This is a genomic window from Mesonia ostreae (genome assembly GCF_031845265.1).
Lineage (GTDB): Bacteria > Bacteroidota > Bacteroidia > Flavobacteriales > Flavobacteriaceae > Mesonia > Mesonia ostreae.
Window position 1 is genome coordinate 1 of sequence record NZ_JAVRBG010000011.1, and the last position, 57671, is coordinate 57671.

At 35.2% G+C, this 57671-nt stretch carries 45 protein-coding genes and 1 pseudogene (1 of these 46 running past the window's edge); 13 read left to right on the forward strand and 33 right to left on the reverse strand.

Annotated features, from left to right (window positions below; all coding sequences use genetic code 11):
- Positions 1 to 18: 18 nt before the first annotated feature.
- Together RLT85_RS11270 and RLT85_RS11275 are read right to left on the reverse strand one after the other, a co-directional pair.
- Positions 19 to 1200: a BspA family leucine-rich repeat surface protein gene (locus tag RLT85_RS11270; RefSeq protein ID WP_311402151.1), complete on the reverse strand. Its 1182-nt coding sequence runs from the start codon at positions 1198 to 1200 to the stop codon at positions 19 to 21.
- Positions 1201 to 1282: 82 nt separating this feature from the next.
- A complete protein-coding gene (locus tag RLT85_RS11275; RefSeq protein ID WP_311402152.1) occupies positions 1283 to 1642 on the reverse strand; it encodes a YraN family protein in 360 nt (119 codons plus the stop codon).
- 122 nt (positions 1643 to 1764) lie between these two features.
- Here RLT85_RS11275 and RLT85_RS11280 point away from each other — a divergent pair.
- Positions 1765 to 3670 (forward strand): annotated as a pseudogene (locus RLT85_RS11280) (S9 family peptidase).
- Between the two features lie 134 nt (positions 3671 to 3804).
- Here RLT85_RS11280 and RLT85_RS11285 read toward each other — a convergent pair.
- From RLT85_RS11285 to RLT85_RS11325, 9 genes are all read right to left on the reverse strand, one after another.
- A complete protein-coding gene (locus RLT85_RS11285; RefSeq protein WP_311402153.1) occupies positions 3805 to 4785 on the reverse strand; it encodes a YfaP family protein in 981 nt (326 codons plus the stop codon).
- A gap of 117 nt (positions 4786 to 4902) precedes the next feature.
- Complete coding sequence (locus tag RLT85_RS11290; RefSeq protein ID WP_311402155.1) at positions 4903 to 5658, reverse strand: succinate dehydrogenase/fumarate reductase iron-sulfur subunit; 756 nt, start codon at positions 5656 to 5658, stop codon at positions 4903 to 4905.
- A gap of 7 nt (positions 5659 to 5665) precedes the next feature.
- The gene (locus RLT85_RS11295; protein ID WP_311402157.1) at positions 5666 to 7588 is read right to left on the reverse strand and encodes a fumarate reductase/succinate dehydrogenase flavoprotein subunit; all 1923 of its coding nucleotides are present in this window, start codon (positions 7586 to 7588) and stop codon (positions 5666 to 5668) included.
- A 3-nt stretch (positions 7589 to 7591) separates the two neighbouring features.
- Entirely contained in the window at positions 7592 to 8257 is a 666-nt protein-coding gene (locus tag RLT85_RS11300; protein WP_311402158.1) for a succinate dehydrogenase cytochrome b subunit, read from the reverse strand.
- Between the two features lie 141 nt (positions 8258 to 8398).
- The gene (locus RLT85_RS11305; RefSeq protein WP_311402159.1) at positions 8399 to 10480 is read right to left on the reverse strand and encodes a TonB-dependent receptor family protein; all 2082 of its coding nucleotides are present in this window, start codon (positions 10478 to 10480) and stop codon (positions 8399 to 8401) included.
- A gap of 52 nt (positions 10481 to 10532) precedes the next feature.
- Positions 10533 to 11825: a PQQ-dependent sugar dehydrogenase gene (locus tag RLT85_RS11310; protein ID WP_311402160.1), complete on the reverse strand. Its 1293-nt coding sequence runs from the start codon at positions 11823 to 11825 to the stop codon at positions 10533 to 10535.
- 77 nt (positions 11826 to 11902) lie between these two features.
- The gene (locus RLT85_RS11315) at positions 11903 to 12799 is read right to left on the reverse strand and encodes a S66 peptidase family protein (protein WP_311402161.1); all 897 of its coding nucleotides are present in this window, start codon (positions 12797 to 12799) and stop codon (positions 11903 to 11905) included.
- A gap of 83 nt (positions 12800 to 12882) precedes the next feature.
- Complete coding sequence (locus RLT85_RS11320) at positions 12883 to 13473, reverse strand: hypothetical protein (protein WP_311402162.1); 591 nt, start codon at positions 13471 to 13473, stop codon at positions 12883 to 12885.
- A gap of 165 nt (positions 13474 to 13638) precedes the next feature.
- Complete coding sequence (locus tag RLT85_RS11325; protein WP_311402163.1) at positions 13639 to 14193, reverse strand: hypothetical protein; 555 nt, start codon at positions 14191 to 14193, stop codon at positions 13639 to 13641.
- 132 nt (positions 14194 to 14325) lie between these two features.
- On the opposite strand from RLT85_RS11325, the gene metG reads away from it, so the two are divergent.
- A complete protein-coding gene (gene metG, locus RLT85_RS11330; protein ID WP_311402165.1) occupies positions 14326 to 16386 on the forward strand; it encodes a methionine--tRNA ligase in 2061 nt (686 codons plus the stop codon).
- Positions 16387 to 16940: 554 nt separating this feature from the next.
- Positions 16941 to 17843 (forward strand): histone deacetylase family protein, encoded by a 903-nt coding sequence (locus RLT85_RS11335; RefSeq protein ID WP_311402166.1) that lies wholly within the window; start codon positions 16941 to 16943, stop codon positions 17841 to 17843.
- Here the strand turns inward: RLT85_RS11335 and RLT85_RS11340 are convergent.
- The 4 genes from RLT85_RS11340 to RLT85_RS11355 form a co-directional block, all read right to left on the reverse strand.
- A complete protein-coding gene (locus RLT85_RS11340) occupies positions 17840 to 18304 on the reverse strand; it encodes a CBS domain-containing protein (RefSeq protein WP_311402168.1) in 465 nt (154 codons plus the stop codon). The two genes, RLT85_RS11335 and RLT85_RS11340, sit on opposite strands and share 4 nt — an antisense overlap.
- Before the next feature lie 130 nt (positions 18305 to 18434).
- Positions 18435 to 19253 (reverse strand): ferritin-like domain-containing protein, encoded by an 819-nt coding sequence (locus RLT85_RS11345; protein WP_311402169.1) that lies wholly within the window; start codon positions 19251 to 19253, stop codon positions 18435 to 18437.
- Between the two features lie 28 nt (positions 19254 to 19281).
- On the reverse strand, positions 19282 to 20049 hold the full coding sequence (locus RLT85_RS11350) for a ferritin-like domain-containing protein (RefSeq protein ID WP_311402170.1): 768 nt from the start codon (positions 20047 to 20049) through the stop codon (positions 19282 to 19284).
- Between the two features lie 408 nt (positions 20050 to 20457).
- Complete coding sequence (locus RLT85_RS11355; RefSeq protein ID WP_311402171.1) at positions 20458 to 20796, reverse strand: single-stranded DNA-binding protein; 339 nt, start codon at positions 20794 to 20796, stop codon at positions 20458 to 20460.
- A 175-nt stretch (positions 20797 to 20971) separates the two neighbouring features.
- Here RLT85_RS11355 and RLT85_RS11360 point away from each other — a divergent pair, with 175 nt between their 5' ends.
- Positions 20972 to 21745: a nitrilase family protein gene (locus RLT85_RS11360; protein ID WP_311402172.1), complete on the forward strand. Its 774-nt coding sequence runs from the start codon at positions 20972 to 20974 to the stop codon at positions 21743 to 21745.
- Here the strand turns inward: RLT85_RS11360 and RLT85_RS11365 are convergent.
- Both RLT85_RS11365 and RLT85_RS11370 read right to left on the reverse strand, forming a co-directional pair.
- Complete coding sequence (locus tag RLT85_RS11365; protein ID WP_311402173.1) at positions 21732 to 23351, reverse strand: Ig-like domain-containing domain; 1620 nt, start codon at positions 23349 to 23351, stop codon at positions 21732 to 21734. The genes RLT85_RS11360 and RLT85_RS11365 overlap by 14 nt on opposite strands.
- A gap of 285 nt (positions 23352 to 23636) precedes the next feature.
- Entirely contained in the window at positions 23637 to 24323 is a 687-nt protein-coding gene (locus RLT85_RS11370; RefSeq protein ID WP_311402174.1) for a ComF family protein, read from the reverse strand.
- Positions 24324 to 24378: 55 nt separating this feature from the next.
- Here RLT85_RS11370 and RLT85_RS11375 point away from each other — a divergent pair, with 55 nt between their 5' ends.
- Together RLT85_RS11375 and RLT85_RS11380 are read left to right on the forward strand one after the other, a co-directional pair.
- A complete protein-coding gene (locus RLT85_RS11375) occupies positions 24379 to 25260 on the forward strand; it encodes a DUF8428 domain-containing protein (protein WP_311402175.1) in 882 nt (293 codons plus the stop codon).
- A 54-nt stretch (positions 25261 to 25314) separates the two neighbouring features.
- A complete protein-coding gene (locus tag RLT85_RS11380) occupies positions 25315 to 26856 on the forward strand; it encodes a glycine--tRNA ligase (protein ID WP_311402176.1) in 1542 nt (513 codons plus the stop codon).
- 327 nt (positions 26857 to 27183) lie between these two features.
- Here the strand turns inward: RLT85_RS11380 and RLT85_RS11385 are convergent, their stop codons facing one another.
- Both RLT85_RS11385 and RLT85_RS11390 read right to left on the reverse strand, forming a co-directional pair.
- Positions 27184 to 30045 carry a BspA family leucine-rich repeat surface protein gene (locus RLT85_RS11385; RefSeq protein ID WP_311402177.1) on the reverse strand — a complete coding sequence of 954 codons (2862 nt, stop codon included), beginning with the start codon at positions 30043 to 30045 and terminating at the stop codon, positions 27184 to 27186.
- Positions 30046 to 30102: 57 nt separating this feature from the next.
- Positions 30103 to 33516 carry a DUF8818 domain-containing protein gene (locus RLT85_RS11390; RefSeq protein ID WP_311402178.1) on the reverse strand — a complete coding sequence of 1138 codons (3414 nt, stop codon included), beginning with the start codon at positions 33514 to 33516 and terminating at the stop codon, positions 30103 to 30105.
- A 111-nt stretch (positions 33517 to 33627) separates the two neighbouring features.
- Between RLT85_RS11390 and RLT85_RS11395 the strand changes: the two genes are divergently transcribed.
- Both RLT85_RS11395 and RLT85_RS11400 read left to right on the forward strand, forming a co-directional pair.
- Positions 33628 to 34389: an exodeoxyribonuclease III gene (locus tag RLT85_RS11395; protein ID WP_311402179.1), complete on the forward strand. Its 762-nt coding sequence runs from the start codon at positions 33628 to 33630 to the stop codon at positions 34387 to 34389.
- A gap of 11 nt (positions 34390 to 34400) precedes the next feature.
- Complete coding sequence (locus RLT85_RS11400; RefSeq protein WP_311402180.1) at positions 34401 to 35363, forward strand: OmpA/MotB family protein; 963 nt, start codon at positions 34401 to 34403, stop codon at positions 35361 to 35363.
- Between the two features lie 381 nt (positions 35364 to 35744).
- On the opposite strand, the gene RLT85_RS11405 is transcribed toward RLT85_RS11400, so the two are convergent.
- The 3 genes from RLT85_RS11405 to RLT85_RS11415 all read right to left on the reverse strand — a co-directional run bounded on the left by RLT85_RS11405 (position 35745) and on the right by RLT85_RS11415 (position 42728).
- Positions 35745 to 39806: a T9SS type B sorting domain-containing protein gene (locus RLT85_RS11405; protein WP_311402181.1), complete on the reverse strand. Its 4062-nt coding sequence runs from the start codon at positions 39804 to 39806 to the stop codon at positions 35745 to 35747.
- A 234-nt stretch (positions 39807 to 40040) separates the two neighbouring features.
- On the reverse strand, positions 40041 to 40409 hold the full coding sequence (locus tag RLT85_RS11410) for a response regulator (RefSeq protein ID WP_311402182.1): 369 nt from the start codon (positions 40407 to 40409) through the stop codon (positions 40041 to 40043).
- Positions 40410 to 40412: 3 nt separating this feature from the next.
- Positions 40413 to 42728, reverse strand: coding sequence for a sensor histidine kinase (locus RLT85_RS11415; RefSeq protein ID WP_311402183.1), 2316 nt, complete (start codon positions 42726 to 42728; stop codon positions 40413 to 40415).
- 234 nt (positions 42729 to 42962) lie between these two features.
- On the opposite strand from RLT85_RS11415, the gene RLT85_RS11420 reads away from it, so the two are divergent.
- From RLT85_RS11420 to RLT85_RS11430, 3 genes are read left to right on the forward strand one after another with little or no spacing between them, the layout of a single operon-like run.
- Positions 42963 to 43460 carry a rhodanese-like domain-containing protein gene (locus RLT85_RS11420; protein ID WP_311402184.1) on the forward strand — a complete coding sequence of 166 codons (498 nt, stop codon included), beginning with the start codon at positions 42963 to 42965 and terminating at the stop codon, positions 43458 to 43460.
- Positions 43461 to 44060: a TIGR04282 family arsenosugar biosynthesis glycosyltransferase gene (locus RLT85_RS11425; RefSeq protein WP_311402185.1), complete on the forward strand. Its 600-nt coding sequence runs from the start codon at positions 43461 to 43463 to the stop codon at positions 44058 to 44060. It abuts the gene before it with no gap.
- A gap of 1 nt (position 44061) precedes the next feature.
- Positions 44062 to 44871, forward strand: a complete 810-nt coding sequence (locus RLT85_RS11430) for a purine-nucleoside phosphorylase (protein ID WP_311402186.1) — start codon at positions 44062 to 44064, stop codon at positions 44869 to 44871.
- A 77-nt stretch (positions 44872 to 44948) separates the two neighbouring features.
- On the opposite strand, the gene RLT85_RS11435 is transcribed toward RLT85_RS11430, so the two are convergent.
- Positions 44949 to 45446: a hypothetical protein gene (locus RLT85_RS11435; protein ID WP_311402187.1), complete on the reverse strand. Its 498-nt coding sequence runs from the start codon at positions 45444 to 45446 to the stop codon at positions 44949 to 44951.
- Positions 45447 to 45459: 13 nt separating this feature from the next.
- A complete protein-coding gene (greA, locus tag RLT85_RS11440) occupies positions 45460 to 45936 on the reverse strand; it encodes a transcription elongation factor GreA (RefSeq protein WP_311402188.1) in 477 nt (158 codons plus the stop codon).
- A gap of 121 nt (positions 45937 to 46057) precedes the next feature.
- Here greA and RLT85_RS11445 point away from each other — a divergent pair, with 121 nt between their 5' ends.
- On the forward strand, positions 46058 to 46495 hold the full coding sequence (locus tag RLT85_RS11445) for a Rieske (2Fe-2S) protein (protein ID WP_311402189.1): 438 nt from the start codon (positions 46058 to 46060) through the stop codon (positions 46493 to 46495).
- A 72-nt stretch (positions 46496 to 46567) separates the two neighbouring features.
- Here RLT85_RS11445 and RLT85_RS11450 read toward each other — a convergent pair whose 3' ends face one another.
- On the reverse strand, positions 46568 to 47272 hold the full coding sequence (locus tag RLT85_RS11450) for a T9SS type A sorting domain-containing protein (RefSeq protein ID WP_311402190.1): 705 nt from the start codon (positions 47270 to 47272) through the stop codon (positions 46568 to 46570).
- Positions 47273 to 47363: 91 nt separating this feature from the next.
- A complete protein-coding gene (locus tag RLT85_RS11455; protein ID WP_311402191.1) occupies positions 47364 to 49760 on the reverse strand; it encodes a TonB-dependent receptor in 2397 nt (798 codons plus the stop codon).
- A 277-nt stretch (positions 49761 to 50037) separates the two neighbouring features.
- On the opposite strand from RLT85_RS11455, the gene RLT85_RS11460 reads away from it, so the two are divergent.
- Positions 50038 to 52458: a hybrid sensor histidine kinase/response regulator gene (locus RLT85_RS11460; protein WP_311402192.1), complete on the forward strand. Its 2421-nt coding sequence runs from the start codon at positions 50038 to 50040 to the stop codon at positions 52456 to 52458.
- Here the strand turns inward: RLT85_RS11460 and RLT85_RS11465 are convergent.
- The 7 genes from RLT85_RS11465 to RLT85_RS11495 form a co-directional block, all read right to left on the reverse strand.
- A complete protein-coding gene (locus RLT85_RS11465; protein WP_311402193.1) occupies positions 52455 to 53819 on the reverse strand; it encodes a sigma-54-dependent transcriptional regulator in 1365 nt (454 codons plus the stop codon). The two genes, RLT85_RS11460 and RLT85_RS11465, sit on opposite strands and share 4 nt — an antisense overlap.
- 194 nt (positions 53820 to 54013) lie before the next feature.
- Complete coding sequence (locus RLT85_RS11470; RefSeq protein WP_311402194.1) at positions 54014 to 54319, reverse strand: hypothetical protein; 306 nt, start codon at positions 54317 to 54319, stop codon at positions 54014 to 54016.
- Between the two features lie 233 nt (positions 54320 to 54552).
- Complete coding sequence (gene arfB, locus RLT85_RS11475; protein WP_311402195.1) at positions 54553 to 54957, reverse strand: alternative ribosome rescue aminoacyl-tRNA hydrolase ArfB; 405 nt, start codon at positions 54955 to 54957, stop codon at positions 54553 to 54555.
- Position 54958: 1 nt separating this feature from the next.
- Complete coding sequence (locus tag RLT85_RS11480) at positions 54959 to 56467, reverse strand: DUF4301 family protein (RefSeq protein ID WP_311402196.1); 1509 nt, start codon at positions 56465 to 56467, stop codon at positions 54959 to 54961.
- Positions 56457 to 57029, reverse strand: a complete 573-nt coding sequence (locus tag RLT85_RS11485; protein ID WP_311402197.1) for an AAA family ATPase — start codon at positions 57027 to 57029, stop codon at positions 56457 to 56459. The genes RLT85_RS11480 and RLT85_RS11485 overlap by 11 nt, the downstream gene beginning before the upstream one ends.
- A complete protein-coding gene (gene pnuC / locus RLT85_RS11490) occupies positions 56990 to 57622 on the reverse strand; it encodes a nicotinamide riboside transporter PnuC (RefSeq protein ID WP_311402198.1) in 633 nt (210 codons plus the stop codon). Before pnuC ends, RLT85_RS11485 begins: the two co-directional genes overlap by 40 nt.
- A protein-coding gene (locus RLT85_RS11495; protein WP_311402199.1) for a thiamine-binding protein crosses the window boundary here: on the reverse strand, positions 57606 to 57671 show its final stretch. Its footprint extends 195 nt past the window's final position; 66 of the gene's 261 nt are visible here — the last part of the coding sequence; its start codon lies off the right edge, out of view; its stop codon occupies positions 57606 to 57608. The genes pnuC and RLT85_RS11495 overlap by 17 nt, the downstream gene beginning before the upstream one ends.

Genomic DNA, 57671 nt, shown 5'->3' on the forward strand with positions numbered 1-57671 from the left:
TGAAAAACCATCCGTTTTTCAAACTTTTCCTGTACTACAACCCGAGGCAAGCCTCGGGGAATTCTTTAGATTAAATAAAGTTGCTTTATTAAACATATCACTCATATCAGTTACACCAGAAACATCCCAATCGTTCAAGGGTTGATTAAAAGATTTTGCCTCACTAAACATTTCTTTCATATTGAAAGTATTAGTAACATCCCAATTATTTAAAGGTTGATTGAATATATCTGCATTTTTAAAGATGGAGGTCATTCCACTCACACCCGAAACATCCCAATCATTAAGAGATTGATTAAAAGAATCTGCATTTTCAAACATCGAAGTCATATCGGTTACACCTGAAACATCCCAATTATCTAAAGGTTGATTGAAAAATTCTGCATACTTAAACATAGAACTCATGTTAGAAACGCTTGAAACATCCCAATTATTTAAAGGTTGATTAAACTTTTGGGTGGTAGCAAACATGCTATTCAAACTTGTAACATTAGAAACATCCCAATCATTTAAAGATTGATTGAAAGAATTTGTATGCTCAAACATGGAAGTCATATTACTTACACCCGAAACATCCCAATCACTCAGAGGTTGATTAAATGAATACAAATTTTTAAACATGGAAGACATGTTAGTTACATTGGAGACATTCCAATTATTTAAAGGTTGGTTAAAAGAATTTTGGGAATAGGCAAAATCAAAACTAAACATACCGGACATATCCGTAACATTTGAAACATCCCAGCTATTGATATCACTGTTGAAATAACGACAATTACTGAACATATAACTCAAATCAGTAACCTGACTTAAATCTGGAGTATCGTTGGTATTAACTTTTAAATAAATACAGCCATTAAATGCACTTTGCATACTTTGCCATTCAATACTGCCCCAATGCTCAACACTTAGGATTTTAATATCTCCATTACCATTAAAAAATATCCTTGGGAAATCCCCTGAAATGCTAACCGTATAAATTCCTTCTTCATTATAAGTATGGGAAATATCACCTGTTACGTTATTTTCAACAGTTCCATCGCCAAAGTCAATTGTATAATCATATCCATTTCCTTCAGTAGGAATTGTTATTTCTAAATCATCAGTTTCTACCTCCCATGTAGTAACAAAAGGCGCATCTTGTGCATAAGTAAAAGAAAAAAAGAAAGAGAAAATTAGAAAAAAGTAAATTTTTTGCATGTATATAAATGTTTAAACCGCAATATAAACACTTTCTCTAATAAAATTTTTAAAAATGTTAATTTTTTTAAGAATCAAAATCTTAAAAATGTAAAAAAGCATCTTCCAGATGTTCCAATCTGGTGCCGCTTTTATTTTTGATAATGGCTACAATATCAAAACGTACCTCTACGTCTAAATTATTTTCGGTGACATAATGGTCAATGGCTTTTACTAGCTGTTGGATTTGTTTAGGCTTCACAAAATCTTGAGGATTTCCAAAATCTGGTGTACTGCGGGTTTTCACCTCAACCGCACAAAGCGTATCTTTTAACTGGGCGATAATATCTACTTCCGCTTTTTGGAAGCGGTAGTTGCGCTCTAAAATTTTGTAGCCTTTTTTCAGTAAAAAATCTGCGGCAAGCTGCTCCCCTTTATTTCCTAAATCGTTATGCTCTGCCATCTTTTTCGTATTTCATTCTCTAAGATACTCAAATTAATTGAGTTGTATTTCCCTCCGAAAAATAGGTTTATTTGCTAACTTTGAAATTGCTTTTTTAAAAGCACTTCCCTAAATCTAATATGATGAGAACAAGTCTAGTTATTTTAAGTTTAATATTGAGTACCAACCTAGTTATGAGTCAGCAAAAAATGACCCCAGAATCCTTATGGAGCCTAAAGCGTTTAAGTGTGATGGGCGTAGATGAAGCCCAACAGAATATCTATTACAAATTAAAAATTCCTAATGTAGAAGAGAATAACTTCTACACCGAGTTTTATAAAATACCAATTAAGGGTGGTTCTGCTACCAAAATTAGCGAAGATGTTGTAGATGTGGTTTCCAACAATATTTCTCCCAATAAAAAGTATGAGCTTTTTAATAAAACAGTATCTATAGAAGAGGTAACGGGAAAAGACCGCTACAAAAATCTACCCAAATCTAATGCTTATGTATATACCGATTTGGACATTAGACACTGGGATACGTGGAATGACGGTACTTATAGCCATGTTTTCTACAAAGCAAAAGACGCCAAAGAGGAAGGTATCGATGTGATGCCAGAGGAGCCTTATTACAGTCCGCAGCGACCATTTGGTGGCGATGAAGATTACATTTGGGGTCCAAATAGCGAACACATTTATTACGTAAGCAAAAAAGTAAAAGGGAAGGCATACGCACAAAGTACCAATACCGATATTTACAAGTACAACCTTAAAACTAGAAAGACCGAAAACCTTACGGAAGAAAATAAAGGTTATGACATGCAACCTGCCTTTTCTAAAGACGGAGCGCTAGCCTATTTACAAATGAAAACTGAAGGCTATGAAGCCGATAAAAACGATATTATCATTTTAAAAGATGGCGTAAAGCAAAATTTAACAGCACAATGGGATGGTACGGTTGCTAGCTTTACTTGGAATAAGGATGGGAAAAGCCTTTATTTTAAAGCACCTGTAGACGGAACCATACAACTGTTTGAAGTTGATTATCCTGGAAGAAAACGAAAAATGCCTGAAGTAAAACAACTTTCTGAAGGTGAATTTGATGTAAAAAGTATCGTTTTGCAAAAAGACAATAAACTCTTCGTCACAAAAACCGATATGAACCACGCCGCAGAGCTATTCACATTCGACTTAAAAACGAAAAACTTTACGCAACTCACTCATATAAATGATGAAATTTATAACAACTTAGATTTACCCAACGTAGAAAAGCGTTATGTAACTACTACCGATGGAAAGAAAATGTTGGTTTGGCTGATATTACCACCAAATTTTGATACAAATAAGAAATATCCCACCTTGGTGTATGCGCAAGGCGGACCTCAATCACCGCTTTCTCAATTTTATTCTTTTAGGATGGAATTTTCAACTCATGGCTTCTCAAGGTTATGTCGTGATTGCACCAAATCGCAGAGGAATGCCAGGACACGGTGTAGAGTGGAACGAAGCGATTAGTAAAGATTGGGGCGGGCAAGTAATAGACGATTACCTCAGCGCTACAGATGAATTAGCCAAAGAATCTTTTATAGATGAAAACCGAATGGCAGCCGTAGGTGCAAGCTTTGGAGGCTATTCTGTATTTTACCTTGCCGGAATGCATAACAAACGCTTTAAAACGTTTATTGCTCATGACGGTGTTTTTGACACCCGAAGTATGTATGGTACCACCGAAGAGTTATTTTTCGTCAACCACGATTTTGGAGGTGCCTATTGGGAAAAGAACAATCCGGATGCCCAAAATACGTATGGAAAATTTAATCCTATCAATCATGTGGCCAAATGGGATACTCCTATTTATATCATCCAAGGAGGAAAAGATTATCGCGTGCCAATCGAACAAGGACTAGGTGCATATCAAGCGGCACAATTGCTTGGTTTAAAAAGTAAATTGCTATACCTGCCCGAAGCAAATCATTGGGTTTTAGAACCTCAAAATGCTTTGGTTTGGCAACACGAATTTTTTAACTGGTTAAAAGAGACTTTATAGGGAAGCAGTTTGAATTTTAAATAGTACTGCTACAAATTTAAGCTTCCCTTTCTAAATTTTGCATAAAAAAAGACAGACACCATTCAAATGAAGGATGTCTGCCTTAACAACTTAGCTTGACTAATTAGTTTAACTTATCTATTTTGAGAAATTTCAAGTTTATGCTTAGCTGATTTCGTTAATGGTTTTTGTTCGAAATTCATTTCTGCGTCTTCCAAAGAAGATTTAGAGGCACTTTCGGGTACTTCAAAAGAAAAAATAGGTTCTATATCATTCTCAATTCCCGAGCCTCCACTATTGCTAGGAAAGTCTACAGGGAAAGTTGCATTAAATGGATTTTGAGTTGATGTGGGTATCTCCATTCCGTTTAAATAAACAGATGCTACATAATTCGTCGCAACCGTTGGATCGCAATTAGAGAACATATCCACATATACATAATACGTTCCTGCATCTAGTTGCGCTTCTTCAGGATAGGTGATGTTTTCGTTATTAATACCATCAATATAACAAGCTGGATTAGAATCTAAATCTAATTCTCCACCATTGCTGCTGCCCATACTTCCGTAGTAAATGTGTTCGCCATCTGGCTCTATCAAGTGCAAATCTACATCCTTATCATTATCAAACGAAAGGCTTACTTGTAAAACACCCGTCCCAACACTAGTTACCATTAAGTTAGCAGTAACAGCTCGACTTACTTGATTGTTTTCATCCAAATAAGCCAATCTAACATCAAAACTTACCTCATCATTTAACTGATTGATTTTTAAAATAAAACTTTGGTTCAGACTAGAGCTACTTTCTGGAGTAAGTTCATAAAATCCTAATTCATCTACAGCTCCTATATAAATTCGCTCTGCAGGAGTAGTGGTTTGAATCGTCGCGTAAGAAGTTCCCCCAGGAATAACATTAGTATTCATGTTCATTATTTCTAAGCTAGCCTCTGAAGTAGCAGCAGGGAAATCTCTATTCTGCAAAATAGCATCTTGCACGTTAAACAAAGTGTCAACGGTAGCATCAACTTCACTTTTGGCGTCATCATCGTTGCTGCAAGCACTAAGCAAGCCTATAAATAAAAATAGAATTCCGAACTTTTGTAGTTTATGTGTCATAACTCAATAGATTATACTGTTAAATAATTACTAATTTATGAATTAAATTCTATTCTAAAAGATAAAATGTATAATGGGAGTATAAAATTGTATAACGAGTAATAAAATGTGTATAGTTTACAATTTATCTTTTTCGTTCACTTTGGCCTTATTGTATTCGTAATTCATCCTGCCAATATGCAGTACAGAAATATCTTGCGGACATTCAACTTGGCAAGCTTCGGTGTTAGTGCAATGACCAAAATCCAATTCTTCCATCTTATTAACCATTTTTAAAGTTCGAGAAGCACTTTCTTTTTTGCCTTGCGGAAGATTGGCAAAATGGGAAATTTTAGAAGCTGTAAAAAGTGCGGCGCTGGCATTTTTACAAGTGGCCACACAAGCGCCGCACCCAATACAAGCTGCAGCATCCATAGCATTTTCTGCTTCGTCATGAGTCACGAGAATACTATTTGCTTCTGGAGCTTGACCGGTATTGACCGAAATATATCCCCCAGCAGCGATAATCTCATCGAGTGCCGTTCGGTTTACTTTTAAATCGCGAATCACTGGAAAAGCTTTAGCCCTAAAGGGTTCTATATAAATCGTGTCGCCATCTTTAAAAGATCGCATATGCAACTGGCAAGTAGTCGTATTTTTTAAAGGACCGTGGGCAATCCCGTTTATCATCATTCCGCATTGTCCGCAAATTCCTTCCCTACAATCGTGGTCAAATTCTACCGGTAGTTCCCCGTTTTTTGCCAATTTCAAATTCAACATATCCAGCATTTCTAAAAAAGACATTTCGGGATTGACTTCCGTTAAGGTGTAATCTTCTAAACCGCCTTGGCTTGCTTGATTTTTCTGACGCCAAATTTTTAGGTGTATTTCCATCGCTAACTTATTTATAGTTTCTTTTGGTAGGAGTTACAAACTCAAACACCAGCGGTTCTTTATTTAAAATAGGCTGTGATGGAGTCTTGTTCCATTCCCAAGCAGCCGAATAACAGAAATCTTCATCATTTCGTTCGGCTTCCCCTTCTTGGGTTTGATACTCTTCTCTAAAATGCGCGCCGCAAGATTCTTCGCGGTGCAAGGCATCCAAACACATTAACTCGGCCAGTTCTAAATAATCTTTTACACGTCCCGCTTTTTCCAACTCGCTATTAATTTCATTTTCATTTCCAGGCACTAACAGATTATTCTTAAAATCTTCTCGTAAACGTTGAATACTATCAATGGCTTGCTCTAATCCGTTTTTAGATCGAGATAAGCCACAATAATCGTAAAGAATTTTTCCTAATTCACGGTGGTATTCTTCTGCCGTTTTATTTCCTTTCTTCTGAATAAAATCGTGTAGTTGCGCTTTTATTTCCTCTTCGGAAGTAATAAAGGCCGGATGATTCACATCGGTTTTTTCTACCTGAATTTCTTCGGATAAATAATTCTGCAACGTATAAGGCAGAATATAATAGCCGTCTACACAAGCTTGCAATAAAGAGTTTGCACCTAGCCGATTCGCACCATGATCAGAAAAATTTGCTTCGCCGATGGCAAATAAACCGGGAATGTTGGTTTGTAAATCATAATCTACCCAAAGTCCGCCCATCGAGAAATGAGCTGCAGGAGAGATTTTCATAGGTTCTTTATACGCATTCACGCCAGTAATTTTCTCATACATTTTAAAGAGATTTCCATAACGCTCGGCAATAATGGCTTTCCCGTGTTCTTTTAAGGCGTGTTTAAAATCTAAATACACTGCATTTTTTAAAGCCCCCACTCCCTTTCCTGCATCAATTTGTTCTTTGGCTGCTCGGGAAGCAATATCTCTAGGTGCAAGATTTCCGAAAGCAGGATATTTGCGCTCTAAGTAATAATCGCGTTCCTCTTCTGGAATTTCGTTAGGTTTTCTGATTTCGGCTTTATCTTTTGGCACCCAAATACGACCGTCATTCCGTAAAGATTCCGACATTAAGGTGAGTTTAGATTGACAAGTTCCGCTTTGCGGTAAACTGGTAGGATGAATTTGCGTCCAACTGGGATTGGCCATCCACGCTCCTTTTTTATGTGCTCTCCAAATGGCCGAAGCATTACAACCCATCGCCAGTGTAGAAAGATAATAGATTTTCCCAAATCCGCCGGTGGCTAAAACTACCGCATGCGCACCATGGCGTTCTAAAGTTCCTGTATCTAAATTTCTAGCAATAATTCCTTTGGCTTTTCCATCTATGGTAATTAATTCCAGCATTTCGTGTCTGGCAAATAATTTTACTTTACCGGTTTCTTTTTGACGCATAAGCGCCTGATAAGCTCCCAATAGCAATTGCTGACCCGTTTGTCCGCGTGAGTAAAATGTTCTAGAAACCTGTACGCCGCCAAAAGAACGATTTCGTAAGTAACCGCTGTATTCCCTACCAAAAGGGACGCCTTGCGCCACGGCTTGATCAATTAAATTCGCAGAACATTCTGCTAATCGATACGTATTTGCTTCCCGAGATCTAAAATCGCCTCCTTTTAAGGTGTCGTAAAACATGCGGTAGACGCTATCGCCATCATTTTTATAATTTTTCATGGCATTTACTCCGCCTTGAGCGGCAACAGAATGTGCACGTCGTGGAGAATCCTGAAAACAAAAGCTTTTTACGTTGTAGCCCATTTCGGCAAGGGATGATGCCGCCGAAGCTCCTGCCAACCCCGTTCCTACCACAATAATTTCTAATTTTTTGCGGTTGTTGGGGCTCACCAATTTGGCTTGGTTTTTATAATTACTCCATTTGTCTTTTAAATCGCCTTCGGGAATGTTGGCGTGTATTTCTCGAGCCATAATTTATGCGTTTAAATAAAGATAAAAAGGAATAATAAGGTAACCGAAAGTCATTGCTGCAGCGAAAAAAATTCCGAAGATTTTAATAATTTTACTGTAGTAAGGATGGTACAATCCTAAACTTCGATGCGCACTAAAAAAACCATGTAACAAGTGAAATCCTAAAGCCAAAATAGCGATGGCATAGATAATAACATACCATAATTCTTGAAAGGCACCCACAACCAAACTATATAAATCTCTATGACCGCTAGCATCAACTGGCATTTCGCCAAACTTATACGGAAACCAAAAGTCTTTAAAATGAATCACTAAAAAAGCGAAAACAATAGTTCCCAACAGCATCATTTGTCTAGAATACCAAGTACTGGCTCGGTTTCTTTTGTCTTTTGCATACGTTTTTCCCGCAACTTGCTTTGCTTTTATGCTAAGGTAAATTGCATCGAAGCTGTGTAAAATAATCGTGGCATACAAACCGTAAGAAATGATTTTCACCAATAGATTTCCCGATAAGAATGCACTGTAAGCATTGTACTGCAATTGCGCTTTTTCCTGCGGAAGCAATAATTGCAAATTTCCCAACAAATGAATGATTAGAAAAAAACACAAGAAAAGACCCGTGAGAGCCATTAGGTTTTTACGAGTAATCGCGTTTTTAACAAACCACACGTGCAGATATTTTTAAATTAACTTCTAAAATACACGTTTTATCAGGGTAAACCTAAGTGAGACGATATTTAGAATGGATTTAAAAATGGAATTTTATTTCTTAATGCTAAAAACGAAAACTTAACCTCAACTGAAAACTCACTATAAAGTATAATTTAGACTTAGTCCGCCATAAAAATTTCTGTCGTTTCCAGGATAGAAATAACGAGGTTCCTTCCCGCCAAAACCCACCGCATTGGGAAGAATACTAATAGCATAAGTTTCGTTGAGTAGATTATTAACGCCTAAGCTAAAATTCATTTCCATATTTGACAACAATTGCAGATTATAAGATGCTTTTAGGTTCAGCAATTGGTAGGAAGAACTATACAGCGAGTTTTCATCATTCAAAGGAATTTCAGAAATCCAAAGCATGTTGGTGTTTAATCCAAAATGCTTAAAAAGAACGGCATCTACTCCAAAATTAATTTTATGCTCTGGCACTCCAGTTAATTCATTACCGCTATAATCTTCTCCTTCATCCTTAAAATCATCAAAAGAATACGCATTTAATTCCGCGGAAGCGTAAGTTTGAAACTGGAGATTTTGATTGAAATTCCAGTTATATTTCAATAAAAATTCTAAGCCATTGTGATTGGTTTTACCTGCATTCTTCCCCACATATCGATCCTTTCCTACACGTTCGGCTACCAACAAATCCTTCACTTGAATGCTATACAAGGCAACTTCAGTATATACATTTTTTCCCCAAGAGCCCTTAAAACCGAGTTCGTAATTCCATCCTATTTCTGGTTTTAAGGTGTTGTTGATATTTCCTTGAGGCGTCAAAGTTTCATCAACCGTAGGAATGGAGAAGCCTTTGCTTATGTTTAGATAAAGATTCTTTTGCCTTGTGATTTCGTATAATGCAGCTATTCGGGGCGCCAAAATAGTTTTAAAATTTCCTTTACTCTTAGGAGTTGTTACTTCTTCCGTAAAGAGGTTGCTTAACGTATACTTAGTGGTATTGATATTGATTCCGCCCACAAACTTTAATTTTGATAAAGCTTGAATTTCAGCTTGTGCAAAAACATTGTAATAATTACGGTCTTGCTCTAAATTACTGATGATTTCTCCGCGCACACTTCCTTGATTAGGGAAATCTTCATATAAATTTTCAAAATTGCTACCCGTGTAGTTTTCTTGAAGCACTTCTGCTCCAATACTCGCTTTTATGGGAAGCTGAAACACCTGATTTTGATATGTAAACCGCGTTCTCGCTCCTAAATTATAGATTTTTTGCTTTAAAATATCAAAAGGTCTTGGTTCATAAGCATTTTTATAATTGGTAAAGAAACTGGTGGTTTGACCTAATTTTTCTGAAAATTGATACGCATAAGAAATCCCTAATAGTAAGCGGTCATAAGATTCATAACCCTTAGCAGATTTCCAAGTAAAAGCAGCTTGCCGCGGATTTTCCTTAAAAGCCGACAAACTAATAGAACTAGGAATATAAGCTTTTAAGCACGTAAAATTTCCCAAAATACTTAGTGTAGATTTTTCTGAAATTGAGATGCTGCTATTGAGATGAAACGACTGTCTATCATAATCTGAATTTTCCCGATACCCTTCTTGCTTTAAGTGATTGTAGCTCGCAAAAACCGAAGCATTTTTTTTGGAATATCCTAAGCTTGCCGTTTGCTTTTGCAATCCATAACTCCCAAAAACACTAGAAATTTTGGTAAAAGATTGCTCTTCTTCAGGCGCAAAAGGCATCACTTGAATCACTCCGCCCAAACCAGAACCATACAAACTGGAGTTGGGCCCTTTAATAATTTCTACACGGTCTACCACGTCCAAATCAATATCGTTGATTACCGTTTCTCCGTCACCTGTGCTCAAAGGAATTTCGTTAAAATATGCTTTTACACGATTGGTACCATATTGTGCTCGAGAACCAATACCTCTAATGCTAATTCTATTGGTATTTAAAGCGCCCGCTTGTGTATAAACACCAGGGATTCTATTAAAACTTTCGGTGAGGAGATTGGCGGTTCCTCGGTTGAGATCAGGTTGCTCCAAGAGGTTTACCGCAGCCGGGGTTTTGGTAAGTTCTCCTTGCCAACTAGGCGCTTTCAAAATAACCTGATCTAAGAGCGTACTGTCTTGCAGTTTTTGTGCTTGAATACTCCAGTTTGAACAAACAACGAAAACAAATCCGTAAAGGAAAAATGGTGCTTTCAAAAAATAGGGGTTTTTAGACGAGGGGGTGGAATAATAGTTTTGAAATCACAACCTATTTATCTGCTGAAACGCGCCAAATAATTCCCGAATCATCATCGGCTACCAATAAATCTCCTTGCGGAGTTTGAGTTACCCCAACAGGTCTTCCTTTTACTTCTGCAGCTTCTCTATCGGCAATAAAACCGGTAAGAAAATCTTGTGGCTTTTGTGGTTTTCCACTGGCATCAAATGGGATAAACACCACTTTATATCCACTCAATACCGAACGGTTCCAAGAACCATGCTGACCTACAAACGCGCCGTTTTTATATTTGGCAGGAAAACTTTCTCCTCTATAAAAGGTAAACCCAATAGAAGCCGTATGCGCGCCAAGTGGAACATCTGGAACTATTGTTTTTTCTACCATCTCTGGATGCGGATCTTCTGCCCAACGCGGATCCCTAATTTGTCCGTAATACGCATACGGCCATCCGTAAAAACCACCTTTTTTTACACTTGTCGCATAATCTGGCACTATATTATCGCCTAAGTTGTCACGTTCATTTACTGCTGCCCAAAGTTCTCCTGTCACAGGATTCCAATCGATACCAATAGGATTTCTAATTCCTGAAGCATAGACTTTCTCGCCAGAACCATCTGGATTAATTTCTAAAATTCTTGCTCGTCGTTCTTCCTTATCCATTCCGTATTCGCCCACATTACTTGCAGAACCCACAGTAATGTAAAACTTGTTTTTCTCTTTATTGGTAATAAGATTACGCGTCCAATGGTGATTGTAACCTCCCGCAGGAAGCTCCAGTATGGTTTCTCCTTCTCCTTTTAACTGATTTGCTCCTTCTTGATAAGGAAATTTTACCACGCCATCTACATTGGCCACATAAAAATGCCCTTCATGAATCAACATCCCAAATGGCTGATTAAGGTTTTCTTTAAAAATATGTTTTTCATCTTGAGAACCATCTTTATTGGTATCTCTAAACAAGAGAATCTTATTAGCACTGCTTTTAGCATCATCAGACTCTGCTACAAAAATATCTCCATTAGCTCCTATATAAATCCATCGCGGGTGTTCTAAATCTTCAGCAAATCGTGTTACGATAAAACCTTGGGGAGCGGTAGGTATTTCTCCTTCTTGCCAGCCTACATTTTTAGAAACTTTAGCTACTGCTTCAGTTGCAAAAGGAGGTTCTAGAGTGAGTTCGCCAATAGCAGTTTGCACGGTAGTCGCAGTACTGTCTTGAGCGATTTCTTCTTTTTTGTCTTCAGAAATTTTGGTTTTGTTTTTACAACTATACGTAAAAATAGCAGCTATAATTAAGCTACTAAAAAAGATTTTTGCTTTCATGTGATGGATTTTGTTACTAAAATAACGGAAAAATGATGATTTATAGCTATTTATATGAAGAATCTAATGCTAAATAGCTAAAAGTAGCTCACGTGACTCTCCTTAGCCTCCACTTGTAATCTTACTTTTCTTCCCAAAATTAAAGCTTGATTGTCTTCTATATGCCCCGCAGGAAAATTAAAAGCTACCGGAAAGTCATATTCGCCTGCCGTTTCGGCAATAATCTCCTTTGCGGTTTTCCCGAAAGGAATGGCGTTATCATTCATGTCATTCAATCCGCCAATAATCAATCCACTGATTTGATCAAACCAGCCGTTACGTTTCAGGTTTTGCATCATTCGGTCGATATGATAAAGGTATTCATCTAAATCTTCTAGAAACAAAATTTTTCCTTTCAGATCTAAATCTGATTCACTTCCGATAAGGGAAAATAAAACCGACAAATTTCCGCCTACGAGTTCTCCCTCGGCCTCGCCCTTTTGATTAAGTACGTGAGCATTCATCTTATAAGCTATATCTTCACCAAAAAGCGTTTTTTTAAGAAAATTTCTTACTTCTTGCGATTTTTGGTCAATACCTAAAGCAATTGGACCGTGAATAGACGCCACGCCTTTTTTATGCACTTGGCTATGTAACGCAGTAACGTCACTATAACCAATAATCCACTTTGGATTCTTCTTAAAAGCTGTAAAATCTAATGTATCTAAAATACGCACCGTCCCATAACCACCTTTGGCACACCAAATCGCTTTGATATTGGGATTGTCCAGTTGTTGTTGCAAATCCTCCGCTCGCTCTTCATCGTTCCCCGCAAATTGATTTTCTTGCAACCCAATACTTGAGCCAATTACAGGAGTTAAACCCCAAGATTTTAGAAGAGAAATTGCGGGTTGCAATTCTTCTAGAGTTACTTTTCTTGCTGTGGCGACGATGGCAATTTGGTCGTGTTTGGTGAGTTTTGCTGGTATTTTCATAAACATAGATTTCAGAAAGTGAAAGATAAAAAAATCCCTCCTCTAAACTAAAGGAAGGATTATAAACTTATGCAAGTTTTAAATTACTTTCTAGAGAACGCTCTAGTCTTGGTTGAAGTAGTCCCTTTTCCCTCAAAAGTATCAACAATTTTGGTTAAACTTCCTCTGTAAGCTCCACTAAAACTCTGTCCGTTTTCCATCATTCCTTCAAATTTTAAATTGTAGGTGTTTCCATTATCCAATACTTCAAAAGAACCGCCAGTAATTTCGTAGTAAGTAGGTTCACTTTCGCCTATAGTAGCATCAATAATAATGTCTCCATATTCAAATGTATTTGCCTCACCCGAAGTGCTAAAATTATAAACACCTTCTTCCAAATTATTTTCATTGGCAGTAAAAAGTTCAAAATAAATACCACTAAAAATTTCATCTTGGGGTAATACCTCTCCAGCAATTGTAGTTAATTTTGACGTTGTTAGCAATACATCAAAATTATAGACACCCGTAGAAAAAGATCCATAATCTTCTATTACTCCCGCTTTTAATGTGTATTCACTATCCCCAACTTTCAAGAAGTTAGAAGAGGAAGAACTGTCATTATCATCATCTTTATTGCAAGAGATAATGCTTAAGCTTACAAAAGCTAGTACTAAAAAAATTTTTACTTTTTTCATTTTTTAAATTAGTTAGAAATTTATTTGGCGGCTAATATAATGTTAATTTTTTAACATAATAAGTATTCTATTCTATTTTTTTCTAATTATATATTAGTTTGTTAGCATCAATTTTTTAGTAAGCTTTTTCTTTTTTCATGTCCTTTTCCTGAATCATTGGAAAAATTAATCCTCATAACGTATCAACTTTCCTTTGTAATAACCATTAAATTCAATGCTATCATTTACAGTACCCGCAAAAGATAATTGATAAATCCCTCTTTGTTCTAAAGCCTCGAGCGCACAACTTGAAATCTCATAATCAACAGAAGATGATGTAATTTCATTAGAAGTACTTAAAGTTGAAGAATTAAAAGTATTGGCATTTTCTGTAAAGTTATACTGGTAATTCCCATTATTTAGCTTTTGATTATCTGAGGAAAATATGTCAAATTTAGCTCTAATATCCTTAGTTAAGGTATCGGAAGGATCATTTATATTTGAAACAAGATAGAATCCATCTAGAGATTCATAAGTACTTAGACTAACACTAAATTTATAAACTCCACTTCCTTGCTCGGTTTCCCCATATTCAAACAAATCTCCAGAAGTTAACACATATTCTTTGTTATCGACAATTATATAACCTGTGGCTTCCGAGGAGTTATCATCGTCTTTACTACAAGAAATAATAACGACGCTGGCAAAAATAAATAGTAAAATGTTTTTTAAACATTTCATGCATAGAGGGTTTTAATTAATAGTGACGAATGTAAATAAAAAACAATTGCTTTTAAAAAAATATCCATACGCTACCAATTCATTTAAAACATAGCTTTCCTTATCTTTGCATCCTATTAAAAATCAGAAAAAATGAGCTCACCCAAAAGATATACCATTACCGCCGCTTTACCTTACACCAACGGACCCATACATATTGGGCACTTGGCTGGAGTTTACGTTCCTGCCGATATTTACTCTCGTTATTTAAAAATGCGCGGAGAAGATGTGGTTTTTGTATGTGGTAGTGATGAACACGGGGTGCCCATTACCATAAAAGCCAAAAAAGAAGGCATTAGTCCGCAAGATGTTGTCGATAAATATGATGCTATTATTCGTAAATCTTTTCAAGATTTTGGAATCGAATTCGATAATTATTCTAGAACTTCAGGTAAAACACATCATGAAACAGCTTCTGCCTTTTTTAAGAAATTGTATGAAGATGGCAAGTTTATAGAAGAAGTAACCGAGCAGCTCTATGATGAGGAAGCCAAGCAGTTTTTAGCCGATCGTTTTGTGGTGGGTACCTGCCCAAAATGTGGCTATGAAGAAAGTTATGGAGATCAATGTGAGAAATGTGGAACTTCTCATAATGCTACAGATTTGATAAATCCAAAATCGGCAATTACAGGAAATGTACCTACCTTAAAAGAAACGAGACACTGGTTTTTGCCCTTAGATCAATATGAACCTTGGTTAAAAGAATGGATTCTAGACAGTCACAAAAAGGATTGGAGATCTAATGTGTACGGTCAGTGTAAATCTTGGATTGATGATGGTTTGCGCCCGCGTGCTGTAACTCGGGATTTAGATTGGGGAATTCCTGTTCCTGTAGAAGGCGGAGAAGGGAAAGTGCTTTATGTATGGTTTGATGCGCCTATTGGTTATATTTCTGCTACCAAAGAATGGGCAGAACAAAATAATAAGGATTGGGAGCCTTATTGGAAAGACGAAGACACTAAACTGGTGCATTTTATTGGGAAAGACAATATTGTTTTTCACTGTATCATTTTTCCCACGATGTTAAAAGCCGAAGGAAGTTATATTTTACCCGATAATGTGCCTGCCAATGAATTTTTAAATCTCGAAGGCAACAAGCTTTCTACTTCAAAAAATTGGGCGGTTTGGTTGCACGAATATTTAGAAGATTTTCCAGGCAAAGAAGATGTATTGCGCTATGTGTTAACCGCCAATGCACCTGAAACTAAAGACAATGATTTTACTTGGAAAGATTATCAACAACGTAACAATAGCGAGTTGGTGGCCATTTTTGGAAATTTCATTAACCGTGTGGCGGTGTTAACTCATAAATATTATGAGGGTAAAGTTCCCGCTGCTGCGGAATTAAAAGAAATAGACGAGCAAACTTTGGCCGAATTAAAAGCTTATCCTGCTGTCATTGCAAGTTCCATAGAAAAATACCGCTTTAGAGAAGCTCAAACCGAAATGATGAATTTGGCTAGATTAGGAAACAAATACCTAGCCGATGAAGAGCCTTGGAAAACCATTAAAACCGATGAAGAACGCACGCAAACGGTGATGTATGTAGCGCTTCAAATTGCTGCAGCTTTAGCCACTCTATGTAAGCCTTTCTTGCCTTTTACTTCTACCAAGCTAAATAAAATGTTAGCTCTAGAAGATGCAAATTTTGATTGGAATGCTATTTCTTCCGCGAAAGCTTTATTAAAAGAAGGACATCAAATCAATGAAGCTGAATTGCTTTTTAGCAAAGTAGAAGATGAAGAAATACAAAAACAATTAGACAAATTGGAAGCGACCAAAAAAGCAAATATTGCTGAAGATAAAACCGCAGAGCCTCAAAAAGAAACCGCTACTTTTGAAGATTTTACCAAATTAGACTTGCGCGTAGGAACCATTGTGGAAGCCGAAAAAATGCCTAAAACCAAGAAGTTGTTGATACTTAAAGTAGACACAGGCATTGATACGCGAACCATTGTTTCTGGCATCGCAGAGAGCTTTAAGCCCGAAGATGTTGTAGGGAAAAAAGTGACCGTTTTGGTGAATTTAGCACCCAGAAAATTACGAGGTACTATGAGCGAGGGGATGATTTTGATGACCGAAAATGCTGATGGTAAATTGGTATTCGTGAATCCTGATGAAGAAAAAATGAATAATGGAACGGTAATTTCTTAAATTAGGTTCATAACCAACAGTGTGTAAAACATTTTTTTTGAATTTTTTTTGGAAAGTTCTATTACTGTTAAATTTAGAATATTAGCATGATAATAGAGATAATTTTTAATCTTATAAATGCTTTTGGCATATCGAAAATTTATCGTAAAATTTGAAACGAAATTCCGTGAAATTTTAGGCTGTTTGAGCCAAACGAATTTTCAAGTTTATACTAAAAATTCTTGGCGAGTTCCTAAAATTTAGGGATTGAATGAAAAATTTAGATAAAGATTCGTCAGCCTAGACTTTTTTGTTTCTTTTTTTGGCAATGAAAAAAAGAAAAAATCTATATTAGAAATCTAATGCAACTAATTTGGTTTTATCTTAATTGGTACAGCGTTGGTTTGTAACCAATTTATAATCCGACTACAGTAGATTAACTTATAGTCGGTTTTACACAGGTACACCCCCTTTTCCCTTATTTTGAATACGCTCAGTACATGCTTTTTTAGAGGGAAAAGGGAATACGGAATTAAATATTTGTTTTTTCTTTAAATCTATTTATACAACTAACCATGCTTAAAATTGCTTTTCATCCTTCTTATATCCATCCGTTGCCTGAGCGGCATCGTTTTCCTATGGAAAAATATGAATTGCTACCTCAGCAATTACTCTATGAAGGCACTTGTGAAGCAGAGAATTTTTTTGAACCCAAAATTTTAAACGATAAATATTACCTAGCCGTTCATGACGCCGAATATTTTTATGATTTTATCAATTTAAAATTAGGTCAGAAAGAAATACGAAGAACGGGGTTTCCGCTTTCGCGGAGTTTAGTACATAGAGAACTGTTAATTGCTGGTGGCACTTTACAAGCTGCAAAATATGCGATAGAATATGGTGTAGGAATGAACATCGCAGGAGGCACGCATCACGCTTATACCAATAGAGGCGAAGGTTTTTGCATGCTTAACGATCAAGCCATTGCTGCAAAATATTTGCTTCAAAAAGGTTTGGCGAAACAAATTTTAATAATTGATTTAGACGTGCATCAAGGTAATGGAACGGCAGAAGTTTTTAAAGATGATCCTTCAGTATTTACGTTTTCTATGCACGGCGCAAAAAACTATCCATTTAAAAAAGAAGAATCTGATTTGGATATTGGTTTGCCCAACGAAACCGAAGATGAAGTTTATCTAGAAAAACTTAAAGCTACTTTACCTAATTTATTGGATTTAGTACAACCAGATTTTGTCTTTTACTTAAGCGGCGTAGATGTATTGGCAACCGATAAATTGGGAAAATTAAATTTAACCATAGAGGGTTGTAAAGAACGAGACAGGTTTGTACTGCAAACTCTAAAAGATGCTAATCTACCTGTAGAGATAAGCATGGGTGGTGGTTATTCCGAAGAAATAAAATTTATTATCGAAGCGCACGCCAATACTTATCGTCTAGTACAAAAAATTTGGTTTTAGGCATTCCAATTATGACCTTGTAATTCTAGAACGGCTTTCAAAATATCTTTTTGGCTTATAAGACCTACTAATTTTCCATCTTCACAAACGGGAAACCTTCTTATTTTTAAACTTAGAAATTTATTGGCCATATCAAACAAGTGCATATCTGGCGATACCGTCTCAACGTTTTTTACCATATATTTTTCCACGTTCATATCATCCATGGGTTGGTTGTAGTAACGCGATTCTGATACTTGTTTTATGCAATCCCCTTCAGAAATAATTCCAATTACTTCATTGTGTTCATTTACTACTGGACCACCAGAAATTTGATACTTCAATAAGGTCTCCATGACTTCTAACACGCTTTGACCTTTTGTAAATTTGTACATATTTACCATCATAAAATCTCTGACTGTAATGTTTTCTGAAGCCTTTGGCTCTATTGCAGATTTAGCCTTAAAATTCTTGATTCCCATAATTTATTCGTTTTCAATTACTTAAATATAGAGAAATTAGCTGGATAATAAAAATGAAAAAAATCAATAAAAAAAACGCCCCAAATAAATTGGAGCGTTCTATACTTTTTAAGGTATTACCGTATTGACATTAAGAAACGATAAAAGTTCCTGCGATATCAAGTACTTCTTGCATTGTTAAAGGTTCATCAAAAGCTTCTGTTAACGCATCATCACCTCCAAGAGAGCCAAATGCACCAGTAAGCTCTACGCCGCCTTGCATTGTATTTTGCTCTCCAGCATAAATAGCACTGAATGCAGGAGGTAAAGTATTTTCATTTTTGGTAATTAAACCTTTTTCTCCTCTCATTCTTCTTACTTGTGAAGCGTGGCGTGCTTCTACAGAGTGAACTTGAAGTGCATAGGTTAGCAAAGTATTGTCATTAGCTAATGCTCCAGCTTGACCTTTAAAAGCTCTAACTCCCGTATCTTCAAAACCTTGAGCTAACGCCATAAAGGTTTCATAATTAGAAAAAGTATCTAAGTTTAATCCTCCTGGTGCTCCTGTAAAATCAAATGTTGGCTCTGGAACTGCATCATCTCCCAATGCTGCTGCAAAGAAAGATACGTGAGAACTCTCGTGATCTAATATAGTTTGGAAAACGGTTCTATCTTCTTCTGGGATTAGTCCATTGGTATCCATTCCCATTTGGTAGAAGTTACGTTCTAAATATTCTAAGGTTAAAGCAAACTGCAATACCTCGGTAGGAGTTGCCATAAATGCTGCTGAAGCCATAGAGCTGGTGGCAGCTTTAGCTGAATTGCTTTTTGCAGCCATAGCAAAAGGAATAGAAGCTAACGCGGCATTTTTCCCTATACCTTTTAATCTTTCTAAAGAATCTCTTCTAGAACCTTTGGTACTTAAAGCTTCTTTATCTGAAAGTGTATCTAAAAATTTTATTAAATTCATAATTTTGTGTTTTAAGTTGATAAATTAATTACGATGTAGGCAAATTATTTGCGGTAAACGGAGTGGTTATAAAGCCCAAATTGCTCACAGCTGCAAGAATATCTGCTGGTAAGGTAGCTTTATCATAGGCTTTACCTGTTCCGCCCAGGTTTACTAGGATATCATCTCCTGCAAAATCCATAGAACCTGGATTTACTAGATCGCGAAAAGCAGACGCATGTCTAGCTTCTACAGAAACGATTTTACCAGCTAAGCCCAAATAAGCTTTACCAGCATCATCACTTACATTAATTAATTGCCCTGCACCATTATAAGCTGCAACACCTGTATCTTCTAAAGCTACAGACGTAGCCAAAACAACACTTCTACTATTAAAATCTACAGATGAAAAATCAAAAGTCAATTCTGGTAAAACTTGATCTGCCGAGGCTACGCTGCTAATTGCTGTTTTAAAAAACTCTCTGTGAATGGCCTCGTGATAATATACATCATCTAAAAGTTGACGTTCAGCACCGCTTGTTGCTTCATAATACATTCCTTGTCTAACCTTAGCGTAAAAAGCAGCTTCTAATTGTTCTAAGGCGTAGGCGTAATTTAATATTCCTAGATTTCCGCTTCCTAGATCAAATACGTTAGGATTTGGATTAGGATTCGGATCTGGATTTTCTGGCGTAAAGTCATCATCATTGCTGCATGCCATCATTAAACTGGCTCCTGCAAAGGCAAGACCGCTCACTTTTAGAAATCTTCTACGATTGTTATTTACCGCAATTTCTTTAGTTCTTTTGTTTTTCATCTTTAAGTAAGTTTGGTTATTTAAAAAACTTACGTAAAAAATGAGGCTTTGGTTTTTTAAAAGTTTATTTATTTTGTTTTAATATCCGTTTTCTCTATTAAAATATGTTAAAAGCATGGCAGTTTACTGAGAAAAATATTTTTTTAAGGAGATATTTAAAAGTGCTAATTATGAAAATTATTAAAAGACTAAATAGTCATTTAGGTCTAAGTTTAAGTCTCTATCTACTCGTAGGCGCTTCTGCAGAAATTTATTTGTTTTAAGATTGTAAAACCTAAGATTTGGATTCGAAAAATTTTTCTAGATGCTCACTACAAACAATCTACCCAAAAGGTGTAAATGATTACTTACACCTAGGGTAGATTACATAAAGGGCATTTATACTAAGATGATTGCAGTGTTGACTTCTTATTGTTTGCTGCCCAACATTAATAATTCTTGGCAAACCACCTCTGTCACATATCTTTTTTCGCCCGTTTTGGTTTCGTAACTTCTAGAAGTAAGCTTACCTTCTAGGGCTACTTCATTTCCTTTGGTTAGAAAATTTTCTGTGATTTCGGCTACTTTTCCCCAAGCAACAATGTTATGCCATTGGGTATCTGTAATTTTTTCTCCTTTTGCATTTTTATACGTCTCATTAGTTGCGATAGAGAATTTCGCTAATTTTTTACCGCTATCTAAAGCAATAATTTCTGGGTCGTTTCCTAAGTTTCCAATTAACTGTACTTTGTTTTTTAAAGAATTCATAATGATAAGATTTAAGATGTTGATTTTCATTCGTTCATTTCAACAGGACAAAGATGAGAAGGCACTCTAGTTTTATTCGGCTGATAAATAGTTGCTTACGTTTAATTTCGTTTGCAAACGTTTGTAGTCGTTTAAAAATGTTTTTATTGTCTCAAGAATTTAATAACTTTAGCCTATGGAAAAATTACGCGTAACTCTACTACAAACCGAAATCCTTTGGGAATCTATAGATGAAAATCTCCTTCGCTATACCGAAAAAATAAAAGACATTCAAAACACCGATCTCATCATTTTGCCCGAAATGTTTAGTACCGGCTTTACCATGGAGCCTAGTCCTGTAGCCGAAAAAGAATCTGGAAAAGCAGTGCAATGGATGATCAAAATGGCGACTTCCAAAGAAATAGCGCTCACTGGAAGTTTAGTTATTGAAGAAAATGGAAACTACTACAACCGACTTTTCTTTATTTTTCCCGATGGTAATTATACAACCTACGATAAAAAACATTTGTTCTCTTTAGCTAAGGAACACGCAAACTATTCCGCGGGAAGCGAAAAAATAAGTATTGATTATAAAGGCTTTAAAATTTGTCCGCTTATTTGCTACGACCTGCGTTTTCCTGTTTGGGCAAGAAATGTAGAAGAGTATGACGTGCTCATCTTTGTCGCCAATTGGCCAGACAAAAGAGTAAAAGCTTGGGACGCTTTACTAAAAGCGCGTTCTATAGAAAATATGTGTTACACCATTGGCGTAAATCGTGTTGGAACCGATGGAAATGATATTTTTTATAGCGGACATTCGGCAGTTTATGATGTTCTGGGTGATAAAATATCTGCTCAGTTCCTAGAAACCGAATGTATAAAAACCATAACTTTAGATAAAAAATCTATGGTAGAAGCCAGAAATAATCTAGGTTTTTTACGAGATCGAGATGAGTTTAGTTTAAAATAAAATTCTCATTAATATCCCAATTGGCTCGCATATCTACGGTTTTAGGAAAGTAGATAAGCGTTTCGGGTTTGGTTTGCTTCAGGTAATTACCAGAATCCCATTTTCCGTTTTTATTTTTATCATAAATCAATCTTAGTCTATATTTTCCAGGTTTTATAAATTCAAAATAAAACGAATTGCCATCTTCGGCTTCATGAATCTTTTTTTCTATTACTACTCCTTTAGAATCTACCAACTCTACGATAATAGGATAAGTTTTTACATTAGAGACATTTAAGGTTAAGGTTCCCAAATCTGCAATTGCAGGGGTTTTTACTCTAAAGTTTAAAGTATCATTTGCTACATCATAAAAATCCGTAAAGGCATTTGGAAGCATTTGAATAGTATAGGTTTGCTTTTCTTCTTTCTCAAAATCCAGCATTAATTTATTTTCAAATGCCAACATACGTGATCTAAAATTCACTGCGGCAGAATCTTGGTTAAGAATACGTATTTTACTGCTGTCTACTTTCTTTATAGGAAGATTCATATAAATACCAAAGTCTTCTTTAAGGCCGAGCTTATTGCTATTCAACTTTTTAATTTCTAAACTATCTTTAAACAATTCTTTTATTCTCGTAATAACAGTATCTCTATAATTGTTTTGGGATACGCTAACTATTAAACTGTCTTTTTCTATTACAGGTTGGTACCATAAATGCAAGCTGTCTTTATCAAAATCTTTAAGGATTGTAGTGGTAAATTGGGTAGGATTGGGCTCTATAATTTCAATTTGAATACTGTCATTCAGCTCTCCTTCATACCCATAAACCACTCTATTTGCTCCCATTTGTTTTGTTTTGCTTACGCGGAAGTCTTTCTGCTCCATAAATAGGCTAAACGCCAAATTTCTATTAGTAGGTAAACTAAGCGTATCTTCTAGAAAATCTATTTTATCTTCGGAAGGATTGAAGAGATAATTAGAATTTTTATCTTTTAAAGCAACAACCTTATAATTGCCCGCTTTCATATTTTCAATCTGAAACGTGTTGGTAGAATCCTGCGTATACCCTATATAAGTTGGCGGAGTTTGGTACACCAAAGAATCTGAATATTCGTCATCTATTTCATATAACAACACAGAAATAAATTCATCGGTTTCTGCTTCAAAAGCATCTTTAACTCTCCCTGAAACCTGTAAAGAATCTATATAACTCCCAGTAGAAAACACATATTTAAAAAACGGCAATGGGTTTTCTTCGTTGTTATCTATGATGCTGTTACCAAAGTTAATGGTGTAGGTGGTATTTTGCTTTAAAGAATCGCCCAATTTAATAGTCACGTATTTTTTCGGACTTCCTTGCGGAGAAATTATAGGTCTGGGATCTATGGGAGGCGAAATAATGATTTGACGCTGCGCGTCTTTCAGCTTTATATACTCATCAAAATAAATTCTAACTTCCTCTTTATCGAAGTTGGTGCTAAAATTCTCTGGAGATGATCTTATAAATGTAGGAGGAATAGTATCTAAATCACCACCTGTAGGCATACCTCTTTTGGCACAATTAAAAAATGCAGAGCATACCAAAAGGCAAATCAGAAAATATAAAAGACGCTGTATTTGCATAACACCAAATTTTAAGCAAAGAAACGATTATTTTTCTAAAGTTTAGTTTTGTCAGTAATCCTGTCTGGGTAAAACTTTAAGGAGAGCCTAAGTATTCGTGATGAAGTTGAAAAATCTAGCATTTATTCAATTACAGCTAGCTTTTTACACTGTCAAAAAATTAATGATTTTGAAGTTAAGTACAATTTAAATTTTAAGTTGCTATTTTCTAGATAGTTGAAATTAAGTCTAACTTTTATTATCTAAAAGCGAAGCGGCCTAGCATCTTAATCGAGAACGATTAGTTTACATAGTAATCGCCATCGTCGCAATGCTTAGTTTCGTATTTGGAGCTTGTAATACTATTTGAGCGCAAGTTTCTAAAGTTGTTCCTGTTGTAATGATATCGTCTACCAAAAGAATATGCTTGTTAGCGATTAAAGCTTCATTTTGAAGTTTAAATAAATCGTGTTTCATTTCGGCGCGGGCACTTCTATTTTTAAACACTTGAGTGGCTGAAGGCGTTTCTTTTATTAAAACTTTATCAGAATAAGAACAATCCAAATGCTTCGCCAAATTCACGCCAAAACCAGCCACTTGGTTATAGCCTCTTTTTCTCATTTTCTTAGCGTGTAGAGGAACAGGTATCACCACATCTATATCTTTTGTCCAAACGAGCGTTTTTAATTCTTCTCCTAACCAATCTCCCAAAACGGAACTAATTTCTTCTTTTCCTTTATATTTTAGCTGATGCAACAATTGTTGTGTCATATTTTTTTTGTGAAAGACAAAAAGAGAGGTTATGTTTACCAAAGGAATTCTACCATAAAATACTTTTTTCGCCGTATTTTCGTTTTGGTAGTGAAAGTTGGTCGTAGGAAGCTGATACCTGCAATACAGGCATATAGATTTTTCCTCTACCAGCAGCGCTGTTCCGCAGCAAATACAAGTTTTAGGAAAAACAAATTCTAAAAAATCACTAAAGAGATTCAATTAAATTGATTTTTAATGACTTCAATTTAATCAAAAAAGGATTAAGTATCTGTGTATGAGTGAAAAAAAAGACAATCGTGTACTTAAAATCTTAATTGGGGCACTCAGCTTATTATTATTAATTTCTATAGTCTACACCTTCAGTTTCTATCAAGAGAATGAGGAAAATGTCGAAATCATTTCCAAAGAAAAGAAACGCTTAAAAAGTGATTTGGATCAACTTCAGAAAAGATATGAAGGCATTGTAATTGATAATTCTTCTTTAAAGAAAGAGCTTACCAAAGAAAAGAAACGCATTTCTAGACTGTTAAACTCTCTAGACAGTTCTAAAATGACCAATGCCCAATTGCAACGTTATAAAATTGAAGCTGAACTTCTTAGGAGACAACGAAAAAAGTTACTAAAAGTAGTAGATAGTTTTTCACAAAAAAATGAAGAGCTTCAGGAAGTAATCGATAGCACATCTAGCGTACTACAACTCAATCAGCAAAAAACTGATTCGCTCCATTTTCAGAAAAAAATCTTAGAAAATCAGGTAGAAGAGGCTTCTTTTCTTCAATTAAGTGATTTAAAAGCAGAAGGGATTTACATCAAAAATAAAGATGAACTTCACACGACTCACAAAGCAAACAAAACCAACCAATTGCGCATTTGTTTTAGTTTACTAGAAAATACCTTAACTCAAAATGGTTACAGGCAGGTGTTTATTCAGGTTATTAATCCTAAAAACAAACTTTTAGGTTCTCAAGAGCTCATTTCTTTTGGAGATAAGCGCTTAAATTATAGCGCTCTAAACACGATTAATTATCAGAATAAAAAACTGGAAAGCTGTATTCTCTTTGAGGTGGCTCCAAAAAATATGCTTCAAGGGCGTTATATTGTGAATGTATTCGACGGAGCACATCGCATGAAAACCAGCACTTTCTTCTTAAAATAAAAAACTTAGAGCCTAAACCTAAATTTAAGTCCGTTTAATTATTATTTTTGCGCTATGGCAAAACAACAAGACACTTTTAAGCAAGTAATTTCCCATGCCAAAGAGTATGGGTACATTTTTTCGTCTAGCGAAATTTACGATGGATTAAGCGCAGTTTATGACTATGGTCAAAACGGAGCCGAACTCAAGAAAAACATCAAAGACTATTGGTGGAAAAGCATGGTGCAACTCAACCAAAACATTGTAGGTTTAGATGCGGCCATTTTAATGCACCCCAAAACGTGGAAAGCTTCTGGGCACGTAGATGCCTTTAACGATCCGCTTATTGATAATAAAGATTCTAAAAAGAGATATAGAGCCGATGTTTTGGTAGAAGATTATGCCGAAAAAATCAATCAAAAAGCTCAAAAAGAAATCAATAAAGCCAAAAAGAGGTTTGGTGATGACTTTAACGAAGAGGAATTTGTAACCACCAACCCTAGAGTGCTTCGTTACCGCGAAGAGCAGAAAAGCATATTAGAGCGTTTGGCAAAATCCTTAACGGAAGAAAATCTTGCCGATGTAAAAGCGCTTATTGAAGAATTAGAGATTGCCTGCCCAGATACTGGTTCTAAAAATTGGACCGATGTGAAGCAGTTTAATTTGATGTTTGGCACCAAACTAGGCGCTTCGGCAGATTCTGCTACAGATTTATATTTGCGACCAGAAACCGCTCAAGGAATCTTTGTGAATTTTGCTAATGTGCAAAAGACCGGAAGAATGAAAATTCCCTTCGGAATCGCACAAATAGGAAAAGCCTTTAGAAATGAAATTGTAGCGAGGCAGTTTATTTTTCGTCAGCGTGAATTTGAACAAATGGAAATGCAATTTTTTGTGCGTCCAGGCGAAGAGCTTAAATGGTTTGAACATTGGAAGGAAACGCGTCAAAATTGGCATGCTTCTTTAGGTTTGGGAGAAGAAAATTACCGTTTTCACGACCACGAAAAAATGGCGCATTATGCTAATGCTGCGACAGATATTGAATTTGACTTTCCTTTCGGATTTAAAGAATTGGAAGGAATACATTCTAGAACCGATTTCGATTTAAAAGCCCACGAAGAACTTTCTGGAAAGAAATTACAGTTTTTTGACCCAGAACTCAACAAAAACTATGTTCCTTACGTGATTGAAACTTCGATTGGTTTAGACCGTATGTTTTTGGCTGTTTTCTCTAGCGCGTTACGCGAAGAAACGTTAGAAGACGGTTCTACGAGAACGCTTTTAAAATTACCTTCTATTTTGGCACCGATAAAAGCGGCTGTTTTTCCGTTAGTGAAAAAAGACGGTTTGCCCGAAATTGCCCAAGAAATTATTGACGAGTTGCAATGGGATTTCAACGTGATTTATGATGAAAAAGATGCGGTAGGAAGACGTTACCGTCGTCAAGATGCCAACGGAACGCCGTTTTGCATTACCGTAGACCACGATACCAAAGAAGATAACCAAGTAACCATTCGTCATCGCGATACGATGGAACAAAAACGAGTGCCCATTTCAGAATTAAAAGAAATTATAGCACAAGAAGTAAGCTTTAAAAATTGGATGCAGAAGAGGTAGGTTTTAGATCATTGTTGTTCGATAAAGACTCAAGACCTGCCCGTATCGAAAGGATACGTTCGGGCGGGTCGCTATGCTTTTTGAACCAAGAATCAGGACTTCATTGTAACTAATTGATAAACAGCAATAGTTTTGAGTGAAATTTTTTCTCACTTTTAATGAATCAATTTAAAAAATAAGGTCTTCATTTTAAGATTTTTCACAATCTTCTGTCTTAAAAAATCAAGCAGTTTTACCTAAAAGGTAATAGGACAATAACGACTTTAATTATAGAAACACAAAACCCGCTTAGAAATAGGCGGGTTTTTAATTTAGGTTTTGTAATCTTTATTTTTTAATAAACCTTTTATTTACTGTCCCAAGATGAGTTTGGATTTGTATAAAATAAATACCAGCACTTAAACTTTCTAAGTTAAGTTGTTGCTTGTTATCTTTAATATTTATAAGTTCTAATCCACTTAAGTTATAGATTTTTATTTGCTCAACTTCTTGATTGTTTTTCACTTCAATATGTAGGGTATTTTGCGTTGGGTTTGGGTAGATGCTGATGTTATTTGCTAAATCATAAATAGACACATTTAAATTATCAATTATTTCAGTAGAAACCATATTAGTAATAATGGGTGCATTAAAATCAAAATAGATTTGGGCATCTCCAGTAATAAAATCACCAACAGCAACATCACTTTTAGGCTTTATTTTATAAGCCACAAAACCGTGACTTGCGGGTTCGTTAGTGTATTCATCGGGTAGGTTAATTCCGTCAAAAATAAATTCTACTTCGTTTTCATTGGTTACTTCAATTCTATAATTATGACTCGCACTTACAGGTCTTAATGTGGTGTAATCTAATTTTGGATGTAGCGTGTCTAAAATCCTTACGTTAATGGCGCTTGCAGTTCCTGTATTTTGAAAACGAATCAGGTAATTTAAATATTCGTCGGCATCATCAATTTCTATTTCCTCGCCTTGTAAAACCTGTTTATCGTTAGGGTCGTAAGAATTCACTACAGTTTGGTCATAGACAAATGTATTGTCGTTAGGAGTAAAATCATTCGCACTCGGACTCACATTTACGGTAAAGCTCAAAATATCATCTCCGTTTACTGTTGGCGGTTGAAAGGTTTGCATCGCAAGGTCTACAGTCTGAAAAGTTAGCGGTTGTAAGTTGGTAATATTAAAAGTAAGTTGACTAGCCGTGTTTGAAGCTGGCGTTACATTTGCACTTACAAAACTTTGCATCGAATCATCAAAATCTAAAGTTACCGTAGCATTAGCTATAGTTTGCGTTCCTATATTTTCGACCACCAATTGATAATCGGCTTCAAAACCAGGACGAGCTTCACTGGTAGGGAATAAAACCACATTTAGGTCTTTCATGGTTTGATTGGCGGTCACACAAAAATCTGCTACCTCAGTATTAGAGGTTGTGAAAGTTACATCGATACTTGGTGGACTCACAGTGTAGTAACTTGGATAGTTCACCAAAGAGACTGTAAAATTAGTTCCAATGGTTCCTAATTCGTAGTATCCATTACTAGAATAGGTGAAGATATCATCTTCCCCATTATTCGTATTCACCATAAAATCAGAGATGCCTGCATCATTAGAATCACAACCGTTGTTGTTTTCATCATAGAGAATAATTCCAGAGATACTATTGCAGTTTTCCGATTCTGAGTCCCCATAAATTGTCCAACCATTAATTAAAAGTGCATTTCTCGCATTTTGATTACAAAATTTAAGATCATGTGCTCCCAATTCATCTTCAGAAAGGTTTAAAAAAGCCAAATGAGAAAGAAGAGCATCATAATTTTCTACATCTAATCCACTATAGGATACAAACGCCTCACCTAAAAAAGTAGTAAGTGAGACAGATTGATTAAAGTTCCAATTACTTAGGTCTTGATTAAAAGAAACTGCGTGTGAAAATATACCTTCCATATTATATACATTACTGACATCCCAATTATCTAATGGTTGATTAAACAGTTCTGTATATCCAAACATTCCAGTCATATATGTAACATTACTCACATCCCAATTACTTAATGGTTGATTAAAAGCATCATTAAATCTAAACATATCAGTCATATTATTTACGCTGGAAACATCCCAATTATTCAAGGGCTGATTAAAGGTATCTGCAGATTCAAACATACTCATCATGCGAATTACATTAGATACATCCCAATTATCTAATGGTTGGTTAAAAGAAGCTGCAACCGAAAACATTTCTGCCATTTCTGTAACATTGGAAACATCCCAGTTATTTAAAGGTTGATTAAATGTCTCTGCAAAGAAAAACATATGATTCATTTTGGTTACATTAGATACATCCCAGCTATCTAGTGGTTGATTAAAGGTCGAGTCTGTATTGGAATATTTACAACTAAACATATTTCCCATATCTGTGACATTAGATACATCCCAACTACTTAAAGGTTGATTGAACGATTCAGCATCCCTAAACATAGAGTTCATGTTGGTTACATTTGATACATTCCAATTACTAAGAGGATTGTTAAAATTATATGCGCCCCAAAACATAAAACCCATAACCGTGACATTGGAAACATCCCAAGAGTTTAAAGGTTGATTAAAATCATTCGCTCCCGTAAACATAGAACCCATATTGGTAACATTAGAAACATCCCAATTATTAAGAGGTTTGTTAAAATTATATGCGCCCCTAAACATATTATTCATATCATTTACATTAGATACGTCCCAATGATTTATTGATTGGTTAAATGCTTTTGCTAATTTAAACATATGGCTTAAATCGGTAACCTGGGTTAAATCCGGGGCATCATTAGCATTAATAGTTAAATTTTCACAACCAAAAAATGCAGAATTCATAGATTGCCATTCAATATGTCCCCATTGTTCAATGGATTTAATTTTGTTAGCCTCCTCAGAACCATTAAAGTAAATTCTAGGAAAATCTCCAGAAATACTTACCGTATAAATTCCTAATTCAGTATATGTGTGGGAAATATCCCCCGTTATGTTGGACTCAATGGTACCATCTCCAAAATCGATGGTGTAATTATAACCATTACCTTCGGTTGGAATAGTAATACTTTCATTTTCATCAACCTCCCAAGTCGTAATAAAAGGTTGGTTTTGTGCCTGAGTGTAAAAAGTAGAAAATACAATAAAGAGAAATAAGTAAAGATTTTTCATAAAATAGTTGGTTTACGCTAGCAATATAATATTTTTTTGCTATTTGTTAAAAAAAACTTAAAAATAAGCCCTCAATTGCACGCTCCCCGTATGGATCGCTTTAGCGTTCTCACTTTTTCGACCTAAATAAGATAAATTAAGGTCGAGATAATTGGTGAGTTTTCGCTGCGCCAACAGCGTCCACGTAAAGTTTTTGTTGGGTTGTAAACCTTGTAACATTTGGTAAGCTACGGGAGAAAAAGCACTACCCGTAAACTCATTAAAAATATAATTAAACTCTCCGCTTAGCGCATATTTTTGGGCGTTCGCAAAATTGAAAGAAGTACCTAGTTTTTGCTGCTGTAATTCTTCTTGATCTCCCAATCTATTAGTTTGGGTGTTATATTGGTAAAACACATCAAAACGCGTACTTCTAGATAATAAATAAGACACTTTGGGATTGGTAGTATAACTTAAAATATCATAATTGCGATTTCCGAAATTCTCTGAAGTACTTACCGTAGTGGTGGTTTGGTTGTCAAAATTAAACAACCAGCTTTCTTGCACTTTGTGGTTAAATTTTAACTGGTGACTTTCAATATCATTTTCTTGAAAGCCTGTAGAGAGCAAGTTTTTGGCTCGGGTAGAAATGTAGGTGTACGAGGTAGTGTGGTTTTGCTTGCCTCGATTAAAGAAAATCGTGTTTCTAAAATTCAGGTTCACGGCAAGTTCTTGACTCCCGCTATCGTTAAACGGATTCAAATCAAAATTATCTCCCTCGCGCTCTATCTTTCGGTCTACCAAATAAGAAGTCTGGTTGTAAAAATGTTGTAAAAACTTTTTGGCGCTTGCATCCTCACTCAGTTGCATAAAATTAAGCGTTACAATCTGGCTAAATTTATTCTGGTGCGTCTTCAAAAAAACCTGATTAGGGAGCAGCACCCGCACATATTTTGCTTGGTCTGGATAAGGCGAAATCTCGAACTCCTCCAATTCCTGCAAACCGTTCTCGTTGTAATCGTTCCAGGTGTATTGTCCCTCGCCAGGATTCACTTCCACATAAGTAAATTCTTGCTGCGCTAAGGTTCCGCTATTAGTTTCGTAAGCGGTGTTAAGACTTAGTACTTTGTTAAATAAAAACTGATTGTACAACACCCTAGAATTCAATGATTGTTCGTCTTCTACATTTTCTTCCTCATTGATGAGCTTTCTATAATTCGCAAATACAGAAAGTTGCGTATTTTCATTTTGTATCAACCTAGATTTTAAATAGTAGTTGTTAGATTTGCTTACCCGTTGCAAATTGTTGTTGCGTAAACTGTCATTTACCCGATGACGATAACCAACCTCAGCATACACCGCCGTGCTGTCTCCAACGCCTGTGAACACCTCGTAACTATTAAACCGCTGACTATTACCTGTGAGTTGCTGAGTTTCATTTTCTTTTTGCTGATTGTCTTCTAGGTTCACGCGCGTTCCTGCCCAAACCTTACCAAAATCGTAGACGGCAGAGGCATTCATTCGTAGAAATTGAGAATCAAAAATTTCAGATTTACTGTCTAGATAACTTCCGTAAAGCCGCGTTCTCAATTTCCCGATTTTATGCTGAGAACTAATGATATGGCGAGTTCCGCTATAATTTTCTGAATAGTCTAATTGTTCAAAACGGTACTGGGAGCTTCCGTTATTAAGGGTTTTAAAATTGATTCCGGCTTGTACATAATTTTGATTTCCTAACGGATTTACCAAATTCCAATCCCGATTGAATTCCACATTATACAAAGGTTCGATACTTTCAAAATCGTTTTGCACGTAATTAATTCCGGCGAAAGCCTCCACCAGCGAAGAATCTTTAAATTGAAGCACGCGTTGATGTACTTCTACTCTGCCCGCAAAGCCATCATTGTCATCATTATCTAATTCAGAAAACAAGTTTTCATCGTTATTGCTGGCGGCAAATTCAAAATTAATCTTTGTTTTTTCTGAAGGTTGATATTTTCCGTGCACCACGCCAACCTGTAATTTGGTAGGTGCAAAAAGCCTAATCACGGGTTCATAATTTCCTTGCGGAATTCCGTTTACCGGAAGTACATACTCATAAATTCTTGTAATGGCACTCGCGTTGGTTAAGACGTAATTTCCTTGGTTTTCTCCCACATTACTAAAACGGACTTGAAAAAGCTCTTCCTCTGGATCTGTAGAATACACAAAAACCTCCTCACCATTTACGAGCTCTTTGGTATATAAAACTTTGTTTTCATCAAAGGTATCGGGTACGGCACTGGGCGCAATCATTTGGCTCGTATCATCGCCCGCATTGGAAAGAATTAGCGCCTGTTCTTCATTGAGGTTTTGCTGTAAAGGCTGATTTTTAATGTCATTTTCTGAATACACAAAAGCGCCAATCTCCAATTTTTCACTAGTATGTTTTCCTCCTCCTGTTGCGACTACGCGCGAATAATTACGATCTGAATATTGATATTCTACCGTAATCCTCATTTCTGAAGTAATGGGATAGGTCGCATTAAAAATAATCTCTCCCGCATTATAATCGATCACGTAATCTTCATTTTCTCCTCGCTCTAGGCGGATTCCATTCACAAAAACCGACTCACTTCCAGAAACAATGAGCACAAACAACTCGCCGTTGGGACCGGTTAATTTATACGGACCTTGATTGCCTTCTTGTGCCTGAAATTGATTTCTGGTAAATACTCCTTTTACCAAAGCGCCGGCGGCAAAAACTTCGGTGGTATTGCCATTGGGGTTGATGGTGGCGCCAAGCGAAAGTCCCTGCACTTTTTTATGGTAAGAAGCAAAGTAAGAATCGTCTTGCACCAAATCTACATCACCTGCTCTAATGTTCCAGTTTTTGCCATACAATTCGATAAAAATCTGATCGAACTCATTAAGGTTTTGAGAATATCCATTCTGCTGAATAGGAATATTAGAATCTTGCAAGGAAGCTCGAAGATTCACGTTATCTGAAATTTTTCCGGTAATTTGTAAATCCAATTCAGAATCCAAAACCGCGTTTTGATTGGTTCCCATAGTAATGCCACGCGAAATGCTTCCGCTGGTGGTTAAACCGTCAAATGGAACAAAGCTTCGCTGATTTTTTTCTTCTCCCAATTGATAAATTCGGTTGACCCTATTTTCATTTCCTACAATACTATTGGGATCAAATTGGTAATAGCGTTTGGTAAAATAATCGGGATATTTTCTATAGACTACTTTAATAGAATCGTTTTGCTTCCGTAAAGAATCATTTAAAATGAGTGAAGATTTAGCAAAATCAACTTGGTATAAAGTAGAATCTATCAACTTTCCTTGTAGATTATACAACTTAAATTTAAACGGGTTTATACTTACAGAATCTATAGCTACTGTATCGCTTACCGCTAGTTTCTTTTCGGTGAAATCACCCTCATACACTTGTGCTTTTGCTTTTGCGGCAAGAAGTAGAAAGAATATGAATAGAAGTTTGCGCATGTAAGGTAAAACTAATGCTTTTGATAAATATTTTATGAGATGTGCATCAATTTTTAATAAACAAACAATCTTAACCCCTACATTATTCTATTTTTGTAAAAAAATAAATCTATGGTCATTGTTTCATATAATGTGAATGGCATTAGAGCCGCATTAAGAAAAGAATTTATTACTTGGTTAACGCATGCAAATCCAGATGTGGTTTGTCTGCAAGAAATTAAAGCCAATCCAGAGCAATTTGATGAAAAGGTTTTTCATGTAATTGGTTATAAGTACTGCTACTGGTATCCTGCACAAAAAAAAGGCTATAGTGGCGTCGCAATTCTAAGCAAAACCAAACCCAATAATGTAACCTATGGTACAGGCATAGATTATATGGATTTTGAAGGAAGATCGATTAGAGCAGATTTTGATGACGTTTCTGTGATGAGTTTGTATTTACCTTCAGGAACCAATACAGATCGTCTAGAATTTAAGCTTAGGTTTATGGACGATTTTCAAACCTATATCACGCAATTGAGACAAGAAGTTCCTAATTTGGTCATTTCTGGAGATTATAATATTTGTCACGAACCTATAGATATTCACGATCCCGTACGTTTAAAAAATGTTTCTGGATTTTTACCAGTAGAAAGAACGTGGTTGAGTGGCTTTTTAGAAAGCGGCTTTACAGATTCTTTTAGACATCTAAATCCAGAGCGAGTAGAATATTCTTGGTGGAGTTACCGCGCCAATGCGAGAGCAAATAATAAAGGTTGGCGACTAGATTATCATTTAGTGAGCGCTCCTTTACAAGAAAAAATAAAAAGAGCCGTTATCTTACCAGAGGCAAAACATAGCGATCATTGTCCTATTTTGGTTGAATTAAATTAAACTCATCACCTATGCAAAAGAAATTTTTTATACTTCCGGCACTTCTTTTAAGCCTTGTTGTTTCTTGCGTTCCTGCAAAGAAATTTACAGATCTTGAAGATCAATACGCCGAACTTGAAAACAGAAATAGCGCCCTAGAAAATAGATTGGCCGATTGCCGAGAAGAAAAAACGCAAGCGGGACAAAATTTTGAAGATGTAAAGCTTTCTAATGAAAATTTGCAACAACAAATAAAAGACTTAAAAAATGAGCTAGGTTTAAAAACTCGCAATCTAGAACAGCTTCAAGACTCTTACAATGCTTTGGAATCTAACAGCTCTGCTAATTTAGCCGAAAATTCTAAACGCAATCGTGAGCTTTTAGCTCAATTAGAGAAAAAAGAAAAGGCCTTGGCCAATGAGCAACAAAGATTAGAAAAGCTTAAAGAAGATTTGGATGCGCGATCCCAACGTGTTGACGAATTGGAAAGTTTAATTGCCGCTAAAGATGCTAAAATGCAGGCTTTAAAAAAGAGTGTTTCTAATGCTCTAATGAATTTTGAGGGCAAAGGTTTAACTGTAGAGCAACGCAACGGAAAAGTCTATGTTTCTATGGAAAACAAGCTTTTATTTAGTTCTGGAAGTTGGGCCGTAGGAAGCCAAGGAAAACAAGCGGTGAGCCAGCTGGCTTCTGTTTTAGCTGAAAACAAAGATATTAATGTATTGATAGAAGGTCATACTGATAATGTGCCTTACGGCGGAAATGAAATATTAAAAGACAATTGGGATCTTTCTACCAAAAGAGCAACTTCTATTGTTCATTTATTACAGCAAAATAGCAAGATTAATGCGAAACGCTTAACTGCTGCTGGTCGCGGAGAATTTGCACCCATTGCGCCAAATACATCTGCTTCAGGAAAAGCTAAAAACAGAAGAATTGAGGTGATTTTAACGCCGCAATACGATGAGCTTTCTCGTTTATTAACCGATGAGTAGTGGTAATTATTAGAAGCTAAAAAAAGAAATCTTTTTAGTTTTTCAGAAGAAAGCATGAAATTTTTCCTTCGTTTAAATGACAGTATCGAGGATGAGAACACGGCTTTGAAGTAAACTCGCATGAATGAATTCACTTCGGGCAGGTTGAGGGGGATAGGTTAAAGAAAAAGCCTTCGACTATATTGCTCAAGGTGATAAGACAAACTAAAATACAAAGGAGGCTGTCTAAAAAGTTTTGAAGACTGTCATTCTGAATTTATTTCAGAGTCTCACTATATTGATTCACAAATCAGTATGAGAACCTGAATCAAGTTCAGGTTGATAGAAATTGACTTTTTAGACAACCTCTTTTATTTTCATTATAAAGCTAATTCTAAAAAACTAACGCTTCAAAGTAAAATGAGATTTGAAAGCTTTTTGATTCCCATCTTGGGTGAAAACTACCTGAAACCAGTAATCATTAGAAGGCAAATTCTTTCCATTTAAAGAGCCATCCCAACCTCTTTTTCTAGGACTTAACGTGGTTATCAATTTTCCGAATCTATCAAAAATATATACTTGGGCTTCGGGATGTTCTTTTAGATCTTTTATATTCCAAAAATCATTAACTCCGTCAGAATTTGGGGTGAAAAATTTTGGGTATTTGATCACTTCTACTTCTTTTGTGGTTTCGCCGCAATAATTTTCTATTCCGCGTACTGTAATCGTATGCACCCCAGAGGCAACATCGTAAAACTCATTGCTTTCTTGAAATGCACCGTTATTCAATTGATATTCCATTTCCCCTATGGCATCTACCACAGTCACGTGAATCACAGCGACATCCTTAAAAGGCTCTGTAATATTGGTTTTAATTATTGGTTTACTAGATGCAGTCACTTTTACAACAGTGGTTTTATACCCACAATCAGATGCCGATATTGGATATAATACTTCACTTTGAACCGTATATTCACCAGTTTGACTAGTTTCATAGTTTTCTCCCGTATGCACTAAATTTCCTTCAAAATACCAATAAACTTCAAACTCACTCTCTGGCAATCCCGATGCTAGAAATGCAGAGGAAATCACTTCTTCAGTTTTAGGATCTTTACAAATTACAGCGTCACTAATGTAGAGTGGCAAAGATGGATAGATGATAATTTCTATCATTTTTTCTACACCACATGCAGAGTTTGCTTCCGCGGAAGCGTATGCATAAACAGTATACGTTCCTGGTGCTTTAAAATACATTTCTTCTGAAGGTAATAAACCTTGCTGATTGGGAGCACTATAAAAACTAATCTCTGCGTTTTCTAAACTAATTAGCGATAAATCGAAACTACCGCAAGATTCAATAGTTTCAAACTCTTCTAAACTAGGTGTTGGGGTAACTTCTACGTGAAAACTTGCCTCGCTTTCACAGGTAAAACGATCGCCGTTTATGGCATAAATAAAAATTTGTTGTGAGGTGTTAATTGCCAATCCTGCTTGCAGCTGATTCCCTTCTCCTCCACTTTGTGTGAAATATTTCCCAGCTTGTAAAGTTGGTAAAATATAGGTGTCACAAACTGCTACATCTTCAAATTCTCCCAAATCTATACCTTCTATGTAAATGGTAAAAGAATCTTGATTATCACACGTGTCAAGTTGTGGCCAAGAATTATAAATAAAGATTTCTTGGGTATTGCTTATCAAATCTCCTGGAAAGAGTTGTTGGCCGCCGCCATTAGGCAAGGTGTAATAACTTCCGTTGGCTAAAGCAGATAATTCGTAAGCTTCACATGAATAAACATCTGTAAAGTTTTCTATAGGAGGCAATTCTAGTACTTCTACCATAAAAGAAGTTTCATTGGTACAAGAATTTTCTAAATTATTAATATAAATCGTAGCAGTTTCCGCGATAGCGTCACCTTCAAAAAGCTGATCTCCTTCTCTATTCGGCTCCGTAAAGAATTGTCCGTTTACGATACTGGGCAATACAAAAATATCGTTTACACAAACCAACACATCTTCAAGACTATCTACTGGCGGAATGGGTCTAATGTCTACATAAAAATGCTCATTTTCTGTACAATTAGGAGTCGTAGTTGTTTGGGCGTAATAATAAATATTTTGCGAGGCAATGATCTCTTCTCCCTCTGGAATCGACTCGCCATTTCCTCCCGGTTGTGTAAAATAACCACCAATTTCTAGACTAGGTAGGTTGTAAGTTCCGCAGATAATCAAATCTTGAAAATCTGGTGTGATATAAACTTGGAAGCTGTGCTCATTGGTACAGGTGCCATCGTCATTAAAGACAAATAGCGCTTGCGAGCTAGAAATGGCATCTCCCGGATATTTTTGAGTTCCCGTTCCCCCAGATTGTGTAAAATACATTCCGTTTTCTAATACGGGTAAAGTATAAGAATTACACGTCACCACCTCTAACGGAGTGTCTACTGGCGGTAATGGTAAGATATTTACAGGAAAAGCCTCTTCTTTGCAAAAAACTCCATTTACTTCCGCATAGAAATAAAGGGTTTGATTAGTCATATAGGTAGTTCCTTGAGTAATAATTTCTCCGTTTCCACTAGGTCCGCCTGGTTCGGTATAAAAGTTTCCCGCTGTTGGATTATGAACTATCATTTGACCGCAATAATTCTCTTTGATACTAAATAACTCTATTAAAATTACGGTAAAACTAGTTTCATTAGAACAGCCATTGGCATCTGGACCGTTATAAATATAATAGGTTCCTTCTTCGTCTATTATATCTCCAGCAAACAACATTTCTCCTGTTCCTTGTGAATCTGTATAATAGTTACCGTGTGTAATGGGTGGCAAAATATATTCACTACACTCAATTACATTTTCGATTTGATCTACCAATGGCAACGGATTTACTATGATATCAAAATTGTCTATTTGAAAACAATTGGGCATATCTCTGTCTTCTACCTTTACCCAAATAGTTTGTGAATCATTAATAAAGGTAGGTAGAAACTCTCCTGGGTTTTCGATAGGATTAGAATCATTTTGAGCATCCATATAAGAAGTGTAGAAGAAAAAGAAGTAATCGTCTGAATTGGTGACCACACTAAAATTATTTTGATTCAAGTCTACCATAATCTCTGCATTAGGATTATCGCACAATTCAATATTTGGAACATTTAAAACGATGGGATCATTAACAAGGAGTTGAAAGCTATATACTTCGTCACAATACAAATTGGCATCTAAGGAGATTAATTTAATATAAATTATCTGATTTTCTTGCCCGTTGTAACTACCAATTTGGTTCGTAGGAATCGGGTTACTATTATTTAAATCTTCTTGAGAAGCATAATAAACTATCTCGTAGGCTTCTGCAGAAATATCCAAATCTTCGTAAGAATTCTCTAATAAATTATAGGTGTAATCTCCAGAATCTTCGTAACAAACATTAAGATCTTCTGGAGCTTGAACAGAAATCTCTGATAAAATAATTTCATCGGTTAATACGCAACCCGAATTATTTTCTGAAACAACAACACTATAGGTTGCTGGATTACTAACTGTTAATGAGTTCCCATTTTGACCAGGAATCACAAACTCATCCATTTTCCATATATGAGAATATTCTTGCGTACTTAGACCTGTGGAAAGTGTTTTTTCTCCACCTTGACAAATTCTAGAATCTTCTCCTAAATCTACATTGGCATTAAAACTACCCGCGGCAAGAAAAATAGCAGAATCAAAATTAGAGTCCGTAGAATCTCCAATCACCAATCTAATTTTATAGGTATTACCGGGTGTAATTTGTGCCGAAGCATTCATCACTTGTGTATAGCCTCGCATATTAACCGTAGATTGCTGTGGTTGGTTGACATTATAAACGTCAAAAAAAGAAGCGTTATCTGAAAGACAAGAATTATTATATGCGTGATCTTTAATATTTTTAACCGAAACGGGTGTCTGCGTTTGCGGAATTACCGCGAGATTCGTACTTACTCCTGTAGTTAAATCGGTTAACAAGAAGGCAAAAACATCACTCGAAACACATTGCCATTGCCCATATTCATTAGAAGCAAATAGAAAGTCAAAACTAAAGGTACTAGAAAGAGGAGTAAATTCAAACTCAAGAAAAGCAACATCTGTAATTTCTGAAGTCTGTCCAGAGGCATTATTTAACTGAGCCAAATATACATCGCTGTTGTTATTTTCTTGAGAACTTAAGTTTTCGCCCGTGTAACTCCCGGCACTAAAACTTGCATTTCCGTTTCTTATAATAACTCCTTCTGAAATAGGAAATTCACCCGAATTGTTGTTAAAATAAGAAACTGATTGTAAAGAAGAAACTGTACTGTTGGCTATGTCTACACACGCATTATCTAATAGAATATTTACTAAATCTTCTGGATTATTATTTTGATCAATGCTAATACTTTGGCCTTTCCCAATTAAGGTAAGTAGTAAAAATAGTGGATAAAGTAATTTTTTCATATTCGTCTAAAATTAGATTAGGCCATATAATTCTGTAAGTATCACGAGACCATAAATATATACGACAAAACGCTCCTTTTAGACGATAAAAGACAAAAATATTACATTAATTTAATAAAATTTTTAATATTAATTGTAAGTAACTCAATAACAGTGACTTAATTTTTAAAATGAAGTGTTAAATTTTGCGGTAAGAATTACACTTTATCTATATAGAAGTGAATTTAATCAGATTTATTTTAGAATTTCCTGTACCATTTCTAAGGTGATTGGCTTCACAAGGTAGCCTTTTACCATTCCATAAGAAGCTACTTCTAACCTATCTTTTTCTGAAATGGAAGAAGTGGCGACGTATATCTTGGGAGTCACTGTGATAGATTTACTTAATTGTTGGTAGGCTTCCATAAACTCTAAGCCATCCATTTTGGGCATATTGAGATCTAAAAATATAATATCACAAATAGAATCTATTTTTTGAAAATCACGAAGTGCTTCTTCTCCATTATAGTAGGAATGCACAGAAATACTTTCACGTATTATATGAATCGTTTTCTTTAAAAGAAATTGATAAATTTTATCATCATCTATTATACAAATATTCATAGTTTAATTAAAACATAAATTAAATATACTTCCTTTTCCTAATTCGCTTTCCACGGTAATTTCACCTCCTAAAGCTTCCATTTGACTTTTGCTTATAAACAGTCCCAATCCCTTAGAGTCAGCATTTTTTGAAAATGTTTTATACATTCCAAATAACTTATCTCCATTTTTTTCGAGATCAATACCTATACCATTATCTTTAATTTGAAGAACAAATCTATCCTTTAACACCAAATAATCTAAATGAATTATAGGACTACGCTCTGGGTGGCAATATTTAAGACTGTTGGACATAAAGTTAAATAAGATACTCTCAAAATATGCAGGATTAAAATTAATCTTCGTTTCTGCAGGTACATTTATATGAATTTGCGCATTTTTTTGAAAAATTTCTATTTGGAGAGATTTTAATACACGTTCTATATAATTTTTTACTAAAATATTTTCTATAGATATCTGAACGTTATTTTGGATATTGATTACATCATTTAAATCGAACAGAGTTTCATCTAAAGCTTTAGATACAGAATCTAACATATTGAACATTTCTTTTTGCTCTTGGGTATGATCCATTTCAAAAAGTAAATGCGCTAAAGATTGAATGTTACTCGCATGGGATCTTAAATTATGAGATACAATATAAGAGAAATTAATCAATCGCTGGTTTTGATTTAAAACCATATCGTAAGATTGATTCAACTCTTCCTTTATTCTTTTTTCACCACTAATATCTATGAGCGTACCTTTAATCTTTGCTAATCTTCCTTCGCTATTTTTTTCACTTTCAAAATGACCTAAGACGTAAATATAAGTCCCATCTGGCGCTAAAATTCTAATCTCATACGGCTTACAATCTTTTCCGTTAAGCAGCAATTTAGAGCATTCTATATAACGCCCCACATCTGAAGGATGAATTCTTGAAAACACAAACTCTGCTGTTAATTTCGTATCCTTTGAGACTTTACAAATCTCATACATAGCATCAGTCCATAAAATTTCATTGGTGTCTGCATTCCATTCCCAATATCCTAATTGTGCAATTTGAGCAGCCATTTCCATCCTAGATTTCAGTTCTGCCAAATCAGATTGGGTTTTATATCTTTCCGTGATATCGTCTACAGTGAAAATATAATTGGGCTTATTTTTATTTTTTAACCAAGTGATTTTTACCCTTAAACTAGTATCATCTTCTTTTGTATGTATGAAATCGGTTTCTACTCTTCCACCTCTTTCCAACAATTTTGTTAAATCTTCTGGTTCTCGCCAAACAGCATCAAAAGTAATTTTTTTTAATTCCTCCAAACTAAGACCTAACTTGTTTAAAAAATACTCATTCGCAGTAATAAATTTGAAATTTTCTGCAGATACATGTACAATCCCTATGGGTGCTAAATTAAAAATAGTTTCGAATTTTTGCTCAGAATTAAAAAGTTGGACGGCCTGCGCCTCCAGTTCTCTTTGAAGTCTCAAAGGTTGCTGTAAAAAATTACACGTGAAGAAACCAATTAATATAGAAATAAGTAGGGCGACAATTAATAAGGGTAATAAAGATAAAAGCAGGTGCTCTTTATTTGTAGAATAAATATAAATACTCCAATTCCCATCTTTTATGTAAACCTTACTGGCTTGTTTAACATCGTAGGAATTCGTTTCGCCATAGAAAAAAGTTTCTTGAGAAGAATTTGTTTTGTGCTTAGACCATTTAAATTTAAATCCCATTTCTGTAAACTGATCTATCCCCGCATTTGCAAGAAAATCCTTCATATCCATAATAACTACAGAAAAACCCCAAAATTTATTTTGAATAAAAATCGGCAACCTTCCTACCACTACCTCTCCTCCTTGCTTTAATTTTATAGGCCCAGCAAAACGCATATTTCTGTCCATGATAGCTTCATTTGCCTCCTCTTTAGAGTAAGAATCCTTTAGTATATCTAGCTCTAAAGCTTTTTGATTGGACTTATAAGGATAGACGTAAGATATGATTCCGTTAGGTACTAATTGCACACTACCAATCGTAGGATTTTTAGAAAGAATTGTTCCAGCAATCTGTTCAAAATTATGAGGTTTTCCTTCATCATCTATGGTTAAGGCTATCGTTAAAGCTGCCATATAACTATTTTTTAAAGACTGCTCTATATTTTGCTCTATCACAGCCAAAACCTCCGTCTCTTTTTGCTTTTCATCATCTTTAGATAAAGAATATTCCTGATAAATAATAAGGGAAAATAGGAGTAAAGTAGCTAAGAAAACAGCTACCCCAATAATTTTAGGTCGGATGGTCAACCAAGATGTAGGAAAATTTGATTTTGTGCCCATGAATAAGAAGGTTCTTTTAAACTTCCTTTCAATTATTCAAGAGTTTTAACATATCTGTATTAAAACCAGCTGCCTAATTAAAAAGAAAGAAGTTACTAATTCGGGGTTCTATAAATATATCATTTATTTTTTAGCTTAACTTCCTCAAAGTAAATTAAATTTCAATATCTTCCCTCTTAGAAGACTAAGACAGACATTTTCCTCTAAAATTTGTGAAAAAAGTAAAATAAGTTCATGAAATTCCTCTTAAGTTTTATATTCCTCTCCTCTTATTTTTGTGCAGCACAACAAGAATTTCAACACGTATTACAAAAGCATAATGACGAAAGTGTTCCCTATATCAGCGTCAAAGAACTTAAAACGGAATTAAAAAAATCTAATTTGACGTATATTCTTGATGCCAGAAAAATAGAAGAATATCAAGTAAGTCATCTTCCCAATGCGATTTTTGCAGGGCATAAAGAATTTAATCTTCAGCAGATTCAAAAAAGAATACCTTCTAAAACAGAATGTCTTATCATTTATTGCACCATTGGAGTACGTTCCGAAATTATAGGAAAAAAGCTAAAAGAAGCAGGCTACCCAAACGTAAAGAATTTATACGGAGGCATATTAGAATGGAAAAATAAAGGCTATAAAGTCTACAATCTTAAATCTCAACCTACAGATAGCGTTCATACCTACAATAAAAAATGGAGCCGCTATTTACACCTAGGAAAACCCGTATTTTAAATGTCAAAAAACTTACTAATACTATTTACGAGACATCCAGAACTAGGAAAATGTAAAACCCGTCTTGCCAAAGAAATAGGAGATCAAAAAGCACTAGAAGTGTATCGCTATTTGCTACAACATACCGCAAATGTTACTAAAAATGTAGATGCAGACAAGCAAGTTTGGTACGCCACCAAACCTATAGAAAATGATATTTGGGACTCTAAATATTATACAAAAAAAGCTCAGCAAGGTGAAAATTTAGGAGCGCGTATGTCTTACGCTTTCGCGGAAGGATTTCAGGAAAACTACGATAAGATTCTTATTGTAGGAAGTGATTTGCTGGAAATTGACACAACGCGTATTGAGGATGCTTTTAAAAAGCTAGATACAACCGATTTTGTGCTAGGACCAGCAGAAGATGGCGGCTACTATTTATTAGGCATGAAAAACTTCCGAAGAGAAATCTTTAAAAACAAAAAATGGAGCACTCCAAGTGTATTAGAAAACACTTTAGAAAGTATAGGCGATAAAACGGTAACTTTGCTCGAGACGCTTAATGATATTGACGAATATGAAGATATGCAAAAGCATCCAGAACTAATGAATCTATTATAAAATGCAATACATAGAGGAAACCACAAATTATTTAAGAAAAAAAGGATTTGAAAATCCCGAAATAGGCATCATTCTAGGAACCGGTTTAGGAAAGCTTTTGGAGGAGATGAAAATTATTCACGAAGTAAATTATAATGACATTCCGCATTTTCCTACCGCCACGGTAGAGTTTCATAAAGGAAAACTTCTTTACGGAATTATAGAAGGAAAAACAGTAGTTGTGATGCAAGGTAGATTTCATTCTTATGAAGGTTACAACCTAAAGGAAGTTACTTTTCCTGTACGAATTATGCATCAGTTAGGAATCAAAAAACTCTTGGTTTCTAATGCTTCAGGAGCCATTAACCTCAACTTCAAGAAAGGAGAAATGATGCTTATACAGGATCACATCAATCTATTGGGTGATTCTCCTCTTGCTTTTAAAGACGTTTCTGAATACGGAGAACGTTTTGTAGATATGAGCGAGCCTTATGATAAAAAAATGAGCGATAAACTGCGTCAAATCGCCAAAGAAAATAACATCCCCTTGCACGAAGGTGTATATGTCTCAGTTTTGGGGCCTCAACTAGAAACCAAGGCAGAATATCGGTATTTAAAAATTATTGGCGCAGATGCTGTTGGAATGAGCACTGTCCCCGAAATTATTGTCGCCAATCACCTAAATTTACCCGTTGTAGCAGTTTCGGTATTAACCGATGAATGCGATCCAGACCATTTAAAACCCGTAAATATTAAAGAAATTATAGCGATGGCCGCAAAGGCAGAACCCCACATGATTCAACTTTTTAAAGAATTGATAAAAGATGTATAGGTTTGAAAAAAACTAATTCCTTCACATAAAACTCAGCAAAGCCTTTTCAAGAATTTGAAAAGGCTTTGCTGAGTTTTTTATTCTAAATTCTTTGTAAAACTTTTTGTTTCCGTATTGAAAAGAATCTTTATACTTGAATATGCAGATGATCCATTGGGAATTGAAATAGAATCTAACTCCTCTTGATAAACTCCTAAAACATTCCCGCCATCAAGATTATTTTCTTTCACTTCTATTTGAAAAGCTGACAAACTAATGTCACCAGATAGTACTCTAAACTTAACTCCAACACTGTTATTTTCAATATCGAAAAATGTACCAGCTCCTATCATCGAATCTGGCTCAATTCCATCTACTTCAAATTCATGTAGAATACTATTTTCTTCTGGATTGTCATCATCTAAAAAACTTACTTCATAAACATCCTCAGTATTAGATAATTTGGCGTTATAATTTAAAATATATCCTTCAGGATAATCTTGATCTTGATGTTCATCATCAGAAGAGCAACTTATTATAAAAAATAAAACAGATACTAGTATTAATGATTTTAAAAATTTGCTTTTGGAATTCATATTTTAAATGGTATTAAACTCTAGAAATTTCAAGAATCTCAAAAGTCATCGTTCCGTTAGGAACTTGTATTTCGGCTTTATCGCCTACTACTTTTCCCAATAAGCCTTTCCCAATAGGAGAATCTACAGAGATTTTTCCAGACTTTAAGTCGGCTTCACTTTGAGCCACCAACTTATAGGTCACTTCCATTTTATTGCTGGTATTTCTTATTTTTACCGTACTATGAATCAAGACTTTTGAAGTGTCTAATTGTGATTCATCAACAATTCTTGCGTTAGAAACCACCGCTTCCAATTTAGAAATTTTAAACTCTAACAAGCCTTGCGCCTCTTTGGCCGCATCATATTCGGCATTTTCACTTAAATCTCCCTTGTCTCTAGCCTCTGCAATGGCTTGAGAAGCATTTGGTCTCTCTACATCCCTTAGTTGGTTTAATTCGTCTTTTAATCTTTTTAAACCTTCTGCTGTGTAATAAGATACTTTACTCATAACTTCATCGTTTATATAACAAAAAAATCCCACTCACATGGGATTCCTGTAACAAACAAAGATAATAAATTTTAATAAGCTTAGCAATTATATTAAATTGCAGTATAAATACTCTTTTCTCATGAAAAAACTCCTTATCGGAATTTTATTTCTTTCCGTGATCACAGCTTGTAGCAGTGATGATACGCCTAATAACAATCCCAATTTGCTGGATGTGAATGTCAACTTTCAAATAGATTTAAGCTTACCGCAATACAATAGCCTTAATTTCCCTTCGAGTCCTGTTTATATTCCTAATTACGGAAATGCAGGTATCGTAATTATGAAAAATGGCGCTGACTCCTTTGTCGCTTTTGATGCCGCAGATCCTAATCATCCCAGAAAAAATGAATGCGTAGCGATGGAGTTGGATGGGATTCAAATGTTTTGCAGTTGCGAAGGCAATACCTACGACTTGTACACAGGCGGAGTAGTTGAAGGTGAAGATGATTTGAGATATCCCTTATATCGCTACCGCGTAGTTCAAGGCGGAAATGGTTTATTGAGCGTAAGGAATTAATGTTTCTTCTCTCTTATTGTATTAAAAAGTAATACATTCAAAAATTAGCTTTCAAGGGTTTTTGATCTGCATTTACCCTTTCATTAGCTTAATGATACTTTTTCTTTCTTCGGTTTCTATTTGTATGAAATAAATTCCTTGTTTTAACTGTGAAACATCATAAGAAGATTGAGCTTCATTAAATTTTAATATTTCTTTTCCGTTAACGGAAAAAATACGAACTGATCTTATTTTTTTTTCCTGCTCCATCTCCAACTGAAACTTACTCCCCACAGGATTTGGAAAAAGAGTAACCTCCACTTCCTTTTTATTGCCAACCGCCAATTGTTCATTGCGATAAATAGCCTGAACACCATTAGCGTTTGTTATGGTTAATTGTATATAAGTAGATTGATTACTAAAAGTGTAGACATAGGGATTAAAACCTGGTAAACCTGAGTTTGTAAAATTATCCATAAACATTTCTTCGAAATCTATAACATATGGTGGAATCTCGCCGCAATCTAGAGGAGTATTCGTGTTATTGATAGTAAAACTTTGATTTTGATTGTAAGTTAAATCTGTGTATAATGAATAACATGGAGCGCCAAATAAGCAATGAGGACTATTGTCCTCAAATAGTACAGTGTAAGAATTTTGATAAGCCGCAGGTGGTGGGAAATCATTGCCGTTAATGACCAGTTTTTCTAAGTACCACGTATGATCTTGCAACGGAGCTACTTGGGCAAACCCCTTAAAACTGAACATTAAAATAATCAAATAGGTAAGTTTTTTCATAATTAACTGGTTGTGCTAGCCTTATAAAGGTATAAAAAAAACGGTTTAGAGAAATCTAAACCGTTTTTTTAATTTCAAGATTGGCTAAAACTTAGAATTTTAAAGTAATCCCAGCCAAAAAGTTAATCGTAGCCTGCGGATAATATCCTGCACCTTCCACCGTATTTATGGTCCCAGGATTGGAGTAATCATCTTCAAAAGAATAATAATAACCGTTAGAAATATATTCTACATCAAAAATATTGTTAACCATTCCTGTAAAAACGATTTCTTTAAATAATGTCGTTTTTTTCCACACATATTGAATGCTAAGGTCATTGATAAAATAGCTTTCTAACAGAGAAGCTCTAGACTCTATATTACTCATATATTGATCGCCCACAAACTTACTTAAAAAATTAAGTTGCAAATTGGATACGGGCGAATAACTAATTCTATTTCCTGCTACTATCTCTGGAGAGAAAGAAATATCTGTATCTCCAAAATCTTGTAATTCCCCATCAAATTTGGTTTTAAAATCTCTGTTTTTATTTCGGCTTAAGGCCACATTGGAATGAATGCTTAAAGTAGGCAATAGCTTTATAGAAGCTTCTATTTCTAATCCCAAACGATAAGAATCTCCGCTATTTTCTCGTACCGGTTCCCCAGAATTATCAATATCTCCTGTTAACACCAATTGGTTTTTATAATCCATATAATAGAGATTCGCATTAAGCTGAAATTTCTCCGTTTTCAATCGGTATCCCAACTCATAATCGGTTAGTTTTTCTTCTTCTGGCTTATCGGCATCATTAAAAAGAGCATTTTTATAATCGGTTCTCGTAGGTTCTCGATGTGCCACCGCCAAAGAAGCGTACAATTGATTGGTTTGATTTAATTTATACGTCAATCCCGCCTTCGGATTAAAAAAAGTAAACCTATCATCTATGACCAAATCTACACCTTCATCCAGTAAACCGCTAGTGGTATAGTTAAGGGTTCTTAATTGCAAATCTCCAAACGCTTTAAGGTTTTCAATAATAGCAATGGTAGCTTTTCCGTAGATATTAAAATCGGTTTTATTGGCAACATTAAAATAATAGTCGCTATCTGGATCTAAATTTTGGGCAAAGCGCGTATAGATAACTTCTCCAAAATGATCGCCTTCGTATGTATTGATTCCTCCTCCAAGAATCAATTCCATTCTTTGATTCTTATAGGTTCCGTTAAAGGTGAGTCCATAAAAATGATTGTCTAACCAGGTTCTGTTCACCAAATCTGATGTTGTTATGTCTTCCCCATTTGCGGTAAAATTGGGCAAACCAAAATCTACTAAATTGGCAGCTTCTTGGTATTCTTCATAATATCCTTTCCCAATCGTATAGTGCAAACCAAGATTTGAAGACCAATTAGCATCGTATTTTTGATCCCAAAGCAATTGGTAATGATCTTGTTGGTAGTTATCGGTTTGATTATCGTAATACTTCACATTGCCGTCTTCATCGGTATATTCTCCAGCTGGATTATACCTTCTATCTTCTTCCAATTGTTTTTGCTCAATCCCGTACCAAGCTTGATAGGTTCTTTCTTTTCCGCCAAAGGCGAGTGCTTTTACCAAGGTATTGTTATTTACATAAGCAGCTTGTAAAAAGTAAGATTTCAATTCAGATTCAGCGCGATCTATGTAGCCATCACTTTTAATAAGCGAAGCTCTTCCTGCAAATTCCCAATGCTCATTAAACAAGCCTGTACTAAATTTTGCGGTGTGTTTGTGCGTGTTGTACGAGCCGTAGCTGTTAGAAATTTCTGCGTAGGCTTTTTCACTATAACGGTCTGTCAGGATATTAAGACTTGCGCCAAAAGCTCCTGCCCCATTGGTAGAAGTTCCCACACCTCGCTGTAACTGAATGTTCTCTACGGAAGAAGCAATATCTCCTAAATTAACCCAAAAAGAACCTTGACTTTCAGAGTCATTGTACGGAATACCATTAATGGTTACATTGGTTCTGGTAGCATCGCTTCCGCGAACGCGTAAACTGGTATAGCCTACGCCGTTTCCAGCATCTGTGGTAGTAACAACAGAAGGTAGGTAATTCATCAATACTGGAATATCTTGACCTAGATTTCGCTGCGAAATTTCCTCGTTTCCTAAGTTCGTGTAAGTTATGGGAGAATCTGCAGATACCCGAATGGAAGAAAGAAAAACCTCTTCCAATTGTTCTTCTTCATTAGACATATCAACCCTTAGATATTGATCTTTAAACGCTTTTACAGCTATGGTTTTTGAATTTCCGTGGGTAAATTTAAGCTTATAATTTCCTGGAAAAACAATAAATTTAAAGTCTCCATTAAGATCGGTAATTGTAGCTTGGTTGATTCCTATGATTTCTACGGCTACATTAGATAACTCATTAGCGTGTTGAACGACAGTTCCTGAAATAACAATTTTGTCTTGAGCAAAGACCAGTGTCGTAAACAAAAGAGACACTATAAATAATACATTTTTCATTCGTAATACATTTTTTACGAATAAAAGGGGCGATTATTCTTTGGTTTAAAATTAAATAAAAAATCCTGAAGACTTATAAAAAGTCATTCAGGAGCGCATACTACAAAAGTCGCTAGCAAACTTTTGTATTTCCCTTGGCAGCATTACCTGCCCAGGTTCGTTGGGTATGATCTCAGCCTAAAAAGGCACCCCTTTGAGATATACTGCGAAATTAATCTTATTTTTTAATTTACCATAATTTTAAGTGCTTTTTAAGCAAAGGACTTTATTTTTGAATATGCCTAGAAACACCAAACGATCTATTACCTTCAAAGTTGTTATTGGATATCTTCTTTTAACTGCCTTTACTGCTATATCTATATGGTTCATCTACAGCAATGTGATTGGCTTAAACAGCGCCAATAAACTAAGCAACGAAAATCAACAAAAACTTCTTCTTATGAATGAGGCTGTAACAAATGTTTACACAGCCGAGGCTATTAGTAGAGATATTATTCAAAACCAAAAACCAGAAAACTTACCTCAATTTAAGCAACAGTTAGACACTATTTCCACTCTTATAAAAAATTTACAACGAGTTTATGAGGAAAACGACATAATCAATGAACTCGATAGTTTGCAAAATCTCCTACTTCTTAAAGAGCAAAACCTACTCGAACTTTTAAAAATAAGAGAAAATAATTCTAGTGAGAATTATTATGATCGCGTGCTAAAAAATCTTGAAAAAGTAAACTATTTGTTTGAGGAGGATAATTACAATGAACTTTTTAAAAATTATAATCCCGAAGCTAGACGCGCGCTGGTGAAATGGTTTGAATATGCTAAGCAAGATAATGCACAAAGATTAACGCAACAGTCGGCAGACTCATTAATCAACACTGTAAAGACGGTGTTAAGTGAGCTTGAGTTGGAGGAAAAAAGATATCAAAAAGAAGTAATTCAAAAAGAAAACAAGCTTCTTAAAAATGATCAAGAACTTTCTTCGCAATTGAGAAAAATTAGAGCCGAAATGGAGCGCGAGCAAATCCAACAATCGGTTTTACAGGTAAATAATTCTAGTGCTGTAATAGAAGAAACCGCAACAATCATCGCTGTATTGGGAATTGCCTGTTTGCTTACTATTATATTTTTTGTTGTTCTCATTATTAAAGATACCAATAGCAGTCAACGCTATAAGGAAGAGTTGGAAAAAAGTAAAGCTTACGCGGAATTTTTACTCAAAAGGAGAAAACAAATTATGGCTACGGTAACTCACGATTTACGCTCGCCTTTAAATACAATTATGGGTTATGCCGATTTATTGAAGAAAACGCCGTTATCTGATAAGCAACAATACCATTTGGATCATCTTAAAAAATCTTCTTCTTATATCTTGCATTTGGTCAACGATCTTTTAGACTTCTCTAAATTAGAAGCAGGAAAAATGAGAATTGAGAGCCTTCCCTTTCAGCCTAAAAGCATAATAGAAGACAGTATCCAAGCTAGCATCCCGGCAATTATAAAAAAGAATGTAGTAATCCATACCTCATTAGACAAAACTACTGAGGAAACTTTTAAGAGCGATCCTTTTAGAATTCAGCAAGTGCTTACCAACTTGTTAGGGAATTCCTATAAATTCACGGAAGCTGGTAGTATTACCATTAAGGCTTCCATTACATCAACCACGAGAAAAATAAAAAAGCTTTGTATAGAAATTAGTGATACTGGAATTGGCATTTCTAGAGAACAACAAAAAAATATCTTTGAAGAGTTTTCTCAAGCCGACTCAAGAATCGAAAAAGAATATGGTGGCTCTGGTTTAGGCCTAGCAATTACCAAAAAAATTATCGATTTACTTAGGGGAACAATTCGTTTGGAAAGTGAACAAAACCAAGGCACCACTTTTTATATTGAATTTCCTGTAGAAACCACTTCACAAACTCAAATCGAAACCGAAGAAATTTATATCAAAAACACTCAAGGACTACGTATTTTAATTGTTGACGATGAGCACTCGCAATTAATGCTCACCAAAGAAGTGATTTCTCAAGCTGGGTTTAAAGTAACCACTGCCAAAAACGGAAAAGAAGCCCTACAGATACTAAAAAAACAAAAATTTGATTTGGTGATTACCGATATTCAGATGCCAAAAATAAACGGTTTTAAACTAATTAGAAAACTTCGGAAGAATCCAAAATACAAAACCCTACCCATTATTTCCCTATCAGGAAAAACAGATTTGCCCGAAGATGTTTACTATAAAAAAGGCTTTACCACAAATTTTATAAAACCCTTTAAAGCGAATGAACTTTACTTAGAAATTGCCCATATATTAGACTTAGAAACCTCTCTAAGATTTGCGAAAAAGAAACCCGTTAGAATTTCTGAAACCTATGATGTGTCAGAATTACATAGATTTACTGAAGGAGATGAAGAATTTCTAAAAGTAATTTTAACCAGTTTTATAGAAGGTTCTCAACAAAATTTAGAAGCCCTAGATAAAGCATCTGCGCAAGTTGATCTTTCACAAATTGCTTTTATCGCTCACAAAATTTTACCCATGTTACGCCAGTTAAAAGCCGAAAAAGTAGTTGGTTTTTTTGAAAAGCTAGAACAGCAAGAAACTAATAATCTAGAAGTAGAAGAAGCGATGTTATTGCTAGAGCAGGGAAAAGAAGCTTTACTAAATCTAATAGAAGAAATTAAAAAGGAAATTTAAAGCTCTATATTATAGTGTTTTAGCTTGTTATAAAGCGTCTTGCGGTCTACATCCAAAATTCTTGCTGCTTTGCTCTTATTTCCTCCCGCTTCTTCTAGAGCATCTAAAATTAATTGTTCTTCATTTTGATTTTTAAATAACTTATAAGAAGAAGCTTTTGATGTATGGTTTACGATATTTTCTGGCAAATCTTTCTTTTCGATTTCTCTGGTTTCCGATAGCAAGACAGAACGTTTAACACTATTTTGTAATTCTCTCAAATTTCCAGGCCAATCGTAATTTTTTAAAACCACCAAAGCTTCATCAGAAAATCCTAAACTCTCTTTTCCCAATTGCTCATTCGCTTTATCTAAAAAATAATTGGCAAACAGTAGCAAATCTTCTGTTCTCTGCCTAAGCGGTGGCACCTGAATAGAAAATTCATTAAGACGATGAAACAAATCTTGCCTAAAATCACCCAACTCTACCGCTTTTCCCAAATCTTCATTCGTGGCTGTAATTACCCTAATATCTACCTCTATTTCGTTATTACTTCCTACTGGCTTTACTTTTCTTTCTTGGAGTGCACGTAGCAATTGCATTTGTAAATCGTAGCTTAAATTTCCAATTTCATCCAAAAACAATGTTCCATGATTTGCCGCTTCAAAATGACCTATTTTATTATTAATAGCGCCTGTAAAAGATCCCTTAACATGTCCAAAAAATTCACTAGAAGCGATTTCTTTAGGAATGGCTCCGCAATCTACAGCAATAAAAACATTCCCCTTACGCTTGCTCTTTTCATGTATTCTTTTAGCGACATATTCCTTTCCTGTCCCACTTTCTCCAATAATCAATACAGACATATCAGTAGGAGCAACCAATTTAATGTAATCGCCTAATTTGTTAGCGGCTTCACTTACTCCTGCCACATAACCATTGCTCGCTTCTTTTTCTACAGCAGATTCTTCTATAGGTTTTTCGGGAGATTTTGAGTTCTTTTTTACAATAGAGTCTTCCTTCAAAGCCAAGATTGCTTTCTGAATCAGATTTAGCATTTGCTCTGGGTTGATCGGCTTTGAAATATAATCAAAAGCGCCATTCTTAATCACCTCCACCGCTTTGCTAACCTCAGCATAACCCGTCATTAGAATCACTTTTGTGGGCAATTTCTTATCTCGTACCATTTCTAGCAAGACAGTACCTTCTTTTTCTGGCAATCTAACATCTGCTAAAATCACTTGAAATGTAGAAGCACTCAGCTTTTTAATAGCATCTTCACTATTGGAACATGCCGATACATGGTAGCCCTTCTTTCTTAAAAAGGTTTCTAGCATTTTATTAAATGCTAAATCATCTTCTACGATTAAAATATGTTCCACAAAAAGTATTTTTTACAAATTTACCAATAAGCTGTATAGTCTGTCTCAAATATATCATAAAAAAAGACCCTCTAAAATAAAGGGCCTTTTCCCATTTCATAAGGGAGTAAATTAAGTAACTAAATAGTTAATTTACTAACTTTGAAACATTTTCTGTAATAATTTAAATTCTATATATTGTTAGTGGTAGAATATTATCTACTAAGAATTCCTCTTCTAGTGTTTGCATATACTACTTTAGAAGAATTAGATTCATCATCAAGAAATACTAGCATATATTGTCCTTTTTTATTCTTGTATACATTCTTTAGTTCAGCTTTAGAAAAATCTTCTTGAACATCATTCTTTATATTTTTAGGCAACTTACTAGTTTCCATTTCTGAAAAGCCTTCTACTACTTTATCTGTAATAAGTTCTTTATCACTTTGCGAAACTTGTGCACTAACTGTAGCTGTTCCAAAAATGGCGAGACAAGCAAACGTAAACATTAATTTTTTCATAATATTGGGTAGTTTTTTGGGTTAATAATTTTAGCTAAGTGGTTAATTAACTAATTATTATGATAAGTGGGAAAATTATGCCAAAATTAACCAAATACATTTTAATATTAAATTTAAACGAGTAAGCAACCTCACAACCAAAATCTACATCTCAAAAATTTATATAAAAACTGTGGAAATAAAAAAATTCCACAGGTGACTGTAGAATTTTTACACACTTTTAAACCTAAAAGCTACCATTTGGGTTTTTTTCGATTGTCTTTTATCTGCGATTTTCGCTTTTTATTTTCTAATCGTCTCTTTGTCGAGGCCCTACTCGGCTTTGTTTTTTTTCGCTTTCGCGGTATATGCAGACCTTTCTCTATAAGTTTTAGAAACTTTTTAATGACTACTTCTCTATTTTTATGCTGACTTCTACTGTGATCTGAAGAAAGCTGAAGCACTTGCTCTTTAGTAAACTTAGTAGATAATTTACTCAGTAAACGTTCTTTTTCTTCTTCCGTAAAGAGTTGAGAATTGTTCATATTCCAGCTCAGCACTACTTTTGTACTTGTTTTATTGGCGTGTTGGCCGCCAGGACCACCGCTAAGCACCGCTTTAAAGTCTACTTCTTTAAGGAGTTTTTCTTTAGAAACCATTTTAAATTTGAGGTTGGTGGGATGGTTTTAATAAGTCAACCACCGTTTTTACTGGATTAAAAGTAACCAAAGGTACTTCGACAAAAATAGTGTTCCAATGCGCCATGGCTCCGTTCCATAAACCAGGAAGTTCCAAAGCTTTTAAAGCTCGTCCATCTTTAGATTTTTCTGAAATAAAGCCTTTTGAAGCGTCTACAAAATCTAATAAATTAAACTTTTCACCTTGATAGTCTTTAATTCCGCATACTATATCTACTGGATTAAAATGCGTTGCTTTGGCAGCAATATCTTGCTGGCTTTGATTAGTATGGTCAATTTGTGCACTTTCTACTATTTGTAGAGATGCTTTTCCTTGATGATCTAAAACCCAAAATGGACCACCGCCGGGAGCACCTTCATTTTTAACCATTCCGCACACACGAATAGGTCGGTTTAAAAGTTTTTTTGCTTCCGTAAAGCTTTTAATTTTCTCTTCGGAATGAAAACATGAGGACAACATCTCATTCGCTTCGGTTAAAGCTTCAGGATTTTCGGCGTCTATTTTCTTTAAAACTTGGAAGACTTGTTCTTGAATTTCTAATAAAATTCCGCCAAGAACTTTTTTATACTCTACAATCTCATTTAAATATTCGTGCACGCATACATTGTCTATATTTTTAATAAAAACAACGTCGGCTTCTACTTGGTTAAGATTTTCAATTAAAGCACCGTGCCCTCCGGGCCTAAATAATAAGCTTCCATTTTTCTCCCGAAAAGGTTGATTGTCTCTTGTAGACGCCAAAGTATCTGTGTTTTCTTGCTGATACGAATAAGCTACACAAAAATCATTTTTTGGATATTTCTTCTCTATCTGAGTTTGAGCTTTTTTAAATTTTTCTAAATGCTTTTTAGCTACCGTAAAATGCAAATGAGCTACATCGTCATTTTGTGAATAATTCATCCCTTCCAAAAAATGAATTTCAAAAGCGGTTAAAATTTCATCTTCATATTTGTGAAAAGGAACTAAACCTTTAGGATAACTTCCATAGCCTAATTTATCTTCATCCAATAGGTTTTGAACAAATGAAACCGCTAGTTGATCTAGAACTGTTTCCTTTTCTAATTGCTGAAAATTCATCACTTCCTTATAAAAAGGTAAACTTTCTAGCTGCTGAAAAAATTTAGTTAGTTCATTTTTCTCTGTTCTGGCAATAAATTCTTGTAGATTCTCTTTTTGAGAATCAAATTCGTCTAAAAAGAAAAATAGGTTCTTGAACATTCGTGTTGCTGCCCCACTGGCGGGAATAAACTTCATTTTCTTTACGGAAGACTTTTCAAAACGATTCATCCAACTTTGAAGCTTATTTTCTTCTAATTTGATAATACCGCTCCCTATACTTGCTGGCGCTTTCAAATTCTCAAAGGCGATTCCCTTCTCAAATTCTTTCAATTGTTTTTCTACTTGCTCTTTTTTTATGCCTTTTGCTTTCATCTGCAAAAGATCGTCGCCAGTCCACATCTTACTTTCCATACTCTTTCAATAAATTTTCTACTATTGCAATTGCTTTCTGTAAGCGTTGCTGTTTTGTTCCTTTTAAAACTTCATAAGGCTGTTGGTTATCCTTTAACGAAGCTTCAAAAATCTCGTACATATATTCTCTTTCTTCGGGTTTATCCCTTAAATCATCCTCTTCCCACGGCGTATCTATATACGTGAGCAAATATAAATCATATTGATGCGCTTTGATGATCTCTTCAAAAACTTTAGAGGTAAAACCCTCATAATACACCTTTGCATAAGTATAGGTTTGAAGCACATTGGTGTCTACAAACAATACTTTATTTGCTTTTTTTGCCAATCGGTTTTCTGAAGCTATTTGTCCCTTGGCAATAGGAATTAAATCTTTTTGCTCACATGCTTCGCTGCAATTATCATACTTTTCCTGTAAATAATCTCTAGCAAATTCTGGCACCCATTGGGTATTAAAATGCTTCGCCAGTTGTATAGCCAAAGTAGTTTTTCCTGTAGATTCTGGCCCGTAGACCACAATTTTTAAACCGTCTGAATCTTTTTGAACAAGAGTTTCTTCCATGAGAAATATCCTAAAACAGCTATTATTATTAAAAAGACATATAAAAACGCACTAAAGCTAAGTCCTTTATAGAAATACAAAGGAACTGAAATTATATTTCCGATAAGTAAATAAATCCAATTTTCAATTTTCTTTTTAGCCAAGAGCCACATTCCTACAAAAAAGAAAGCGGTCGTAATAATATCTACATAAGACGGCCAGCCTTGCCATTTATCAAATATTTGATAGACTATCCCTATTAAAATCATGCTTCCTATAAATATAGCTGCAAGAATTTTGTTTTCTTTATTGGTTACTTTGGTGATAGGCGTAAGGTGTTTTTCATCTACTTTTCTAGTCCATACATACCAGCCATACACACTCATACTAAAATAATATACATTAATTATCATATCCCCCAGCAGACCATATACAAATAAAATATACACGTATAATAAGGTGCTGGCAATTCCTGTAGGATAAACTAGAATATTGTTATTTTTAGAATAAAGCACACTTAGCACGCCAAAAAAAACACCAAACAGTTCTAAAACTATAAGGTGTGTGTCTACTCCACGATATTGAGAAAGCAGCCAATCAAAAATGGGGCTCATAATCGCGACGATCAGATTTTACAATTTTCATATAGATAAGTCCGCGTTC

Bases quoted from the DNA above. Each gene is read 5' to 3' on its own strand.
- RLT85_RS11285 (WP_311402153.1), bottom strand. From the start codon at position 4,785: ATGACACATAAACTACAAAAGTTCGGAATTCTATTTTTATTTATAGGC.
- RLT85_RS11460 (WP_311402192.1), top strand. From the start codon at position 50,038: ATGCCTAGAAACACCAAACGATCTATTACCTTCAAAGTTGTTATTGGA.
- RLT85_RS11415 (WP_311402183.1), bottom strand. From the start codon at position 42,728: ATGGGCACAAAATCAAATTTTCCTACATCTTGGTTGACCATCCGACCT.
- RLT85_RS11275 (WP_311402152.1), bottom strand. From the start codon at position 1,642: ATGGCAGAGCATAACGATTTAGGAAATAAAGGGGAGCAGCTTGCCGCA.
- arfB (WP_311402195.1), bottom strand. From the start codon at position 54,957: ATGGTTTCTAAAGAAAAACTCCTTAAAGAAGTAGACTTTAAAGCGGTG.
- RLT85_RS11450 (WP_311402190.1), bottom strand. From the start codon at position 47,272: ATGAAAAAACTTACCTATTTGATTATTTTAATGTTCAGTTTTAAGGGG.
- RLT85_RS11395 (WP_311402179.1), top strand. From the start codon at position 33,628: ATGGTCATTGTTTCATATAATGTGAATGGCATTAGAGCCGCATTAAGA.
- RLT85_RS11470 (WP_311402194.1), bottom strand. From the start codon at position 54,319: ATGAAAAAATTAATGTTTACGTTTGCTTGTCTCGCCATTTTTGGAACA.
- RLT85_RS11445 (WP_311402189.1), top strand. From the start codon at position 46,058: ATGAAAAAACTCCTTATCGGAATTTTATTTCTTTCCGTGATCACAGCT.
- RLT85_RS11295 (WP_311402157.1), bottom strand. From the start codon at position 7,588: ATGGCTCGAGAAATACACGCCAACATTCCCGAAGGCGATTTAAAAGAC.
- RLT85_RS11455 (WP_311402191.1), bottom strand. From the start codon at position 49,760: ATGAAAAATGTATTATTTATAGTGTCTCTTTTGTTTACGACACTGGTC.
- pnuC (WP_311402198.1), bottom strand. From the start codon at position 57,622: ATGAGCCCCATTTTTGATTGGCTGCTTTCTCAATATCGTGGAGTAGAC.
- greA (WP_311402188.1), bottom strand. From the start codon at position 45,936: ATGAGTAAAGTATCTTATTACACAGCAGAAGGTTTAAAAAGATTAAAA.
- RLT85_RS11435 (WP_311402187.1), bottom strand. From the start codon at position 45,446: ATGAATTCCAAAAGCAAATTTTTAAAATCATTAATACTAGTATCTGTT.
- RLT85_RS11375 (WP_311402175.1), top strand. From the start codon at position 24,379: ATGAGTGAAAAAAAAGACAATCGTGTACTTAAAATCTTAATTGGGGCA.
- RLT85_RS11485 (WP_311402197.1), bottom strand. From the start codon at position 57,029: ATGGAAGAAACTCTTGTTCAAAAAGATTCAGACGGTTTAAAAATTGTG.
- RLT85_RS11315 (WP_311402161.1), bottom strand. From the start codon at position 12,799: ATGAAAATACCAGCAAAACTCACCAAACACGACCAAATTGCCATCGTC.
- RLT85_RS11410 (WP_311402182.1), bottom strand. From the start codon at position 40,409: ATGAATATTTGTATAATAGATGATGATAAAATTTATCAATTTCTTTTA.
- RLT85_RS11340 (WP_311402168.1), bottom strand. From the start codon at position 18,304: ATGGGAATCAAGAATTTTAAGGCTAAATCTGCAATAGAGCCAAAGGCT.
- RLT85_RS11335 (WP_311402166.1), top strand. From the start codon at position 16,941: ATGCTTAAAATTGCTTTTCATCCTTCTTATATCCATCCGTTGCCTGAG.
- RLT85_RS11380 (WP_311402176.1), top strand. From the start codon at position 25,315: ATGGCAAAACAACAAGACACTTTTAAGCAAGTAATTTCCCATGCCAAA.
- RLT85_RS11270 (WP_311402151.1), bottom strand. From the start codon at position 1,200: ATGCAAAAAATTTACTTTTTTCTAATTTTCTCTTTCTTTTTTTCTTTT.
- RLT85_RS11385 (WP_311402177.1), bottom strand. From the start codon at position 30,045: ATGAAAAATCTTTACTTATTTCTCTTTATTGTATTTTCTACTTTTTAC.
- RLT85_RS11430 (WP_311402186.1), top strand. From the start codon at position 44,062: ATGCAATACATAGAGGAAACCACAAATTATTTAAGAAAAAAAGGATTT.
- RLT85_RS11310 (WP_311402160.1), bottom strand. From the start codon at position 11,825: ATGAAAGCAAAAATCTTTTTTAGTAGCTTAATTATAGCTGCTATTTTT.
- RLT85_RS11290 (WP_311402155.1), bottom strand. From the start codon at position 5,658: ATGGAAATACACCTAAAAATTTGGCGTCAGAAAAATCAAGCAAGCCAA.
- RLT85_RS11405 (WP_311402181.1), bottom strand. From the start codon at position 39,806: ATGAAAAAATTACTTTATCCACTATTTTTACTACTTACCTTAATTGGG.
- RLT85_RS11390 (WP_311402178.1), bottom strand. From the start codon at position 33,516: ATGCGCAAACTTCTATTCATATTCTTTCTACTTCTTGCCGCAAAAGCA.
- RLT85_RS11420 (WP_311402184.1), top strand. From the start codon at position 42,963: ATGAAATTCCTCTTAAGTTTTATATTCCTCTCCTCTTATTTTTGTGCA.
- RLT85_RS11400 (WP_311402180.1), top strand. From the start codon at position 34,401: ATGCAAAAGAAATTTTTTATACTTCCGGCACTTCTTTTAAGCCTTGTT.
- RLT85_RS11360 (WP_311402172.1), top strand. From the start codon at position 20,972: ATGGAAAAATTACGCGTAACTCTACTACAAACCGAAATCCTTTGGGAA.
- RLT85_RS11350 (WP_311402170.1), bottom strand. From the start codon at position 20,049: ATGAAAAACAAAAGAACTAAAGAAATTGCGGTAAATAACAATCGTAGA.
- RLT85_RS11345 (WP_311402169.1), bottom strand. From the start codon at position 19,253: ATGAATTTAATAAAATTTTTAGATACACTTTCAGATAAAGAAGCTTTA.
- RLT85_RS11480 (WP_311402196.1), bottom strand. From the start codon at position 56,467: ATGGAAAGTAAGATGTGGACTGGCGACGATCTTTTGCAGATGAAAGCA.
- RLT85_RS11355 (WP_311402171.1), bottom strand. From the start codon at position 20,796: ATGAATTCTTTAAAAAACAAAGTACAGTTAATTGGAAACTTAGGAAAC.
- RLT85_RS11325 (WP_311402163.1), bottom strand. From the start codon at position 14,193: ATGAAATGTTTAAAAAACATTTTACTATTTATTTTTGCCAGCGTCGTT.
- RLT85_RS11365 (WP_311402173.1), bottom strand. From the start codon at position 23,351: ATGCAAATACAGCGTCTTTTATATTTTCTGATTTGCCTTTTGGTATGC.
- metG (WP_311402165.1), top strand. From the start codon at position 14,326: ATGAGCTCACCCAAAAGATATACCATTACCGCCGCTTTACCTTACACC.
- RLT85_RS11425 (WP_311402185.1), top strand. From the start codon at position 43,461: ATGTCAAAAAACTTACTAATACTATTTACGAGACATCCAGAACTAGGA.
- RLT85_RS11320 (WP_311402162.1), bottom strand. From the start codon at position 13,473: ATGAAAAAAGTAAAAATTTTTTTAGTACTAGCTTTTGTAAGCTTAAGC.